At 49.0% G+C, this 57461-nt stretch carries 52 protein-coding genes, 1 pseudogene and 2 CRISPR repeat arrays (1 of these 55 running past the window's edge); of the genes and pseudogenes, 33 read left to right on the forward strand and 20 right to left on the reverse strand.

The genetic code is table 11. The features are described from left to right. The 7 genes and pseudogenes from ACEPPX_RS09280 to cas2 (ACEPPX_RS09310) all read left to right on the forward strand — a co-directional run. Nucleotides 1-1199: terminase large subunit domain-containing protein (locus ACEPPX_RS09280; RefSeq protein WP_416623787.1), on the forward strand; the 1199-nt coding region annotated here is incomplete at its 5' end. 21 nt (nucleotides 1200-1220) lie between these two features. Then, nucleotides 1221-2696, forward strand: a complete 1476-nt coding sequence (locus ACEPPX_RS09285; protein ID WP_416623788.1) for a DUF935 domain-containing protein — start codon at nucleotides 1221-1223, stop codon at nucleotides 2694-2696. Next, nucleotides 2693-3598 (forward strand): phage minor head protein, encoded by a 906-nt coding sequence (locus ACEPPX_RS09290; protein ID WP_416623789.1) that lies wholly within the window; start codon nucleotides 2693-2695, stop codon nucleotides 3596-3598. The genes ACEPPX_RS09285 and ACEPPX_RS09290 overlap by 4 nt, the downstream gene beginning before the upstream one ends. Before the next feature lie 6 nt (nucleotides 3599-3604). Further along, a complete protein-coding gene (locus tag ACEPPX_RS09295) occupies nucleotides 3605-4045 on the forward strand; it encodes a phage virion morphogenesis protein (protein ID WP_416623790.1) in 441 nt (146 codons plus the stop codon). Between the two features lie 145 nt (nucleotides 4046-4190). Next, nucleotides 4191-6671: pseudogene (cas9, locus tag ACEPPX_RS09300) on the forward strand (type II CRISPR RNA-guided endonuclease Cas9); the annotation flags it as partial. A gap of 68 nt (nucleotides 6672-6739) precedes the next feature. After that, entirely contained in the window at nucleotides 6740-7654 is a 915-nt protein-coding gene (gene cas1, locus ACEPPX_RS09305; protein WP_416623791.1) for a type II CRISPR-associated endonuclease Cas1, read from the forward strand. Then, a complete protein-coding gene (cas2, locus tag ACEPPX_RS09310) occupies nucleotides 7647-7973 on the forward strand; it encodes a CRISPR-associated endonuclease Cas2 (protein WP_047761678.1) in 327 nt (108 codons plus the stop codon). Before cas1 ends, cas2 (ACEPPX_RS09310) begins: the two co-directional genes overlap by 8 nt. Before the next feature lie 63 nt (nucleotides 7974-8036). After that, a CRISPR array of direct repeats spans nucleotides 8037-8930; the repeat unit is 36 nt; unit sequence ATTGTAGCACTGCGAAATGAGAAAGGGAGCTACAAC. A gap of 83 nt (nucleotides 8931-9013) precedes the next feature. On the opposite strand, the gene metG is transcribed toward cas2 (ACEPPX_RS09310), so the two are convergent. Further along, nucleotides 9014-11086, reverse strand: a complete 2073-nt coding sequence (gene metG, locus ACEPPX_RS09315; protein ID WP_416623792.1) for a methionine--tRNA ligase — start codon at nucleotides 11084-11086, stop codon at nucleotides 9014-9016. A gap of 424 nt (nucleotides 11087-11510) precedes the next feature. On the opposite strand from metG, the gene ACEPPX_RS09320 reads away from it, so the two are divergent. From ACEPPX_RS09320 to ACEPPX_RS09330, 3 genes are all read left to right on the forward strand, one after another. After that, nucleotides 11511-12068: a porin family protein gene (locus ACEPPX_RS09320; protein ID WP_047761676.1), complete on the forward strand. Its 558-nt coding sequence runs from the start codon at nucleotides 11511-11513 to the stop codon at nucleotides 12066-12068. A gap of 234 nt (nucleotides 12069-12302) precedes the next feature. Further along, on the forward strand, nucleotides 12303-12797 hold the full coding sequence (locus ACEPPX_RS09325; RefSeq protein WP_416623793.1) for a DUF4442 domain-containing protein: 495 nt from the start codon (nucleotides 12303-12305) through the stop codon (nucleotides 12795-12797). Nucleotides 12798-13064: 267 nt separating this feature from the next. Further along, nucleotides 13065-13412 (forward strand): winged helix-turn-helix transcriptional regulator, encoded by a 348-nt coding sequence (locus ACEPPX_RS09330; protein ID WP_416623794.1) that lies wholly within the window; start codon nucleotides 13065-13067, stop codon nucleotides 13410-13412. Between the two features lie 70 nt (nucleotides 13413-13482). On the opposite strand, the gene ACEPPX_RS09335 is transcribed toward ACEPPX_RS09330, so the two are convergent. Both ACEPPX_RS09335 and ACEPPX_RS09340 read right to left on the reverse strand, forming a co-directional pair. Continuing rightward, nucleotides 13483-13614 (reverse strand): hypothetical protein, encoded by a 132-nt coding sequence (locus ACEPPX_RS09335; RefSeq protein WP_268777908.1) that lies wholly within the window; start codon nucleotides 13612-13614, stop codon nucleotides 13483-13485. A 129-nt stretch (nucleotides 13615-13743) separates the two neighbouring features. Continuing rightward, a complete protein-coding gene (locus tag ACEPPX_RS09340; RefSeq protein ID WP_416623839.1) occupies nucleotides 13744-14028 on the reverse strand; it encodes a DUF3079 domain-containing protein in 285 nt (94 codons plus the stop codon). A gap of 454 nt (nucleotides 14029-14482) precedes the next feature. Here ACEPPX_RS09340 and yccS point away from each other — a divergent pair, with 454 nt between their 5' ends. Then, a complete protein-coding gene (yccS, locus tag ACEPPX_RS09345) occupies nucleotides 14483-16651 on the forward strand; it encodes a YccS family putative transporter (protein ID WP_416623795.1) in 2169 nt (722 codons plus the stop codon). A 176-nt stretch (nucleotides 16652-16827) separates the two neighbouring features. Here the strand turns inward: yccS and ACEPPX_RS09350 are convergent, their stop codons facing one another. Genes ACEPPX_RS09350 through ftsE form a run of 3 tightly spaced genes read right to left on the reverse strand, consistent with a single transcriptional unit; the run spans nucleotide 16828 to nucleotide 19051 of the window. Continuing rightward, nucleotides 16828-17445, reverse strand: coding sequence for a Type 1 glutamine amidotransferase-like domain-containing protein (locus tag ACEPPX_RS09350; RefSeq protein ID WP_416623796.1), 618 nt, complete (start codon nucleotides 17443-17445; stop codon nucleotides 16828-16830). A 41-nt stretch (nucleotides 17446-17486) separates the two neighbouring features. Continuing rightward, entirely contained in the window at nucleotides 17487-18401 is a 915-nt protein-coding gene (gene ftsX / locus ACEPPX_RS09355; protein WP_416623797.1) for a permease-like cell division protein FtsX, read from the reverse strand. Next, nucleotides 18398-19051, reverse strand: coding sequence for a cell division ATP-binding protein FtsE (ftsE, locus tag ACEPPX_RS09360; protein ID WP_416623798.1), 654 nt, complete (start codon nucleotides 19049-19051; stop codon nucleotides 18398-18400). The genes ftsX and ftsE overlap by 4 nt, the downstream gene beginning before the upstream one ends. Before the next feature lie 215 nt (nucleotides 19052-19266). On the opposite strand from ftsE, the gene ACEPPX_RS09365 reads away from it, so the two are divergent. Beyond that, nucleotides 19267-19518, forward strand: coding sequence for a BolA family protein (locus ACEPPX_RS09365; protein WP_416623799.1), 252 nt, complete (start codon nucleotides 19267-19269; stop codon nucleotides 19516-19518). A 65-nt stretch (nucleotides 19519-19583) separates the two neighbouring features. Here ACEPPX_RS09365 and ACEPPX_RS09370 read toward each other — a convergent pair whose 3' ends face one another. After that, nucleotides 19584-19910 (reverse strand): FKBP-type peptidyl-prolyl cis-trans isomerase, encoded by a 327-nt coding sequence (locus ACEPPX_RS09370; RefSeq protein WP_047761669.1) that lies wholly within the window; start codon nucleotides 19908-19910, stop codon nucleotides 19584-19586. 75 nt (nucleotides 19911-19985) lie between these two features. Beyond that, nucleotides 19986-20219, reverse strand: a complete 234-nt coding sequence (locus ACEPPX_RS09375; protein ID WP_047761668.1) for a DUF2061 domain-containing protein — start codon at nucleotides 20217-20219, stop codon at nucleotides 19986-19988. Between the two features lie 153 nt (nucleotides 20220-20372). Here ACEPPX_RS09375 and ACEPPX_RS09380 point away from each other — a divergent pair, with 153 nt between their 5' ends. After that, the gene (locus ACEPPX_RS09380; protein WP_416623800.1) at nucleotides 20373-21323 is read left to right on the forward strand and encodes a D-2-hydroxyacid dehydrogenase; all 951 of its coding nucleotides are present in this window, start codon (nucleotides 20373-20375) and stop codon (nucleotides 21321-21323) included. Between the two features lie 106 nt (nucleotides 21324-21429). Here the strand turns inward: ACEPPX_RS09380 and ACEPPX_RS09385 are convergent, their stop codons facing one another. Both ACEPPX_RS09385 and ACEPPX_RS09390 read right to left on the reverse strand, forming a co-directional pair. Further along, a complete protein-coding gene (locus tag ACEPPX_RS09385; protein ID WP_416623801.1) occupies nucleotides 21430-21756 on the reverse strand; it encodes a zinc ribbon domain-containing protein YjdM in 327 nt (108 codons plus the stop codon). Between the two features lie 60 nt (nucleotides 21757-21816). Next, nucleotides 21817-22437, reverse strand: coding sequence for a LysE family translocator (locus ACEPPX_RS09390; RefSeq protein ID WP_416623802.1), 621 nt, complete (start codon nucleotides 22435-22437; stop codon nucleotides 21817-21819). A gap of 307 nt (nucleotides 22438-22744) precedes the next feature. Between ACEPPX_RS09390 and ACEPPX_RS09395 the strand changes: the two genes are divergently transcribed. Together ACEPPX_RS09395 and ACEPPX_RS09400 are read left to right on the forward strand one after the other, a co-directional pair. Continuing rightward, complete coding sequence (locus ACEPPX_RS09395) at nucleotides 22745-23605, forward strand: LysR family transcriptional regulator (protein WP_416623803.1); 861 nt, start codon at nucleotides 22745-22747, stop codon at nucleotides 23603-23605. A 153-nt stretch (nucleotides 23606-23758) separates the two neighbouring features. Continuing rightward, nucleotides 23759-25135: an MFS transporter gene (locus ACEPPX_RS09400; protein WP_416623804.1), complete on the forward strand. Its 1377-nt coding sequence runs from the start codon at nucleotides 23759-23761 to the stop codon at nucleotides 25133-25135. A gap of 94 nt (nucleotides 25136-25229) precedes the next feature. On the opposite strand, the gene ACEPPX_RS09405 is transcribed toward ACEPPX_RS09400, so the two are convergent. The 3 genes from ACEPPX_RS09405 to ACEPPX_RS09415 all read right to left on the reverse strand — a co-directional run bounded on the left by ACEPPX_RS09405 (nucleotide 25230) and on the right by ACEPPX_RS09415 (nucleotide 28136). After that, nucleotides 25230-25355, reverse strand: coding sequence for a hypothetical protein (locus tag ACEPPX_RS09405; RefSeq protein ID WP_416623805.1), 126 nt, complete (start codon nucleotides 25353-25355; stop codon nucleotides 25230-25232). 492 nt (nucleotides 25356-25847) lie between these two features. Next, entirely contained in the window at nucleotides 25848-27077 is a 1230-nt protein-coding gene (locus ACEPPX_RS09410) for a PilT/PilU family type 4a pilus ATPase (protein ID WP_416623806.1), read from the reverse strand. Nucleotides 27078-27098: 21 nt separating this feature from the next. After that, on the reverse strand, nucleotides 27099-28136 hold the full coding sequence (locus ACEPPX_RS09415; protein ID WP_047761581.1) for a type IV pilus twitching motility protein PilT: 1038 nt from the start codon (nucleotides 28134-28136) through the stop codon (nucleotides 27099-27101). 135 nt (nucleotides 28137-28271) lie between these two features. Here ACEPPX_RS09415 and ACEPPX_RS09420 point away from each other — a divergent pair, with 135 nt between their 5' ends. The 13 genes from ACEPPX_RS09420 to ACEPPX_RS09480 all read left to right on the forward strand — a co-directional run bounded on the left by ACEPPX_RS09420 (nucleotide 28272) and on the right by ACEPPX_RS09480 (nucleotide 43200). Then, nucleotides 28272-28967 carry a YggS family pyridoxal phosphate-dependent enzyme gene (locus ACEPPX_RS09420; protein ID WP_416623807.1) on the forward strand — a complete coding sequence of 232 codons (696 nt, stop codon included), beginning with the start codon at nucleotides 28272-28274 and terminating at the stop codon, nucleotides 28965-28967. 62 nt (nucleotides 28968-29029) lie between these two features. After that, nucleotides 29030-29833 carry a pyrroline-5-carboxylate reductase gene (gene proC, locus ACEPPX_RS09425; protein ID WP_416623808.1) on the forward strand — a complete coding sequence of 268 codons (804 nt, stop codon included), beginning with the start codon at nucleotides 29030-29032 and terminating at the stop codon, nucleotides 29831-29833. A 24-nt stretch (nucleotides 29834-29857) separates the two neighbouring features. Continuing rightward, complete coding sequence (locus tag ACEPPX_RS09430; protein WP_416623809.1) at nucleotides 29858-30418, forward strand: YggT family protein; 561 nt, start codon at nucleotides 29858-29860, stop codon at nucleotides 30416-30418. 202 nt (nucleotides 30419-30620) lie between these two features. After that, nucleotides 30621-31037 carry an RNA polymerase-binding protein DksA gene (gene dksA, locus ACEPPX_RS09435; protein ID WP_047761585.1) on the forward strand — a complete coding sequence of 139 codons (417 nt, stop codon included), beginning with the start codon at nucleotides 30621-30623 and terminating at the stop codon, nucleotides 31035-31037. 170 nt (nucleotides 31038-31207) lie between these two features. Beyond that, the gene (locus ACEPPX_RS09440; RefSeq protein WP_416623810.1) at nucleotides 31208-32518 is read left to right on the forward strand and encodes a M16 family metallopeptidase; all 1311 of its coding nucleotides are present in this window, start codon (nucleotides 31208-31210) and stop codon (nucleotides 32516-32518) included. 110 nt (nucleotides 32519-32628) lie between these two features. Next, nucleotides 32629-33954 (forward strand): M16 family metallopeptidase, encoded by a 1326-nt coding sequence (locus ACEPPX_RS09445; RefSeq protein WP_416623811.1) that lies wholly within the window; start codon nucleotides 32629-32631, stop codon nucleotides 33952-33954. Nucleotides 33955-34259: 305 nt separating this feature from the next. After that, on the forward strand, nucleotides 34260-36539 hold the full coding sequence (gene cas3 / locus ACEPPX_RS09450) for a CRISPR-associated helicase Cas3' (protein WP_416623812.1): 2280 nt from the start codon (nucleotides 34260-34262) through the stop codon (nucleotides 36537-36539). Nucleotides 36540-36579: 40 nt separating this feature from the next. Next, nucleotides 36580-38016: an ATP-dependent nuclease gene (locus ACEPPX_RS09455; protein ID WP_416623813.1), complete on the forward strand. Its 1437-nt coding sequence runs from the start codon at nucleotides 36580-36582 to the stop codon at nucleotides 38014-38016. A gap of 150 nt (nucleotides 38017-38166) precedes the next feature. Next, nucleotides 38167-38844, forward strand: coding sequence for a type I-C CRISPR-associated protein Cas5c (cas5c, locus tag ACEPPX_RS09460; RefSeq protein WP_047761618.1), 678 nt, complete (start codon nucleotides 38167-38169; stop codon nucleotides 38842-38844). Then, nucleotides 38841-40628 (forward strand): type I-C CRISPR-associated protein Cas8c/Csd1, encoded by a 1788-nt coding sequence (gene cas8c / locus ACEPPX_RS09465; RefSeq protein WP_416623814.1) that lies wholly within the window; start codon nucleotides 38841-38843, stop codon nucleotides 40626-40628. Before cas5c ends, cas8c begins: the two co-directional genes overlap by 4 nt. 2 nt (nucleotides 40629-40630) lie before the next feature. Next, the gene (gene cas7c / locus ACEPPX_RS09470) at nucleotides 40631-41494 is read left to right on the forward strand and encodes a type I-C CRISPR-associated protein Cas7/Csd2 (protein ID WP_416623815.1); all 864 of its coding nucleotides are present in this window, start codon (nucleotides 40631-40633) and stop codon (nucleotides 41492-41494) included. After that, nucleotides 41494-42138, forward strand: coding sequence for a CRISPR-associated protein Cas4 (gene cas4 / locus ACEPPX_RS09475; RefSeq protein ID WP_416623816.1), 645 nt, complete (start codon nucleotides 41494-41496; stop codon nucleotides 42136-42138). Before cas7c ends, cas4 begins: the two co-directional genes overlap by 1 nt. A gap of 135 nt (nucleotides 42139-42273) precedes the next feature. Continuing rightward, entirely contained in the window at nucleotides 42274-43200 is a 927-nt protein-coding gene (locus ACEPPX_RS09480) for a restriction endonuclease (RefSeq protein WP_416623817.1), read from the forward strand. A gap of 45 nt (nucleotides 43201-43245) precedes the next feature. Here ACEPPX_RS09480 and ACEPPX_RS09485 read toward each other — a convergent pair whose 3' ends face one another. Then, nucleotides 43246-44598: a DNA cytosine methyltransferase gene (locus tag ACEPPX_RS09485; RefSeq protein WP_416623818.1), complete on the reverse strand. Its 1353-nt coding sequence runs from the start codon at nucleotides 44596-44598 to the stop codon at nucleotides 43246-43248. Nucleotide 44599: 1 nt separating this feature from the next. Further along, nucleotides 44600-44803 (reverse strand): CopG family transcriptional regulator, encoded by a 204-nt coding sequence (locus ACEPPX_RS09490; RefSeq protein WP_416623819.1) that lies wholly within the window; start codon nucleotides 44801-44803, stop codon nucleotides 44600-44602. A gap of 156 nt (nucleotides 44804-44959) precedes the next feature. Between ACEPPX_RS09490 and cas1c the strand changes: the two genes are divergently transcribed. Together cas1c and cas2 (ACEPPX_RS09500) are read left to right on the forward strand one after the other, a co-directional pair. Next, nucleotides 44960-45973: a type I-C CRISPR-associated endonuclease Cas1c gene (gene cas1c, locus ACEPPX_RS09495; protein ID WP_416623840.1), complete on the forward strand. Its 1014-nt coding sequence runs from the start codon at nucleotides 44960-44962 to the stop codon at nucleotides 45971-45973. Nucleotides 45974-46002: 29 nt separating this feature from the next. After that, nucleotides 46003-46296, forward strand: coding sequence for a CRISPR-associated endonuclease Cas2 (gene cas2, locus ACEPPX_RS09500; protein WP_047761592.1), 294 nt, complete (start codon nucleotides 46003-46005; stop codon nucleotides 46294-46296). Between the two features lie 190 nt (nucleotides 46297-46486). Continuing rightward, a CRISPR array of direct repeats spans nucleotides 46487-47156; the repeat unit is 32 nt; unit sequence TCAGCCACCTTCGGGTGGCTGTGTGTTGAAAC. 151 nt (nucleotides 47157-47307) lie between these two features. On the opposite strand, the gene ACEPPX_RS09505 is transcribed toward cas2 (ACEPPX_RS09500), so the two are convergent. Together ACEPPX_RS09505 and ACEPPX_RS09510 are read right to left on the reverse strand one after the other, a co-directional pair. Beyond that, entirely contained in the window at nucleotides 47308-48276 is a 969-nt protein-coding gene (locus ACEPPX_RS09505) for a foldase protein PrsA (protein WP_416623820.1), read from the reverse strand. Beyond that, nucleotides 48273-50603, reverse strand: a complete 2331-nt coding sequence (locus tag ACEPPX_RS09510) for an LPS-assembly protein LptD (protein WP_416623821.1) — start codon at nucleotides 50601-50603, stop codon at nucleotides 48273-48275. Before ACEPPX_RS09510 ends, ACEPPX_RS09505 begins: the two co-directional genes overlap by 4 nt. Nucleotides 50604-50664: 61 nt before the next feature. Here ACEPPX_RS09510 and amgK point away from each other — a divergent pair, with 61 nt between their 5' ends. Both amgK and mnmG read left to right on the forward strand, forming a co-directional pair. After that, nucleotides 50665-51669: an N-acetylmuramate/N-acetylglucosamine kinase AmgK gene (gene amgK, locus ACEPPX_RS09515; protein ID WP_416623822.1), complete on the forward strand. Its 1005-nt coding sequence runs from the start codon at nucleotides 50665-50667 to the stop codon at nucleotides 51667-51669. Nucleotides 51670-51900: 231 nt separating this feature from the next. Further along, nucleotides 51901-53787 carry a tRNA uridine-5-carboxymethylaminomethyl(34) synthesis enzyme MnmG gene (mnmG, locus tag ACEPPX_RS09520; RefSeq protein ID WP_416623841.1) on the forward strand — a complete coding sequence of 629 codons (1887 nt, stop codon included), beginning with the start codon at nucleotides 51901-51903 and terminating at the stop codon, nucleotides 53785-53787. Between the two features lie 106 nt (nucleotides 53788-53893). Here mnmG and lysA read toward each other — a convergent pair whose 3' ends face one another. Both lysA and lptM read right to left on the reverse strand, forming a co-directional pair. Then, nucleotides 53894-55126: a diaminopimelate decarboxylase gene (gene lysA, locus ACEPPX_RS09525; RefSeq protein ID WP_416623823.1), complete on the reverse strand. Its 1233-nt coding sequence runs from the start codon at nucleotides 55124-55126 to the stop codon at nucleotides 53894-53896. A gap of 6 nt (nucleotides 55127-55132) precedes the next feature. After that, on the reverse strand, nucleotides 55133-55294 hold the full coding sequence (lptM, locus tag ACEPPX_RS09530) for an LPS translocon maturation chaperone LptM (RefSeq protein WP_416623824.1): 162 nt from the start codon (nucleotides 55292-55294) through the stop codon (nucleotides 55133-55135). Between the two features lie 93 nt (nucleotides 55295-55387). Here lptM and cyaY point away from each other — a divergent pair, with 93 nt between their 5' ends. Then, nucleotides 55388-55711 (forward strand): iron donor protein CyaY, encoded by a 324-nt coding sequence (cyaY, locus tag ACEPPX_RS09535; protein WP_416623842.1) that lies wholly within the window; start codon nucleotides 55388-55390, stop codon nucleotides 55709-55711. Nucleotides 55712-55845: 134 nt separating this feature from the next. Here cyaY and pgi read toward each other — a convergent pair whose 3' ends face one another. Next, a protein-coding gene (pgi, locus tag ACEPPX_RS09540) for a glucose-6-phosphate isomerase (protein ID WP_416623825.1) crosses the window boundary here: on the reverse strand, nucleotides 55846-57461 show its 3' portion. Its footprint extends 22 nt past the window's final position; only the last 1616 of its 1638 coding nucleotides appear in the window; the start codon falls outside the window, past its right edge — the gene reads right to left on this strand; the stop codon is at nucleotides 55846-55848.

A 57461-nucleotide genomic window follows, 5' to 3' on the forward strand; every position in this document is an offset into this window, starting at 1 on the left:
GCGATGATAAGAAATCCGTGCTGGCTTTCGTTATCCGCTTTGCTTCCGGCCACCGCGTTACCGCCTTATCCAGCCGCCCCAGCAACCTGCGCGGTAAGCAGGGGCGCGTGATTATTGATGAGGCCGCCTTCCACGAGCAGTTGTCCGAGCTACTTAAAGCCGCAATGGCATTGCTGATGTGGGGCGGTCAGGTGCATATCATCAGCACACATGACGGCGTGGACAACCCGTTTAACGAACTGATTACCGATGTCCTCGCGGGCAAAAAGCCATATTCCATCCACCGCATCACCTTTGATGAGGCAGTAGAGCAAGGCTTGTACCGCCGCATCTGCCTGCGCCTTGGTCGAGATTGGACGCAGGAAGGCGAAGCGGCGTGGTGTAAAGAAATCCGCGACTTTTACGGCGATGATGCCAGTGAAGAGTTGGACTGCATCCCGAAAAATGGCGGCGGCAAATGGCTGAACCGTGCCTTGATTGAAAGCCGCATGACACCATACACGCCGGTTATCCGCTACGACCAGACCGACAATTTCGGCCTATTGCCTGAGCCACGCCGCGCGGCGGAAGTGGCCGACTGGATTGCCGATGAGCTGCAGCCCTTGCTGGATGGCTTGGACAAAACCCGAGTTTCCTTTGTCGGCGAAGACTTTGCCCGCTCGGGTGACCGCACCGTGATCGTGCCGCTGTTGCAAGGCAAAGACCTGATTTTGAAACCACCGTTTATTTTGGAACTGGGCAATATGCCCTTTGCCCAGCAGGAACAGATTATGAAACACCTGCTGGCCGGGCTGCCCAACCTGCGCGGCGCAGCCTTGGATGCGCGCGGCAACGGTCAATCACTGGCCGAAGCCATGCGTGATGCGTTCGGTGCGGAAACGGTGGAAGCCGTGATGCTGTCGGAAAACTGGTATCGCAGCCACACTGCGCCGTTCAAAGCCGCACTGGAAGACGGCACACTCGACGGCCTGCCGCGCGACGAAGACATCTTGGCCGATTTGCGTGCGTTTGAGCTGGTCAAAGGCGTACCGCGTATTCCCGACACCCGAACCAAAGGGCAGGACGGCAAAAAACGTCACGGCGACGCGGCCATTGCCTTGGTACTGGCGCATTACGCCAGCCGCGAGCTTAATGCTGGACCGGTTAAGGTGACCAGCCGAAAAATCAAACGGCGCAGCAGAATCACTCATGGCTTTTAAGCCGGCTGAAAAGAGAAACCCATGAAAAAACCGCATCTCAAACTCAAATTAAACGGTCAAAACATTACCTTTAAGCCCGAAGACATGGCCGGCCATATTGCTGTTTCCCACCAGTTTTCAAGCGGCTTCGGCGGTTGGCTGCCCAATCCCGATCCGATTTTGCGAAAGATGGGCAAGCAAATCCACGTTTATCGTGAATTGTTACGCGATGAGTTAGTTGGCAGCTTCGTGCGCCGTCGCAAAGCTGCCGTAGCACGACTGGATTGGAAATTAAGCGGTGATGAAGTCGATGATCGTGTATTGGATTTTGTCGAAAATTGGCTGGTCGATGATGTTGATGTGTATAAGCTTTGCAAAGACATCATGAATGCCGCTTTTTTCGGTTATCAGCCCATCGAAATCATCTGGCAAAAAGGCAGTCAATGGCTGCCGTCTGAAATTGTGGCTAAGCCGCAAGAGTGGTTTGGTTTTAATGAAAACCGCGAGCTGGTTTTCATTGAAAACGGCCTAGGTCAAGAGCCATTACCACCTTATAAATTCCTATGTCCGCGCCATGAAGATGATTACCTGAATCCTTATGGCCTAGGTGATTTGGGTTTGGTCTTTTGGCTGGTCACTTTCAAGCGTGGCGGTATGAAGTTTTGGGTGAGCTTCACCGAAAAATACGGTGCGCCTTGGCTGATTGGCAAAGAGCCACGTTCCAATACCCACAGCGACACCGAAAAGCTGCTCGACGCACTGGAAGCCTTAATCAGCAATTCGGTCGGAACCATTCCGAATGATTCTAGTGTCGAAATCCATGAAGCCAGCGGCAAAGCATCATCGGTAGATGCCTTCGACAAGCTGCTGAAAGAGTGTAAATCCGGCATCAATATCGCCTTGCTTGGCCAAGACCAAACCACCGACAAAGAAACCAACCATGCCAGTGCCAGTGCAGGTTTGGAAATTGCCGACGATATCCGTGACAGCGACCGACGCATTGTCGAAGCAACGTTTAACGAGCTGATTGAGTGGGTTGTATCGCTGAATTTCGGCGATGTGGCTTGCCCAAAATTCGAGCTGTTTGAAAACGAAGAATCCGGTACCAAAGAGCGTGCCGAGCGAGACAGTATGCTGTCCGGCGCGGGCGTGAAGTTCACGGCGCAATATTGGAAACGCACCTACGGCTTGGAAGACGGCGATTTGGAAGAAGCTGTTGCAGGTGATATGCCGTCTGAAAAGCCGGTGGACTTTGCCGAAAGTGTCGATAATGATGCAGGTCTGATTATCGACACGCTCGCCCCGGATGCAGATCGTCTGAACCAGCAAGGCCGAGATTTGACTGCCATATTGGTGCAGGATTTACAGCGCGGCGAAACAGAAGACAATATCCTCGATCGCTTGGCCGAACATTTCCCGAATATGGATGACACCGCCTTGCAAAACGAGTTGGCACGTGTGATTTTCCTGTCGGATTTGGTAGGCCGCATTGAAGCAGCGCAGGAGATGGGCGCATGAATCCGGAAGACATCAAGGCAATTTTCGGCTTAGAGCCGGAAGCAGCGGTCGAATATCTGAAGAAAAAAGGTGTGACTGTTTCGTGGGATTGGCAAGACATGCTGGATGACGCGCACGCAACTGCGTTTACAGTGGCCAAAACCGCAGGCATGGATGTGGCCAACGACATTTATCACGCTGTCGTCAACGCCGCCGAGACCGGTCAAACACTGGATCAGTTTCAGAAAACACTCACGCCGGTATTGCAAAGCAAAGGCTGGTGGGGCCGCACCCAAACAACCAATCCAGACACTGGCGAAGCCCAAACCGTTCAGCTCGGCAGCCCACACCGCCTCAAAACCATCTATTTGACCAACATGCAGTCGGCTTATATGGCAGGCCGCTACGCCGAGATGATGGATTCCGTGGATACCCACCCGTATTGGCAATACGTCGCCATCAACGACAGCCGCACCCGTGCAAGCCACCGGCTGCTGCATGGCAAGGTCTACGCCGCAGACGACCCGGTTTGGGACAGCCTCTACCCGCCGCTGGATTTTCGCTGCCGCTGCCGTGTCCGCCCATTATCCAAAGCAAGCGGTGAAGACAAAGTATTACCCAGTCCGAAACTGGAAACCCAAACCGTCGATATCGGCACCAACCAATATACCGGCGAAGCCCGCTATGCCCAGCGCACCGGCATCCGCATCGACGGCAAATTCATCGCACCCAGCCCCGGCTTCAACGGTAACCAAGGCAAAGCCATGCTCTCGCGCATGGCTTCGGTGGCTGTTCAAAAAGCCCAAGCCGTTCATCCCGACATCGCCCGCATTGCCTTAAAAACCATGATGGGTAACAGCAAATTCAAAGCTGCTTTGTCTGCCACTGATTTGGCTTGGGTGCTGCAACTATTGAAAGGCTAAAATGAAATGCTCGAAATCAGCCTAGACGAAAAACAATTACATGAAGGTCTCAGCCAACTGCTGAAAAACGCCACAAACACCCGCCCCATGATGCGAGCCATTGCCACCGAAATGGTATCCATGACTGAAGACAACTTTGAAAGCGAAAGCTGGGGCGGCGACCGTTGGAAGCAAAGCAACCGTGCGACAGAAGGAGGCAAAACCCTACAACTAACCGGCCAACTCGCCGCCAGCATCAGCACCCAAGTCGGCAACGACTTCGCCCGTATAGGCAGCAACAAACCCTATGCCGCCATCCATCACCTAGGCGGTCAGGCCGGGCGCAGAAAAAAAGTAACCATACCGGCCCGCCCATACCTTCCCATCAGCGGTAATGGTCAACTTCAAAAAGGAGCCGAACGCTCCCTATTGGACATTGCTCTCAAATCTCTCAGCAAAGGATTGTGAGCATCAAAAAACGGGCTAAATAAGCCCGTTCATTTTATTACACCCTGTGCAACGGAGTTACAATTTTCCCATCCCACATCATCCACCAAAATCCCCCATCATCCCATTTATCTCACAGACCCTTATATATTTATCTCACTTGGTTTCATTATCCGGCGATGCGGTACAAAAAATGTTGGGGCGCTGCACCTTTGAAACAGAAGAATTTAAGGCTGCCAAACATACATATTCTGCCGAGCGTTTTATTTGGCTGACCAAGCTGAATAATTTACGGATTCAAGAAAACGGTAATGAACGATGCTTAACGGCACAAGAGCGCGGGCAGATTATCGATTTGCCTTATAAAAAAGCTAAGTTGACTTATGCACAAGTTCGCAAGGAATTGTCTTTGTCTGAAAATGCTTTTTTCAAAGGATTGCGTTATGGCAAAGAAAATGCCGAAACTGCAGCTTTAATGGAAATGAAGGCTTACCATGCAATACGTAAAGCGCTGGAAAAAGCAGGGCTGAAAACCGAATGGCAGGGGTTGGCTTGTAAGCCGGAGCTGTTAGATGCGATCGGTACGGTATTTTCACTGTATAAAACCGATGAGGACATTTCTACCCGACTGCAAGGGCAGTTGTCTGAAGATGTAATCAATGCTTTATTGGCCGGATTAAATTTTGACAAATTTATCCAACTCTCCCTTAAAGCTTTAAGCAAAATTTTACCGTTGATGGAGCAAGGCCAACGCTATGATGAAGCACATGCAGCGCTTTACGTTCGCTCTACCCCGCAACCGCAAAGGTTGTTGCCTCAGATTACGGCAGATGAAATCTGTAACCCGGTAGTGCTGCGTACATTATCGCAGGCGCGCAAGGTCATTAATGCGATTGTGCGTCGTTACGGCTCGCCCGCCCGTATTCATATCGAAACAGGCCGAGAGGTAGGGAAGTCATTCAAAGACCGTCAGGAAGTTCAAAAGAGGCAGGAAGACAACCATAAAGAGCGTAAACAAGCCGCTGAAAAATTTCTCGAATATTTTCCGAATTTTGTCGGGCAGCCTAAAGCCAAAGATATTTTGAAATTGCGTTTATACCAACACCAACACGGCCAATGCTTATATTCGGGTAAAACATTGGATATATGCCGTCTGAACGAAAAAGGTTATGCAGAGATTGATCATGCCCTACCTTTTTCCAGAACATGGGACGATAGTTTTAATAATAAAGTGCTGGTGTTGGCCGGAGAAAACCAAAATAAAGGTAATCAAACCCCTTACGAATGGTTGGGAGGCGCCTCTAATAGCCCACGATGGCAAGAATTTGTAGCCCGAGTAGGAAGCAGCCGTTTTCATCACAGTAAAAAGCAACGCATTTTATTGCGTCAGCTGGATGAAGAAGGCTTTAAAGAACGTAATTTAAACGATACCCGTTACGTAGCACGTTTTCTATGCAAATTTATTGAAGAAAATATGTTGTTATTAGGCAGGGGAAAACGGCGTGTTTTCGCATCCAACGGGCAAATTACCAGTTTTTTACGTAGCCGTTGGGGTTTGCGTAAGGTGCGTGAAGAAAATGACCGTCATCATGCTTTGGATGCCGTGGTGGTAGCCTGTTCGACTGTGGCTATCCAGCAGCGTATTACCTACTTTGTGCGGCAAAGAGAAATGAATATTTTTGACGGTGAGCTTATCGATAAAGAAACCGGTGAAGTGAGCCGCCCATATTTTCCCCAGCCATGGGATTTTTTCAGGCAAGAGGTCATGATGCGGGTATTCGGCAAGCCCGATGGTGATCCAAGCTTTCCTGAAGCGGATACAAAAGAAACCCTATGCACTTTATTGGAAACCCGCTTGTCATCACGCCCTCAAGCCGTACATGAATATGTCACTCCATTGTTTGTCTCGCGTGCGCCGACCCGAAAAATGAGCGGGCAAGGGCATAAGGAAACCGTTAAATCGGCCAAACTTTTGCATGAGGGTAAAAGCGTGTTGAGGGTGCCCCTGACCCAATTGAAGCCAAATTTGTTGGAAAAGATGGTAAATCGTGATAGAGAGCCGCAGCTCTATGAAGCTTTAAAAGAGCGTTTGGCCGCATACGGTAATGATCCGGCAAAAGCTTTTGCCACCGAGTTTCGCAAAAAAGGCGGCCAGTTGGTTAAGGCGGTACGGGTTGAGGATACGCAGAAATCCGGTGTGTTGCTGCATAAAGGTACCGGAGTTGCGGATAATGCTACTATGGTTCGGGTGGATGTATTTGAAAAATCCGGGAAGTATTATTTGGTGCCGATTTACAGTTGGCAGGTAGCCCAAGGGATTCTGCCGAATAAAGCTGTTATTCAAGGTAAAGATGAAAAAAACTGGGATGAAATGGATGAAACGTATACTTTCAAATTTTCAATGTACCCTAATGATTTGGTAGAGATAAATACAGGTAAACAAAGATTATTTGGTTATTACATTGGTTTAGATCGCGCAACTGGGGCAATAATTATCCGAGAGCATGATTTAGATAATTTTAAAGGTAAAAACGGTATTTATCGTGTTGGTGTTAAAACAGCCATTTCCTTCAAAAAATATCAAACAGACGAATTAGGCAAAGTTGTCGTACCATGCAGGCCGAAAAAGCGCTTACCGGTTCGTTAAAACCATCCCTGCTTCCCTAAACCGGAAGCAGGGATTTTTTCGGATAAAGGATAAGAGGGGAAATTATCATGAGCTGGCGTAGTTTATTGATACGGGAAGGCGGGAAATTATCACTAAAGCATAAGCAGCTGCTGATACAGCAAAACGGCGAATCTTATACCGTTCCCTTGGAAGATATTGCGGTGATTGTGATTGAAAGTCCGGATACTGTGTTAACGGTGCCGTTGTTGTCTGCTTTAGCTTGTGAGGGTGTCACTCTTTTCACTTGCGATGAACAGTTTTTACCTTGTGGCCAATGGCTGCCCTATGCTCAATATCACCGGCAGCTGAAAACTTTGAAGTTGCAGTTGAATATGACGGAGCCACAGAAAAAACAATTATGGCAGGCCATTATCAAACAAAAAATATGTAATCAAGCAAAAGTAGCTGATGAAACCGGTAACGATTTTGCAGCCAAGCGTCTTCGTGCAATGGCAGTATCTGTGAAATCGGGAGATAGCGGCAATATGGAGGCACAGGCAGCGGCCTTATATTTTCAAGCAATTTACGGCAGCCGCTTCAAGCGTTGGCAGGAAAGTCCGATCAATATCCATTTGAACTACGGTTATGCGGTTTTACGCGCCGCTATTGCCCGAGCCTTAGTCCAATACGGTTGGCTGCCGGCATTGGGGTTGTTTCACAAGAGCGAATTAAATCCTTTTAATTTAGCGGATGATTTTATCGAGCCTTATCGCCCTCTGGCGGATTTAATGGTGTGGCACTTGTATGATCAAAGCCGGCTGAAAGAAAGCTTAGACCGAGTGGCAAAGCAAAATTTGGTGGCCTTGCTGAATCATCAAATCAGTTTGGATGGCCAAACATTCAGCGTATTGGCATCGATTGACCGAACAGTAGCTTCTTTCCAAAACAGTATTGTTACCAAACAAGTCAGATTATTAAAGTTACCTGAAATTTTGCCTTTGAAAGAGCATTTTTATGAGTGAGGCTAAATTTATGCGGTTAATCGTATTTTTTGACTTACCTGTTACTACGGCGGCCAAGCGTAAAGCAGCGAATCAATTTCGCTTGTTTTTACAAAAAGACGGTTATCAGATGCTGCAATTATCCGTTTACAGCCGCATTGTAAGAGGGAGAGATTCGTTGCAAAAACACTACACTCGATTATGCGCCAATCTTCCTGAAGAGGGTTCAATCCGATGTTTGGAAGTAACTGAGAAACAGTTTGCTTCAATGCATTTACTTTTGGGCCGTCTGAAAACACAGGAAAAAAAGGTGAATGCCGATCAATTATTATTATTTTGATTGGATTTTTTTTAAGGTAAAAAAACAGGAAACCATTATGAAATAAAGGTTTCCTGTTGGACTATTGTAGCACTGCGAAATGAGAAAGGGAGCTACAACAATATTGACCTGATGGACACCGCCAAACAAATTGTAGCACTGCGAAATGAGAAAGGGAGCTACAACTGATGCTAAAACGCTGCAACGACTACAACGATTGTAGCACTGCGAAATGAGAAAGGGAGCTACAACTGAGCTTGCAGAGCGCGGCGAAGATTATCCATTGTAGCACTGCGAAATGAGAAAGGGAGCTACAACAGTCTGGTTAGTTTCGCGCATTTGCTGCAAATTGTAGCACTGCGAAATGAGAAAGGGAGCTACAACAGTCAGTGGTGAGTTATATCATGGTAATGCATTGTAGCACTGCGAAATGAGAAAGGGAGCTACAACTAATCCGAATGATTTAAATCAATATTATCGATTGTAGCACTGCGAAATGAGAAAGGGAGCTACAACATAGACATTGACTTCTTCTTCTAACTTTAAATTGTAGCACTGCGAAATGAGAAAGGGAGCTACAACTCTTCAATGACGCCTAATCGAGCACCAGTAATTGTAGCACTGCGAAATGAGAAAGGGAGCTACAACAATCCGATTCAGGATTTAAAACAACAAGAGATTGTAGCACTGCGAAATGAGAAAGGGAGCTACAACCACGCGTAAAGTACTGTTCGCTCAAGTACCATTGTAGCACTGCGAAATGAGAAAGGGAGCTACAACGCCAAAATCAGAAACCTACGGTACGGCTTGATTGTAGCACTGCGAAATGAGAAAGGGAGCTACAACCAATAAGATCGATAGTTGCACGGTGCTACTATTGTAGCACTGCGAAATGAGAAAGGGAGCTACAACTTTGACTATAACCATGTCTGAAGATGTTTTATTGTAGCACTGCGAAATGAGAAAGGGAGTTGGATGTTTTTTAATTTTAAAAGCCTGAATCTGTGAATGATTCAGGCTTTCTGATTATAGGGATGATCAAAACCGCGATGTGATTCGGTTTAACCCACTTTATCGCCGGCTTTCGCACCTGCATCCACGTCCAGCAGTTTCAGTTTGCCCTCGGCGGTAGCGGCGGACAAAATCATGCCTTCGCTGGTGCCGAATTTGGCCATTTTGCGTGGGGCGAAGTTGGCGACGGCGATGACCATGCGGCCGTTAAGTTCGGCGGGGTTGGGGTAGCTGGCGGCAATGCCGGAGAAAATCACCCGTTTTTCAAAGCCGAAATCAAGGTCGAATTTCAACAGTTTGGTGCTGCCTTCCACCGCTTCGCAGTTCAAGACTTTGGCGACGCGCATATCGACTTTCATAAAGTCGTCGAAGCTGCATTGTTCGGCTACGGGCGTGTATTGGGCGGCTGTATTTTCGGTGGCGGCTTGGATATTTTGTTTGTTGGCTTCGACTAAATCGTTCACTTGTTTTTCCTCGATGCGTTGCATCAGATGTTCGTATTTGCGGATGGTGTGGCCTTGCGGCAGGACGGCGGTGGCTTGTGCCCAGTCAAGTTTGTCGATATTGAGGAAAGCAGCGGCTTTTTCGGCCACTTGCGGCAAGACCGGTGCCAGGTAAACGCTGAGGGTTTTGAAGGCGTTGATCAGTTCGCTGCAAACGTGGTGCAGGCGTTCGTCTTGGCCTTCTTGTTTGGCCAGTTCCCACGGTTTGTTGGCATCGACGTATTCATTGACTTTGTCGGCCAGCGCCATGATTTCGCGCAGGGCTTTGGCGTATTCGCGTGCTTCGTAATCGGCGGCGATGGTTTCGCTTTGGGCGGCCAATTCGGCAAGCAATGTGCTGTTTGAAACGCCTTTCAGACGGCCTTCGAAGCGTTTGGCGATAAAGCCGGCGGCGCGGCTGGCGATGTTGATGTATTTACCGACCAAGTCGCTATTGACGCGGGCAATGAAGTCGCTGAGGTTGAGGTCGATGTCTTCAATACGGCTGTTGAGTTTGGCGGCGATATAGTAGCGCATCCATTCGGGGTTGAGTTTTTGGTCGAGGTAGGAGCGGGCGGTGATGAAGGTGCCGCGCGACTTCGACATTTTTTGGCCGTCCACGGTTAAAAAGCCGTGGGCAAACACGCCGGTAGGCGTGCGGTGGCCGCTGTATTGGAGCATGGCCGGCCAGAACAGGGCGTGGAAATAGAGGATGTCTTTGCCGATGAAGTGGTACATTTCGGTGCTACTGTCGGCTTTGAAGAATTCGTCAAAGTCGATGCCGATGCGGTCGCACAGGTTTTTAAACGAGGCCATATAGCCTACGGGTGCGTCGAGCCATACATAGAAGTATTTGCCCGGTGCGTCGGGAATTTCGAAGCCGAAATAGGGTGCGTCGCGAGAGATGTCCCAGTCGCTCAGGCCGCCTTCGCCGTTTTCGTCTTTGGCAAGCCACTCTTTCATTTTGTTGAGGGCTTCGGGTTGCAGGTGCGGTTGTTGGCGGCCGTCTGTCAGGGTGGTGCTGCCTGAAGTCCATTGTTGCAGGAAATCGGCACATTCGCCCAGTTTGAAAAAGAAATGTTCGCTTTCTTTCAATACCGGCGTGGCGCCTGAGATGGCCGAATAAGGGTTGATCAGCTCGGTGGGCGAATAGGTGGTGCCGCAGGCTTCGCAGTTGTCGCCGTATTGGTCTTTGGCGTGGCATTTGGGGCATTCGCCTTTAACAAAGCGGTCGGGCAGGAACATATTTTTTTCGGGGTCGAAAAGCTGCTCGATAGTACGGCTTTCGATTTTGCCGTTGGCCTTGAGGGCATGGTAGATTTTTTCGGAATAGGTTTTGTTTTCGGGCGAGTGGGTGCTGTAATAATTATCGTAGCCGATACCGAAGCCGCTAAAGTCTGCCAAGTGTTCTTCGCGTACGCGGGCAATCATTTCTTCTGGAGCGATGCCTTGTTTTTGGGCGGCCAGCATGACGGGAGTGCCGTGGGTGTCGTCGGCGCAGCAGTAATAGCATTCGTGGCCGCGCAGTTTCTGAAAGCGTACCCAAATATCGGTTTGGATGTGTTCGACCATGTGGCCTAAATGAATGCTGCCGTTGGCATAGGGCAGCGCGGAGGTAACGAGGATTTTGCGTTGTGTCATGTCGGTCTATTCTGAAAATTATGGTATTTAATGGTGTGAATTATAACTTTTTCAGACGGCCTGCGCTTGGTTTTCGGGTAACTGTTGTGTTAAGTGCTATTTGACGGATACCGCTCCCGATTATGCCGGTTCGTGGGCAATTTCTTGGTTCAAAATTCGGTAACAATTTCTAATTTTAAAATTTATTTTAAATATCAATATCTTGTTTTATTAGGAAAAGTTAAGATCGTGCCCGGAAATTATTACGGATTTATATAATTTCAAAAAGTAATGAAGTTACAAAGGTTAAGGGCTTGCCAAATCAGGTAATTCCGGCTTTTTCCCTCTTGTGTGTGCAGCTGCTTGCCGCAATACTTATTCACGAAACCGGCAGCATTCTCGCCGTTGCTTTACTGCTTTAATCTTTTTCTGAAGGAGTTTCACAATGAAGAAAGCTTTATTGGCAGTTGTTGCTTTGGGTACTTCGGTAGCGGCTGTTGCTGCGCCGCTTGCTACGACTTTTACCGGCCCAGCTGTCGAATTGGGTGCGGGCGTAAGCAAAACTGATTTAAAAAATGGCGATTGGAACGAGAAAAGTAAAGCCGATATATCGCTGCGCGGTAATTATTTAGTTGATTATGGTAGCAATTGGATCGGTGGTGGCGAAGTGGCTTATAAGCCTTTGAGCCGCACGATTGCGAGTGATGGTGATGCTACCGCGAAACAAAAATATGATTTGTCTGCTTCTTATGTACAAGGTTATCGGGTAGCTTCGGATGCGCTGGTATATGGTAAGCTAGGCTATCATTACGGCCGCTTCGATAGTTCCTCTGATAAGAACTTTAAGGGCGGCATAAACGGCTTGGGCTATGGCTTAGGTGCAAAATATGCAGTGGCTCCGAATGTGGAAGTGGGCGCCGAATGGGAGCAGGTTCGCTATAAAGACGGCGACGCCAAAGCAACCAACAACAGCTATATGGCTACTGTCGGCTACCGATTCTAAAAAACAATTTTTATTCCCTCAATGCTGTAACCTTCTCTGATATTTGCCGGCTCTGAATGAGCCGGTTTTTTTATGGCTGAAATCAGGTAGGCGATTTTTGGGAGTTTTTGCTCAATAGTAGATAAGGGTAAGATAACTTTTTCGAATTTAAACTTAGGCCTAACCTATCGGTAGGTATCGTTGGATTGATTATTCCCGTACCCTATTATTGCAAGGTTGCCAAGGAGTAGAGGTATGCGCATAGAAAACAAGATGTACTGCAGTTTGAGGAGGCTGGATAAACTACCCGTTTCATGGCGTGAAATGGTGCAAACGCGCCTGATGGGGCGTTTTGTACCGTTTTTATCAACCGCAGGTCTGCGTTTCGAACAATTGAGCCGGGAATCGGTGAGGGTAAGCATACGGAACCGCCGTGCGGTACAAAACCACATCAAAGGCGTGCATGCTTGTGCGATGGCTTTGCTGGCAGAAACGGCGACGGGTTTTGCAGTGCAGATGAATGTGCCTGACGACAAACTGATTTTATTAAAATCAATGAATATTCAGTATGTTAAGCGATCAGTCGGTAACATGCATGCAGTAGCGCGCATTAGCGATGAAATGGCGGCACGTTTGCAGACAGAGGAGCGCGGTAATTTTGTTGTTCCTTGCGAGGTGGGAGACGAGAGTGGGGAACCGCCCGTATTGGTGGAAATGGTATGGGCGTGGGTGCCTAAGAAGCGTGATTGAGAAGTTGTTGTGAAATCAGCTTTATTTTATAATTAATTCATTGATTTAAATTTTATTTTTTATTTTGATGAATTTAAATTAACGGTATTTGCATCTCGCTTGGCCGTCTGAAAAAAGTTTCAGGCGGCCTTTGTTGTTTTGTGTGGATTTCCGATATCGAATGGATAATTTGGAGAACATACCGGTAGCAAATTGTAAGATAGGGTCATGGCAAAAATCAGTTTATCTGCGTTATGATGGGATTTTATGGCTGATAAGGATAAGGTTATGGCGGTAAATGTATGCTCGCCTGTCAATACAACGCTTGAAGTTATCGGCGGTAAATGGAAGCCTGCGATTGTTTATCATCTGATGCAGGGTACACAGCGTTTTAATGAATTGCGGCGGCTGGTGCCTGAGGCCAGTCAGAGGATGCTGACTTTGCAGCTGCGCGAATTGGAAGAATCGGGGATTATCCTGCGTAAGGTTTATCCGGTAGTGCCGCCGAAAGTGGAATATTCTCTAACCGAGTTTGGCCGGACGCTTGTGCCGGTGGTTCAAGCTATGTATGAATGGGGGCAAACTTATGCCGAAGAATGTGTCAGGATAAAAGCCATGCAAAAAGATGCCGTCTGAAATATGGCGGCAAACCGGCACAAAGGAGATGCAACTCCCTTTCGTTTGCCGGCATGATTTCCACAGTTTATTAAATCTTGCAGGCGCCCCCGGCACAGTTATCATCTTCTTCAGCGGCATCTACACCGCCCTCTACGGTAACATCGTCAAAATCTTCCAGTAGGGAATCCAGATCGTCCAGCTCAAATTCTTGTTCGTTCATGTGAAATCTTTCATTTGGTCATTGAGGTTGTAGCAGTCGTACGTACGGTTTGCCATAGCGAAGCTGTGTTTGGCCGTTATGCCGTATTGCAGTTACAGACACCTTATCTTGGGGCGTAAAGAGGCGGATTCAACCGTCGGTTTTTTTACGGGGCAGTTTAATATGCGGTTTGATTTTCTTCGGTATGCTTACCGGTGCAGGAGCCGTATTTAAGCCGAGTTCCTCATATTGCTTAGGGCTCAGAAGATTACTCCAATCTCCGTGCCGGTACCAATCGCTACCGTCTAATTCAATCGGATGTTGGATACGCTCGCAGCCGTTGCCGCATTGCAGATCGGTAGCAGCGCAATATTTATCGCATCCCCAGCAGATACGTTCGGGATTTTTCGGGTGGATAGGAAACTTTTTAGCCATAGCGGTAGAAGCGGCAGAATCAAGCCAAATCATACTCTACGCCAATTATGAATAGTTTAACAATACGCCTTAAGTCGGATACTGCCGATTTTGGCCAAATGGGAAAAATTAATATACGGATGAATAGGGTTTGAAAAATAACTTTTATTTCAATAGTTAAAATTCCACGGTATTTTGTATGCCAACTTTACCGGTAGCTATGATGATGGGCGGTAAGTATTTTATCCGTTATCTGCAAAAGCGGCTTTCCCCGGGCTAGGTAACAGATCGTTATGCCGTCTGAAAATTTTAGCGGGCATGGTTTCATTGAAGAGGCCGTTTACACGGTTTTGTTTATCCATCGCAACAAACATTCCAATCAAGCCCGAACCCGGTTTGTAAAAGCACAGGCAAGTGCTGATTCCTGCTACAATTTATTTACTTTGTTGACAAATTATCCAGTTTTGCAGCCAATATGAAACTCCGAACACCTGCCGTCAATCCCAGAATCATGGCGACTATGCCGATTTTCTTCAGTGTAGCGATTGCCGCGGTGCTTGTTTGGTATTTCAACCTGCCCAAGCTGGCGCCGCCCTTAATTCTCGGCATTATTGCGGGCGGCTTGGTGGATTTGGACAACCGCCTGACAGGCCGTCTGAAAAATATTCTGTTTACCGTTATCGCTTTTTCCATTTCCTCGCTCACGGCCCAGCTGACTATGGCGCACCATTACCGCTATACGTTGGCTATGACCGCACTCACTTTCGGCTTTACTTTGTTGGGCGCAGTCGGCCTGCGCTACCGGACCATTGCATTTGGTACGCTGGCGGTGGCGATTTATACCACGCTCACTTATTCCCCCGATTCCCTGTGGTATGTTAATCCGTTGATGATATTGTTTGGCACAGTGCTGTACAGCAGCCTTACCCTGCTGATGCACATGTTGTTTCCGCACCGCCCGGTGCAGGAAAACGTAGCCGCCGCCTATGCTGCATTGGGGGGCTATTTCGATGCCAAAGCCGCCTTTTTCGATCCCGACGAAAGCGGCCAACTTGATAAACACCAGATCGGTCTGGCGATGAAAAACACCGGTGTTATCGGCGCATTCAACCAATGCCGGAGCTCTTTGTTTTACCGGATGCGCGGGCAGCACCGCCATCCGCGTACCAACCGTATGTTGCGCTACTATTTCACCGCCCAAGATATTCACGAACGTATCAGTTCGGCACACGTCGATTACCGCGAATTGGCGGAAAAGCTGAAAAATACCGACCTGATTTTCCGTATCCAACGTCTGCTCGAACTTCAGGCGCGCGCTTGTCGGGATGTAGCCGAAAGCCTGCGTAACGGCATCCATTACGAATACAGCGAACGTCTTGCCCGCGCCATTACCGGTTGCAAACAGTCGCTGAAACTGTATGCCGATACCCACGAAGGCGCAGATGTGCATACTTTGCGTCGTCTGCTTGATAATTTATACAGTATTGATTATCAGCTTTCCCATTTGGAAAGCGAAGAAGGCGCGGATGCCGATGCCGACAGCGATGCCACCCGTATTGCCGCCCTTGAAAAAGGCGGTTTGAAAAATGCATTGGTCACTTTACGCGGGCAGTTAAACTTCGAATCCGCCGTTTTTCGCCACGCCGTCCGCCTGTCGTTGGTGGTTTTGCTGATTTGCGCCATTATAGAAGCCTTCGATTTCAACTTGGGCTATTGGATACTGTTGACAGCGCTGTTTGTCTGCCAGCCCAACTATTCTGCCACCAAAAGCCGCGTTAACCAGCGGATTGTCGGAACCCTACTGGGCGTATTAGTCGGATCCATCGTTCCGTATTTCACGCCCTCTATGGAAACCAAACTGTGGATAATCGTTGTTTCCACCACCCTGTTTTTCTTTTTCCGTACCAATAAATACAGCTTTTCCACATTTTTCATCACCATACAGGCGCTCACCAGTTTTTCGTTGGCCGGATTCGACGTTTATGCAGTTTTGCCGTTCCGTTTGATAGATACCGTGATAGGTGCTGTGATTGCATGGGTGGCCGTTTCCCACCTGTGGCCCGATTGGCGTTATCTCACATTAGAGCGTACCGCAGGCCGTGCGATTGCCTACAACGGAGCCTATCTCCGAGTGATTCTCGACCAATTGCAAAACGGCGGTATTGATGATGTTTCCTACCGCAGCGTACGCCGCCAAACCCACGAACGCGCAGCCGCCCTCAGCAGTACCCTTTCCGATATGAGCAGCGAACCGAAAAAATACGGTAGCAAAGTGCAAGACGGTTTCGAATTATTGCGGCTGAACTATACGCTGGTCGGCTATATCTCCGCGCTGGGTGCTTACCGCAATCAGATGCAGAACCAAAGCGGCGATAGTTTTATCCACGATTTTTACCGCACCGCCTACCGCATAGCGGATTTACTCGACCATATCCGCGAGTTGGATGAAGCCCGCTTTCAGACGGCCTATCATGAGTTGGAAACCGAATTGCAGGCCTTGCAGCCGGATTCCGCCGCTGGAGACCGCCAGCAGATTGTACTGTGGCAGCAATTGGTGATGATTACCCGCCAACTGCCCCCGTGCTTTGCCGCTTTATACCGTGAACGGCAGGCTGAAGCCGATAATGCTGTTGTAGAGGTTTGAGAGGGTATGAATTTCAGACGGCAATAATTATGGGTGAAAGCGGGCCAGTATAAACAGATGTATGAAAATAAGCTGAAAACCTCTAATTTTGTGTAGAAATAAGCATAATTAGAGGTTTTCATTTTGAGATAGCAGAATATTGGGAAGATTTATGCAACCATTCATCCAAGGATAATTTATATGCTTGTTAATTTTCTGACTTCATTACCTTCTATTATTACTGTTTCTTGATTGCTTAGTGGTAATAAATTTAAGTGGGCATAGTGTTGGATAATTTGTTCGCTGGCTTGGACAAATGGATAATTTTGATAATGTGGGACAATATAAAAATCTACAATATCCAAGCCGTTGTCTGATTGTAAGTGGGAGGCGTGTTCACGATTATCCATTAATTCCGAATAAGTGATGCTTTTGGCAGCCAAGATTGCTCCCGCCGATTCACCTATGTAAACCATCCCCTCTTCAATACGGCGCTTTAATATATCAATTAGATTTTTGTTTTGTAATTCTTGTAATAAATAAAATGTATTTCCACCCGATATATATACTAGATCAGTTTGCTCAAGTTTATTAACTGCGGTTTCTTTATCCGTATTGGCAATATCTAAAATTTCAATTTGATAACCCATCTCTTGCCATTTTTGTTCTGCTTCGTACACATAGTTTTTGTAATCTTCAATATTTGAAGCAGTGGGAATAAATAGAACAGGTGAATTTTTAATATGCTTTTTGAAGAATGGTTCAAGTAAATGAGCGGTTCCTGCAAAATATGAAGCCAAACAAATCTTTTTCATAAGCATTTTATCCTTATCTTCTAGATATTTAGTTAGCAGCTTTACCGTTTGGCTTTAAAGCTGAGCAGATGCTGCTGCGTTGCCAACCATGCGCCGGCAATGCCTAAGGCGGTTACGACGGCTAATACCAGCAGGATTTCCCAGGTATAGAAGAAACGCCATTCGATATTTAAGCCATAAGGCTTGAATATTTGGTTGACCAGGGGCTGGCTGGCGCGCATCAGCCAAGCGCACAGGCCGAGGCTGATGGCGGCGGAAAGCACGCTCTGCCAGGCGGCCTGATAGAGGAAGGGGCGGCGGATAAATGATGCGGGCGCGCCCAAGAGTTTGGTGATTTCGATTTCCTCTTTGCGGCTTAAAATTTGCAGGCGGATGGTGTTATGCGCTACCAATACAAATGCCACGCTAAGGGTAACGGCTAAGAACCAAAAGATTTTGTGAACGAAATTGTTGATTTGGTACAGCGTCTGCATCCATTCGGTATCGAGTTTGGCACTCTCCACCATAGGCAGTTTGCCCAAATCCTGTTGCAGCGCCTGCATTTCTTCGGGTGTGCTGCCGGTGTCGGGCGTAACGATGAAAACATCGGGCAGCGGGTTTTCGTCGAGCATGGAAACCAGATCCTGCCCGCCCATGCTTTGCTGCAATTCTTCGAGGCCTTTTTGTTTGCTTACGAATTCGCTTTTTTGAATGCGCTTGTCTTCGTTGAGCAGGTTTTTAACGGCCGAGCTGTCGACTTCGTCGGCACCCAGTTCCATATAAAGGGTGATTTGCGGGGCTTCGTTGAGTTTGCCCAATACGGCTTGGCTGCTTTGTACGCCGAGGTAGAGAGCCAGCGGTAGGGTCATGGCGATGGCCAGCATCAAGAGAATCAGCAGCGTGGCAAGCGGTTGGCGGATAAAGTGGTGTAGGGCATTGCGGGCCGATTCGATGTGGAGCGACAGATAATGGTTCATGAGGCAAACCTGCCTTCCTGCAAGCGCAAAATACGGTGGCCGTAATCAGCCATTAGGGTTTCATCGTGGGCGGCTACGATAACGGTAGTGCCGACTTCGTGAAAGGTTTTGAAGAGTTCCATAATGTCGAGTGCGTAGGCACGGTCGAGGTTGGCGGACGGTTCGTCCGCAATCAGTAGGCTGGGCTGGTGTACGACTGCGCGGGCGATGCACAGGCGTTGCTGTTCGCCGCCGGAAAGGGTAATCGGATCGGCGTTTTCGCGTCCGCTCAAGCCGACTTTCTCAATGGCGACGCGGGCACGCTTCTCGGCCTGTTTCGGGTCGTAGCCGATAATGCGCAGCGGCAGCAGTACATTTTGCAGCACGTTGCGGTCAAACAGGATTTTGTGGTCTTGGAACACGATGCCGATGTGCTGGCGCAAAAAGCCGATTTGGTTGTCGTTGAGGCTGCCGATGTCTTGATTGTTCATCCACACTTTGCCGCTGCTGGGCTTGGTGATGCCGGCAATCAGTTTCAAAATGGTGGATTTGCCGGCTCCCGAGTGTCCGGCGACGAAAATCATCTCGCCTTTGTCGATGTTGAAGCTGACGTTTTTCAATGCTTGAAAACCGCCGGGATAGGTTTTGGAAACTTGTTCGAAACGGATCATGGTTTTGCTCGGATAAATGGGCTTGGGCCAACTTTTTCTGCCGTGTTTCATACCCGGTATGGTACGGCGGCAGCGTGAAGTTTTGCCTGAAAGAATGAATCCGATTATACAGAATATCGCCGTAAGATTCAGTTGGCCGTCTGAAACCTTTGTCTTTATAATGGCTGGGCTTGTGCGGCCGATGCCGTCTGAAAATTATTGATAAAGGAATATTTATGCTTACGCCTGAAGAAGTGAAAGCCATGATTGCCGTGGTTGTGCCGTGCGAACATATCGAAGTGGAAGGCGACGGCCATCATTTTTTTGCCCATATCGTTTCCAGCGCATTTGAGGGCAAGGCCCGCTTGGCGCGCCACCGTTTGATTAAAGACGGGCTGAAGGAAAAACTGGCCAGCAATGAGTTGCACGCGCTTTCCATCACCACTGCCGCTACGCCTGCGGAATGGGCGGCCAAACAAGGGCAGTAATTTTTATAGGCTTGCAAAAAGGCCGTCTGAAACATTTTCAGACGGCCTTTTTTGGCTGATACGTTTTATTCGTATACTTTGAGCAGCTCTACTTCGAAAATCAAAGTAGCATTGGGCGGAATCACACCGCCCGCACCGTGTGCGCCGTAGCCCATTTCAGGCGGAATGGTGAGCTTGCGTTTGCCGCCTTCTTTCATGCCGCCGAAGCCTTCGTCCCAGCCTTGAATAACCTGACCGACGCCCAGAACGATGGTAAGCGGTTGGCGGCGGTCGAGACTGGAGTCAAATTTGGTGCCGTCTTCCAGCCAGCCGGTGTAGTGTACGGTGATTTCTTTGCCTTTCACGGCTTCCTTGCCGTGGCCGGTTTCGATGTCTTCGATAATCAGACTCATGCTTATTCCTTTGCAATCGGATGGGAAATGCGGCAAGATTAACACAGCGTCGGCAGTTTTAAAACCAAGGCTGTTTCAGTTGCCCACGCATTGGTGTAACGGAAATTTGTTTTTGGCACGGCGGCCTTTAATGCCTTGTTTGCGCTCGTAGCGATTCCATGCTTTTTCGTGGAAATAAAATACCACGGTATTGGCGATGGGCTCGATTAAGGCAACCGCGCTCGAAATACCGATGCTGCCGGTCAGCAGATAAGCCACGCCGAATGCGACTCCGAAGTGTAAAACGGCAAAAGTAATGGTTTTCAACATAATGGTTCCTTTGCTGATGGAAGAGGCCGTCTGAAACCGCCTTGTGTTTGCATGGTTAAATAATAACTATTATCAAATATAAAAAATAGTTGATTATTTAAATTTGCATTTAGTGAAAATTTATTGAAATTAAAAAATAGATAGGATTAAAAAATGGCTATAAAAGTAGTGGTACTCGACCGCGATACGCTGGTGCAGCGTCCTTTTGACTTTCATTTCGACCACATCCTTGAAGAGTATGGCAATACCCTGCCCGAGCAAACGGCAGAACGTATCGAGGGGGCGGATATAGTAGTAAGCAATAAAGTTTTTATCGGTGCCGAACATATCGCCGCCAACCCCCGGTTGAAACTGATTGCCGTTTCAGCTACCGGCTACAACAATGTCGATATCCAAGCAGCCAAGGCGGCCGGTGTTACCGTATGCAATATCCGCGCCTACGGTAATGAATCGGTGGCCGAACATGCTTTTATGCTGATGATTGCGTTGATGCGTAATTTACCCGCTTACCAGAGAGATGTAGCGGCAGGCTTGTGGGAAAAATCACCGTTTTTCTGTCATTTCGGCGCGCCTATGCGCGATTTGAACGGCAAAACCCTGGCCATTTTCGGGCGCGGCAATATTGGTAATACGCTGGCGGGTTATGCGCGTGCTTTCAATATGAATGTGGTGTTCGGCGAACACAAACACGCCGCCGCAGTGCGCGAAGGTTATGTATCTTTCGACACCGCCATCCGCAGTGCCGATGTCATTTCGTTGCATTGCCCGCTCACTGAAAATACCGCCAATATGATAGGCGAAGCCGAGCTGCAACAAATGAAACCAGGTGCCATTATCATCAATTGCGGGCGCGGCGGTTTGGTGGATGAAAACGCTTTGGTGGCCGCTTTGAAATACGGCCAATTGGGCGGGGCGGGTTTTGACGTGCTGACCGAAGAACCGCCGCGCCAAGGCAACCCGCTATTGAAAGCGCGCCTGCCCAATTTGATTGTTACTCCGCATATGGCTTGGGCAAGCGATGAAGCCGTGAACCGCTTGTTTGATATTCTGGTTGAAAATATCAACGGCTTTATGCGCGGTGAGCCGCAGAATGTTGTGGTATGAGTAGTCAGGCTGGGTAACGGAAATAGCCGTAATGAAAGATGCCGTCTGAAAAGTTTTCAGACGGCATCTTTCATTTTTCCAAGGGGATACGGTTTAAGTATCGGGCTTAGGCTTTTTTCACAAATTCCGATTTTAAATTCATTGGACTGCCATCGATTTTGCAGGCGATATCATGATCGCCTTCCTGCAAATGGATACCTTTTACTTTGGTACCTTGTTTAATCACTTGCGAAGAGCCTTTGACTTTCAAATCTTTGATTAATACCACCGTGTCGCCGTCGGCCAGGGGTGTGCCGTTGGCATCTTTGACAACCACGGTTTCTTCAACGGTTTCACCCTCCGTCCATTCGTGGGCGCATTCGGGGCAAACCAGTTGTACACCGTCGTGGTAGGTAAATTCTGAATGGCATTGCGGGCAGGCCGGCAGGCTCATAATGTTTCCTTGTCTCAATCATAAAAACGCAATTATAAACCAATCGCCGCTGCCGATGGTTTATACCTGGCCTGCGGATGAAAACAGCAATAAGAGACCCAGCAGGATTAATATGCAGCCGATAACGCAGTTGACATATTTTTGGCGTTGCAGCAAGGCATGGCGTATGTGCGGGCTGGAAAGAACGAATGTCACAAATACAAACCAAACCAGATGTGCTGCCGACATAAACAAACCGTATCCGGCCTGAACCGCTATCGGCGTATCGGGGCGCACGATTTGGGTAAATGTGCTTAACACGAACAGCGTGGTTTTGGGATTGAAGGCATTGGTAATAAAACCGCTTTTAAAAGCGGCAGAATCGGACAGCGTATCGCTTGCCGTGTTCAGCCCGCTTGAAACGAGCCGGTATCGGCAAGTAGTAAAGCCGATGTAAACCAAATAGACTGCCCCAAAAAATTTAACGGCGTGAAACAGCATAGGGAATTTCAACAGCAGAATGCTTACCCCCAATAATGTATAGCCGACATGAATCCATACGGCAGAGGCAATGCCGCATGAAGTCAAGATGCCTGCACGGCGGCCATACAGATAGCTGTTGCGCGTTACCATGGCAAAATCGCCGCCCGGGCTGATAACGGCGAGAATGGTAATGGCGGCCACGGCCAATAGTTCTTGCATAATCGTATTTCCTTTCTTAAAACAGTTGTTAAATCTGCTGTGATATATGCGGCGTAAATCGGTTGCCAACCGGTTACCGGTTTCTATACGGCGGGCGGACTAAATATGAAAAAACATCCGAAAAAATTATCTGTTTTCGGTAAAGCTGTTTGGAAGTACGGTATTTTCAGACGGCATAAATATCAAAATAATGAATTTATTATGTTGATTTATATGCTTATAATGACTTCCCATCAGGCTTTGGATAAATTGTGCGGTAAAAACAGGTTGAAAAAAATCGAATTATTTTTTTGAAAAATGTGAGTTTATGGAAAGTATCAGGCGTTTCCCTCTAAATGCGTTGAAGTTCTTTTTTTGCGTCGGCAAATACGGCGGTTTGGCTGCGGCGGCAGAGCAGTTGTGTGTGACGCACGGTGCGGTCAGCAAACAGCTGAAGATATTGGAAGAGCATGTCGGGGAGGCTTTGTTTTTTAAGCAAGGGCGCGTATTGCGGCTTTCTCCGGCAGGTTTAAAACTGTATGAATCCTGTCAGTATATGTTTGCGGAGCTGGACAATACGCTGGCAAAGCTCAAACACAGCCAAGAGCGTGATTTGGTGGTTTCCTGCGAGCCGACGCTGGCGATGAAATGGCTGATTCCGCGGATAACGCATTTTCCGAAAGAATACGGTTTTCACGTGGTGATATTGGCGGCGGGCGGTCAGGTGGATTTTCAGCGGCAGGCGGTAGATGTAGCCATCAGGCGTAACGATTTCACATGGCCGGAAACGGTATTTGCCGAGTATTTGTGTGCTGAAAAAACAGGGCCGGTGCATATTCCCGAGCCTTTATATCTGAAAAAACTGCATACCCATACACGCCCCGATGCGTGGAGCCGTTGGGAGAAACAGTATGCCGGCGCAGAGTTGCCGTATGAAGGCGATATGTTTTTCGAACATTTTTATTTGTCTATCCAAGCCGCTGTGGCTGGATTGGGCGTGGCGGTGGCTTCTGAATTGATGGTGGATGAGGAAATACGGCGCGGGATATTGGCTGCGCCGCATGGTTTTCAAGACGACGGTTCGGCCTATTATCTGCTTTCGGATATACCGTTTGAGGCCGACTGCCGCCGCCAAAAGTTTTTATCGTGGCTGAAAGAACAGATGCACTCAGCGGTAGTTGGGGCATAACGTTTCAGAGGGCGTAGCGCATCACATAAGGTGTTTGCCGGTATTCAAGATAAATATTTCCGCCTGTTTAAGAAGATTGCTGCCCTTTACAGCGGCGGTATGTTCTGTCAGGCTTCGTTATAGGAGTGCGGGCGGGGGGCTGCCGCACGTTTTATGCAGACAAATGACGGGACGATACGGATGACGGACAGGCCGAATAAATTTTATTCTCTCTTTTTCTCGGTATTTTTCTTATTTGCGGGCTTCGGCCTGTTTCTGAACTCTGCCGGTGTCGAATTGGCGCAAATGGGGGCGAATAATACCGCCATCGGTGCATTGAATGCGGCATTTTTCGTGGGTGCGGCTTTAAGCGCGGTAGCCGCACACCGGGTGATTTCGGGCGTGGGGCATATCCGTGCCTTCAGCGTGTTCGGTGCGGTGTTTGCGATTGCGGCGTTAGGGCATATGATGACCGCCAACCTGTGGGCTTGGGGCGTATTGAGAGTGATTCTCGGCTTTTGCTATTACAGCCTGCTGATGATTGTGGAAAGCTGGTTTGCCGAGCGTAGCAGTGCAGGGGCAAGGGCGAAAGTACTGGCTTTTTATAATGTTGTTTATTACGTCGCCTTTACCGCGGGTATCGCTTTATTGAGCCTGAAATTATCGAGCAACGATATTTTTACGATGGCGGCGATTATGGTGATGGCGGCGATGCTGCCGGTTGCGCTCACCCGCTTGAAAGCCCCGCAGCTGCCGCCCCGCCAGCGCATCAGTTTGCCGCGCTTGTTTGCAGTCGCCCCGCTGGCATTGGTGGGCAGCTTTGTCGGCGGTTTGCTGATGAACGGTTTTTTCACCATGGCTTCGGTATTTTTGTTGAAACAGGGCTTTGATGTACGGCAGATTTCGTTTTACCTGATGGTGTCGATGGTGATGGGCTTCGCCGTCCAACTGCCGGTAGCCAAACTTTCCGACCGTTTCGGCCGTCGCGCCGCGATTTTAACCTGTTCGTCAGTGGCCGCAGTGGGCGCACTTTTGGGATTGGCACTTATGCTGGCAGGTATTAACGATATGTGGGTGCAATATATGGTGGCGGCATTTTTCGGCATCGGGCTGTTTACCCTCTACGCGCTGTCGGTTGCCCGTGCCAACGACCAATTGCCTAAGGGCATGAATACGGTTGAAGTCAGCCGCAGTCTGCTGTTTAGCTACGGTATGGGTTCGCTTACCGCCCCGCTGGTGTTGGGTGTGGTGATGGACCAAGCCGAACGCTACGGCTTTTACGGCTATTTTGTGATTTGTGCGGGGCTGTTGGCAGTATTCGCATGGCGTCAAAAAGCAGTGCCGGAAGACCAACGCAGTATGTATGTGAACATGCCTGCCGCCGCCGGACCGGTAGTGGCGGATTTGGACCCGCGTAACGATACCGGCGTGATGCGTCCGTTTGATGAAGCCGCTGCGCAGGAATATGCCGACTCTCTAAACCGGGAAAGTCATGCGGAAAAAGAGCAGCAAAGCACTATTGCGGATAAGGATAGCAGCAACCCGCATTAATTTTACGCAGTAAAATAAGGCCGTCTGAAAAATATTTTCAGACGGCCAAAATTTCGACACGCAGCTACCCGAAGGTAGCTGAGGCTTATCAATATCAGGCATCATGTGATGATTGGTGTTTCAACACACAGCTACCCGAAGGTAGCTGATGAAGCAGTTTTGAACGGTTTTTCAGTTCCGCAGGTTTCAACACACAGCTACCCGAAGGTAGCTGAATCACATCTGATTCCATCGGTATGGGTGAAAAAGTTTCAACACACAGCTACCCGAAAGGTAGCTGACCGGGCGGATGGCTGCTATCGCCCGCGCCCCGTGTTTCAACACACAGCTACCCGAAGGTAGCTGAAGCCTCTTTCGCAAAGCATATAACCAAAGGTTTGGAGCGGGTAAATTCGCTAATGTCTGTGTTCGGAGGCCGGGCATACTGCCCTTATGCGGATTTTATCACGCATTGTGTGCAGTATATTGATTATGCGGAAGTTTTATTTATCGCTGATCTGCTGTGGTTGGGATGTGTATTTGGGGTTGGCGATATGGGTTTACCGTATTGTAGGGATTCAAAAGGTTGGTTGTAGAACGACTAACTATAAAACCGGTGCGGAATTTGCGTTTTTTCGTTTGTTTGAGCCGTTTATTTCAAATGCCGTCTGAAAAATTTTTCAGACGGCATTTAATCATAACGGATACCGCACATATTGCGGCGCAACCTTGCTTACATCAGGTTCAAGTCGCTGATACGGTCAAACAGCCGCTCGGGCTGGCCGCCCTCTTCGTGTAATTGGATACGCAGGCGCAAGTCGTTGGCGGAATCGGCTTGGCGCAATGCTTCGTCGTATTCGATTTGGCCTGAAGTATAGAGATTGAACAAGTGTTGGTCGAAGGTTTGCATGCCTTCGTCTATCGAGTTGGTCATCACATCTTTGATTTCCAACAGCTCGCCTTTGAAAATCAAATCTTGTACGGAGGGGCTGTTGATCAGCAGGTCGATTACGGCGGTACGGCCCGTACGGCCTTTTTTCACAGCCAAGCGTTGGCCGATGATGCCGACCAGGTTGAGCGCCAAATCCATCAATACTTGTTGGCGGCGGTCTTCCTGATAGAAGTTGATTACGCGCTCGATGGCTTGGTAGGCGGTGCTGGCATGCAGGGTGCAGATGCACAGGTGGCCGGTTTGTGCCAGTTGCAGGGCGTATTCCATACTGCTTTCGCTGCGTACCTCACCGATACAGACTACGTCGGGCGCTTGGCGCATGGCGTTTTGTACGGCGGTTTTCCAATCGGGGGTATCAATACCGATTTCGCGTTGGGTGATGATGCAGCGGCGCGGTTTGTAGAGGTATTCGATGGGATCTTCAATGGTAACGATATGGCCGGGCAGTTTGTGGTTACGGTAGTTTAGCATCGAAGCCATGGTGGTGGATTTACCCGAGCCGGTGGGGCCGGCCAAAATCAGAAGGCCCCGTGGTTTGAGAGCGAGGGTTTGCAACACTTCGGGCAGCCCCAATACGCTCATTTCGGGAATTTCTTGGTTGATGCGGCGCAATACCAGGCCGACGCGCCCTTGTTCGCGGTAGGCGTTCACACGGTAGCGGGTGTTGCTGCGGGATTGTACGGAATAGTTGAGGTCTGATTCGCGGTTGAACGCTTCGAGCTGGTCGTCGTTCATGGTGGATTCGGCAATCAGGGCGGTTTCTTCGGAGGTAAGCGCTTTGTGCGGCATGGGAGTCAGTATGCCGTCTACTTTTAAAGAGGGCGGGAAACCTGAGCTGATGAAAATATCGGATGCGCCTTGTGCTTCTGCTTCTTGGCACATACGCGCCAACAGGGGGTGGAGTTGTACGCCGATTTCTGCCGGGGTGGGGATATGCGGCGGACGCTGTTTTTCCGAATAGGCAGCCACCATTTCGCTTAGTAAGTCGTTTAATTGTTGTGCATTGCTCATTTTTTTGTCCTTATTGAATTGTTAGAGCATCTCTGAGTTTTGCGCTTTGCTGCGGGCGGTTTCGGGGCTGATGATGCCTTGGCGCACCAGAGCCTGCAATGCTTGGTCGAGTGTTTGCATGCCGTGAGCCTGGCCGGTTTGCAATACCGAACCGATTTGGGCGATTTTGTTTTCGCGAATCAGGTTGCGCACGGCCGGGGTGGAGATCAGAATCTCGTGGGCGGCTACGCGGCTGTCGCCGTTGCGTGTTTTAAGCAGGGTTTGCGAGATAACGGCGCGCAAGCTCTCGGAAAGCATCGAGCGAACCATGTCTTTTTCGCCGGCAGGGAAAACGTCGACGATACGGTCGACTGTTTTGGCTGCGCCGGTGGTGTGCAGGGTACCGAATACCAAGTGGCCGGTTTCGGCGGCGGTCAAGGCCAAGCTGATGGTTTCGGGATCACGCATCTCACCGATCAGGATAACGTCGGGGTCTTCACGCAGGGCGGAACGCAGGGCGTTGGCGAAGCTATGGGTGTGTTCGTGAAGTTCGCGTTGGTTGATCAGGGCTTTTTTGCTTTGGTGTACAAACTCGATCGGGTCTTCGATGGTGAGGATGTGGCTGGGCTGGGTATCGTTGATATAGTTGATCATGGCCGCCAGCGTGGTGGATTTACCCGAACCGGTGGGGCCTGTTACCAATACCAAGCCGCGGGGTTGTTCGGCGATATTTTGGAAAATACGCGGGGCTTTTAGCTCTTCTAATGTAGGTACGGCGCTCGGTACGGTACGGAATACGGCGGCCGGGCCGCGTTTGGTCATGAATGCGTTAACACGGAAACGGGATACGTTGGGTAGTTCGAATGAAAAGTCGGTTTCAAAATCTTGTTGGTAAAGTTTGCGTTGATGGTCGTTCATCACCGAGGTAATCATTTGGCCGACTTCGTCGCTGGTCATTTCCGGCAGGTTGATGCGGCGTATGTCGCCGTGTACGCGGATCATCGGCGGCAGCCCCGCGCTGAGGTGTAAGTCGGAAGCTTTGTTTTTTACGCCGAAAGCGAGTAAGTCTGTAATTTGCATAATGTGCCTTTGTATTTTGCGTTACAATTTTTATCTGAATGGCGTGTATTTTAAACCAGCATGCCGTCTGAAACCATGTTGATACCGTTATTTATGTTAATTATTTTTCAGACGGCCTGCATCGTCGGGTAAAGCATGAATAATTTACAACAGAATTATCACGAGGTATGCGCAAAAATTGCGGATGCCGTCCAGGTAGCCGGAAGAACGCCTCAGAGCGTGCATTTGGTGGCGGTGGGCAAAACGTTTCCCGCCGCCGATATCCGTGCATTATACGCCGAGGGACAGCGTGATTTCGGTGAAAACTATATTCAGGAGTGGTCGGCCAAAGCAAAAGAGCTGGCTGATTGCAGAGAAATCGTTTGGCATATTATCGGGCAGATTCAGTCGAACAAAACCCGTCTTGTGGCCGAAACGGCGCACTGGGTTCATACCATCGACCGCCTGAAAACCGCCCAACGCTTAAGCAGTCAACGCCCCGATACCATGCCGCCGTTGCAAGTGTGTATCGAAGTGAACATTGCCGCCGAAGCCAACAAGCACGGCGTACCTCCTGCCGAGGCCGTCGCCTTGGCTTGCGAAGTGGCTAAATTGCCCAAGTTGCAGGTGCGCGGTTTGATGTGCGTGGCAGAAGCCGATGCCGGAGAAGATGCCTTGCGCCGCCAGTTTGAAACTATGCGGCAACTGCTGGCAGATTTGCAGGCGGCGGGTATTGCGGCAGACGTATTGTCGATGGGGATGTCGGCAGACATGGCGTTGGCGGTTGAATGCGGCGCAACGCATGTGCGTATCGGCAGTGCGATATTCGGCAAGCGCAACTATGCCGTCTGAAAGAGCTAAATAGTTTCAGACGGCCTTTTGCCATCTCAAATCATCAAGCGGGAGCAAACATTATGACGATTTACTTTTTGGGCGGCGGTAATATGGCCGAGGCCATTATTTCGGGATTGGTGAAACACAGTGATACCCCTATTCATGTTGCCAACAGGGGTGAGGAAAAACGCTTGCGCTTGCAAGAGCGTTACGGAGTTGGCGTATCCGTTGCTTTGCCGCCGTTGCAAGCTGAAGATGTTTTGGTATTGGCGGTCAAACCGCAGGATATGCAGGCGGCTTGTGCGGGGGTGCAAACCAACGGCGCATTGGTACTTTCGGTAGCGGCAGGCTTGAGTCTGAATACGTTGAGCAGCTATCTTGAAGGTGCCAAACGTCTGATCCGCATCATGCCAAACACTCCGGGCAGTATCGGCTTGGGCGTATCGGGTATGTGTGCGGCAGACGGCGTAAGCCATACCGACAAGCGTACCGCCGAAACGATTATGGCGGCCACCGGCGAAGTGCTTTGGCTCGATAGCGAAGAACAGATGCACAGCATTACCGGCATCAGCGGCAGCGGTCCCGCTTATGTTTTTTATTTGCTGGAAGCTTTGCAGCAGGCCGCGCTGGAGCAGGGTTTTGATAACGAACAGGCGCGTATGCTCAGTTTGGCTACGTTCAAAGGAGCCGTGGCCTTGGCTGAAGTAAGCGGAGAAGAATTTTCGGTATTGCGGCAAAACGTTACTTCCAAAGGCGGCACGACTTTTGCCGCGCTCGAAACATTCGGCAAACGCGGCGTAGCGGAGGCGATACAGACGGGTGTAGCGGCTTGTGTTGCGCGCTCTCGGGAGATCGCCGCCCAATTTGAGCAAAATAATCTTTAGTATAAATAAAGGCCGTCTGAAACCATGTGGATAAATAAATTACTGGTATTGGCAGATGTTGCCGCCATCATTTGTTTGGCACGTTGCTTGTTGCAATGGGCCAAACTGCCTTTTGCTCACCCGCTGGCGCAATTTTGTTGCAAAACCACCGATTGGCTGGTTCGGCCATTGCGCGGAGCAGCTCCGCCACTGGGCAAATGGGACGGCGCGTGTATTTTGGCTGCCCTGCTGCTTTATTATCTGGCTTTTACCGTGATTACTTTTTCGGTTCAGCCGCAGGGCTTCGGTATGCGCTTGTTGGCCGCCAACCTCTTTTTTGCCGTGCTGCATTTGGTGAAGGCTGCCGTATACGTTTTGTTGTTGGGTTTGCTATTGCGTATGCTGCTTGGTTTCAAACAGCCGTTTTCGCCGTTGCTGCCCGTTTTACACCGGATATTCGAACCTTTGCTGCGCCCGTTTGTCTTTTTAAGAATCGGCCGTTGGGATTTTTCGGGCAGCTTGTTGGCATTGGTGTTGTGGTTTTGGCTGGTCGAAGTGTTGCCCGGCTTAACTACCCGTCTGAATTTGTGGTTATTGCACCAGTAATTATATAAAAAACTGCCGGCAGGCAGTTTGTCTATTTCATACCACAAAATCGGCCGACGCCGGCATACTATTGTAGATTGCGGCGAAAATCATGTTATGATGCTTTTTGGTAGTTAAAAGTATTGAAAAAACAATAATAAGCCGCTTCGTTTAATTATTAAACGGAAGTTATTGAAAACTTTATAGTTGAGAAAGAAACGCCATGGCAAAGCTGACAGAACAAGACATCCTCAATTGGGATGGTCCCGAAGAAGATTACATGAATGCCGATCATTTGGCTTTTTTCAGGGATTTGCTGGTCAAGCTGCAAGACGAACTGATTGAAAATGCCAATGCCACTACCGGCCATTTGCAAGAGCATGAATCTGCTCCCGATCCGGCCGACCGCGCCACCCAGGAAGAGGAATACGCGTTGGAGCTCCGTACCCGTGACCGTGAGCGCAAGCTGCTGGCCAAAGTACAATCTTCTATCCGCAAGATCGATGAAGGCGATTACGGCTTCTGCCAAGATACGGGCGAACCTATCGGTTTGAAACGCCTGTTGGCACGTCCTACCGCAACTTTGTCGGTAGAAGCGCAAGAGCGCCGCGAACAGATGAAGAAACAATTCGCCGATTAAATATCAGGCATCAAAAAACGGCAGACAGTAATGTCTGCCGTTTTTTTTCAGACGGCATGGTTATTTCGTGGTATATGGTACTAAAGACGTTTATTATCTTGAATGGTCAATCCCGCCCGTGCCTGTTGGGATAATATTTTCTTCGATACGCTTTTGAATTTGGAAAACTTATGCACCGAACCGCCGCTTTGATTTTATTACTATCGGCCGCACTGCCCTCATGGGCGCAAACGCTTTCGCAAACCCTTGCCAACGGTATGAAGGTAATCGTGAAAGAAGACCGCCGCGCTCCCGTTGCCGTTACCCAGCTTTGGTATAAGGTCGGCAGCGTAGACGAGCAGCCCGGTAAAACCGGCCTTAGCCATGCCTTGGAACACATGATGTTTAAAGGCACGCCGGCTGTTCCTTCGGGTGAATTTTCCCGCCGTATCTCCGCTATGGGCGGCAGCCTCAATGCCTATACCAACCGTAATGAAACCGTTTACTTCCAAACCGTTGCCGCCAAGCGTTTGCCCGAAGTGTTGGAGATGGAGGCCGACCGCATGGCCAACCTCAATTTCAGCGACAGCGAGTTCGACAATGAAATGAGCGTTATCCGCGAAGAACGCCGCCAGCGAACGGAAGATACCCCCGGCGGCAAAATGTGGGAGCAGATATACCAAAGCAGTTTCCAAACACCAGCCAACCGCGCCCCCGTTATCGGTTATATGGACGACCTTTTCCGGCTTAAGGGCGAAGATTTGCGCCGATGGTACCGCCAATGGTATGCCCCCAATAATGCCGTACTTGTGGTGGTGGGCGACGTGGATGCCGCATCGGTTTTGCAAACAGCCGAGAAGCTGTTCGGCCGCATTCCGGCCCGAGAGCTGCCCGGGCGCAATAATCTGCAGGAAACCGCCAAACGTGCGCCCGTAGAAGCCGAAACCACAGCCCTCACCCGCCAACCTTTATTGGCGCTCAGCTACCGCGTGCCGGGTTTGGAAAAGCTTGGCGACAAAATGCCCTATGCCCTTGATATGCTTTCCAATATTCTTTCCGGTAACAGCGCCAGCCGTTTGGATAAGAATTTAGTACGCGGCAAACAGGCAGCATTGGATATCGGCGCCAACTACGATATGCTCAGCCGCGAAATGCCTTTATTCAATATTATCGCCATGCCGGCCGAGGGCACCGATACCCGCGCCCTGCAAGCCCTGATTGAGGCCGAAATCGCCGATATTGCCGCTAATGGTATTAAAGCGGATGAGCTGAAGAGGGTTCGTAATTTAGCGGCGGCATCCGAAATTTATGCCAAAGATTCGATGAGCAGCCAAGCATCGGTTATCGGTAAGCTGGAGACGCGCGGTTTCAACCATCGCGACGAAGCCGAATTACGCCGCCGTTTGCAAGCGGTGGGTAGTGCCGATATCCAAGCGGCAGCCAAGTTATTGGTTCCGGAACGGCGCAGCGTTGTTGTTGTGAATCCCCAAGTATCTGAATAAACTTTGATGCCGTCTGAAAAATTTCAGACGGCATATTGCCGTCAAATACCCCGATTAGGCCGCCGATAGGCTTTCTTTTCTACCTCACTCACACTACGGGCTGACCGATTATGAGAAACCACATCCCCGCTACTTTCCGCCGAATCCTCGGATTCACCTTATCCGCTTTATTTTTGCCGACCGCGCAAGCCGTCGACATACAACGCTGGCACACTCCCGAAGGCACGCAAGTTTTACTGGTTAGCCGCCATGAAAATCCGATTGTCGATATCCAAATCGACTTTAAAGGCGCAGGTTCGGCGGTTAGTGGTAAAGACGGCAGCGAAGTGGCCGAATTTACCGCCGCCCTGCTGGCCGACGGCACGCGCAAACTGGATGAGGAGGCCTTCAACGCCCGCATCAATGAATTGGCCGCCGAGGTAGCCAGCGGCACAGGCGGTGAAAGCGCATATATACGCTTGCGCAGCCTGAGTAACCGTCAAAACCTGCAACCTGCCGTGCAATTGGTGAATCAGGCACTTACCCAGCCCCGCTTCGCTCCCGAAGTGTTCAAGCGGCGCCAGCGGCAAAGCATTACCGCCCTAAAACAAAACGAAACCGATGCAGGATTTATTGCCGGCAGAGCCGTTACCCTGCTGAATTATCCCGACCATCCCTACGGTGCGAGTGCCAAAACCAATGAAGCCGGTATTGCCAAAGTCGGCCTGGGTGATATCCGCAACTTCCATCGCAGCCGTTACGGCAAAAACAATGCCGTCGTTGCAGTTGTCGGCGACCTCAACCGCCGTCAAACCGAAATATTGGTAACAAAAGTTTTAAACGGTTTACCCGACAAAGCCGCCGTAACTACCGCCGTGCCGGCTGTTCCCCCGCATCAGGCACGGCAGCAAAATATCCCGTTTGCCGGCGAACAGGCACAAATCGCCTTAAGCCTGCCGCTGATTACCCGCGATGATCCCGATTACTACGCCCTGATAGTCGGTAATTACATTCTCGGCGGCGGCGGATTCGACAGCCGTTTGATGAAAGTATTGCGCGACCAACACGGCTACACCTACGGTGCATCCAGCAGCCTTTCTCCTGCCACCCAAGCCGGCCCGCTCACAATCGGCTTTTCTACCAAAAAAGCCAGTACAAACGAAGCATTGGCCGCTGCCCGTAAAGTCGTGGCCGAATTTATCGAACAAGGTCCTACCGAAGCGGAATTGCAGCAGGCAAAAGACAACTTAATCGGCGGTTTTCCTTTGCGCTTCGATACCAATGCCAAATTGTTGGGCTATCTCAGCGTGATCGGTGTGTACGATCTGCCTGAAAATTGGCTCGACAACTACCCCAAAGAAGTCGCCGCCCTTACCGCCGCAGATATCCGCTCGGTATGGCAACGCAGAGTGAAGCCGGAAGATTTTAATGTGGTGGTAGTGGGAGCAGAAAAATAATAGTCCAAATACATATAATTAGAGGTGAAACCCTAATTTGATTATGATAGATTAATACGGACTTTTCGAAATAAAAGGCCGTCTGAAAAACACGCATAACAAAAGCGGTTTATCCGCTTATCGCAAATCCTGAAAAGAATCTTTCAGACGGCCTCTCAATAAAGCAAGTATGCACGGCGCCGGGCCTGCTGTAAACATATCACTCACTTACCAATAAATTCATAAAAAACGCCCGCCCGATTCAGAGACTTCAACACGCGCGCAAACACCAATCATCTAATGGTTTACGTCATAAGGGGACGATGATGACAAATCTGCCTGCGCGCACTTACTACGCCCATTCCGGCATACCTAACAATTATGCCACTTGGCAAACGTTGCAAAGCCATGCGATGAATGTCGGTGAAATGGCGGCTGCATTTGCTGCCTTTTTCGGTGCGCAAGAGATAGCCCGATATACAGGACAGCTACATGATGTAGGAAAATATACGCCTGAATTTAATGATCGTTTGCACGGCGGAAAGCGGGTAGATCATGCTACTGCGGGAGCTAAAATTGCGGTAGAACGGTTTGGCGACAAAGCTGGCAAACTGATGGCTTTCTGTATGGCCGGGCATCATGCCGGTTTGGCCAACGGCGACGGCGAGGGCGATAACCGCCGCACCTTGGCGCAACGCCTTGCCTTGGCTTTCGGCAAAGACATTCCCGATCTTGATCCCGTTTGGCAGCTGGAAATCGCCCTGCCTGCAAAGCTGCCCGCACCGCCCTTAAAGGCCGATGCCCATCATAAATGGTTTTCCTATGCCTTCTTCACCCGCATGCTGTATTCCTGCTTGGTGGATGCCGATTTTCTCGATACCGAAGCTTTTTATGCTGCCGTTGAAAACAAAGCTATACAACGCGGCGGTTATCCTGATTTAAACACCTTGCAACAGTGTTTCAACACCTTTATTGAATCTTTCAGACGGCCTGACGATCAGGCTCCGGCAACCGAAGCCGAACAGCGCCGTGCTGCGCTTAACCGCATGCGCTGCGATATTCTTGACCATGCCGTCGCCCAAGCTGGCGAGGCGCCCGGTCTGTTTACCCTTACCGTGCCTACTGGCGGTGGTAAAACATTCACCTCGATGGCGTTTGCGTTAGAACACGCTAAGTGCCACGGTATGCGGCGCGTAATTTACGTCATCCCCTTTACCAGCATCATCGAGCAAAACGCCGCCGAGTTCCGTAAAGCCTTCGGCGATTTGGGCGAAGCCGCCGTGTTGGAACACCACAGCACTTTCGACGACAGCAAGCTCAAAGACCAACACTGCAAAGACAAACTGCGCCAAGCCCCCGAAAACTGGGATATGCCCGTGGTGGTAACCACTGCCGTGCAGTTTTTTGAATCGCTGTTTGCCGACCGCTCCTCGCGCTGCCGAAAACTGCACAATATCGCCGGTAGCGTGATTATTCTCGACGAGGCGCAAATGCTGCCGCTCAACCTCTTGCTGCCCGTGATGCAGGCCATCAAAGAGCTGGCGCGAAACTACTGTTGCAGCATAGTGATGTGCACCGCCACCCAGCCCGCCGTACAAGCCGAACACGGCTTTTACCGCGGCTTTGAAAATGTACGCGAAATCGCCCCGAATCCGACCGCACTTTTTGAGCAACTGCGCCGAACCACCGTGCAACATATCGGCCTGCAAACCGATGCCGACCTGCTGGAAAAGTTCGGACAACACCGGCAAATGCTCATCATCGTCAACAACCGCCGCCACGCCCGCAGCTTGTACGACAACGCCAAACCGCTTGACGGCGTGTTCCACCTCACAACCCTGATGTGTGCCAAACACCGTGCGCAAATGCTGGAAACCATCCGAGGCCGTCTGAAAAACGGTGAACCCTGCCGCGTGATTGCCACTTCTTTAATCGAAGCCGGTGTCGATGTTGATTTCCCATTGGTGATGCGCGCCGAAGCCGGGTTGGACTCCGTCGCCCAAGCCGCCGGACGCTGCAACCGCGAAGGCAAAAGGCTGCCTGAAGAGAGCTTTGTCTGGATCTTCCAGCCCGAGTCGCAATGGAAAGCCCCCGCCGAACTCGGCCTGCTCTCCGGCGTAATGCGCGCCGTGGTGCGGCAGTATGCCGGCGATTTACTGTCGGTCGAAGCCATCGCCAGCTACTTTAGCGAAGTTTACCAACTCAAAGGCATGGAACTCGATCAACGCAAAATCCTAGCCATGCACCACAACGCAGGAAGCTGTCTTGATTTCCCCTTCCAAACCATCGCGGCAAAGTTCCGCATGATCGAAACCTATATGCAGCCGCTGATTATCCCGTTCGACCAAGAAGCCGAACACCTGATCGACAGTCTGCGCTATGCCGACCAAATCGGCGGTTTGTTACGCAAGCTCCAGCCTTACACCGTGCAAATTCCCGAAAGTGCATTAGATGATTTGCTGAAAGCGGGGCGGGTAGAAGTTATCAATGAGCATACTTTTGGTAAACAGTTCTACAGCCTGATCGGGTTGGGTTTGTATGATGAGGTGGCGGGGTTGAGTTGGGAGGATGTGGGGTTTTTGAAGAGGGAGAGTTTGGTGTTTTAACTCAATTTCTATTTTTTTAACCTAACAAAAGGAAATTATTATGTTTATAAAAAGCATCTGTTTATCTAATTTCAAAGGGTTTATCGGTGATGGCCATCAGATTGAATTTAAAATTCCTGATGGAACAACTGCTGGTAGTGGTTTAAACATTTTTATTGGAGAAAATAACTCTGGGAAATCGTCTATTTTTGAAGCCATAAATTTCTTAAGAAACGGTATTAAAGAAGATGAAGCTTATAGACTCAAAAGCAAACTGGCAGATGATACTCAGCCAAATGAAGCGTGTGTTGAGCTGGCTTTTTGCGGGAATATTCAAAATGCAATAACTTATTTTGTTCAAAGGAATAAACAAACAGCTTTTAATAATGCAATTAATAATGAACAGAATTTAAAAGCTAAGCGAAATACAGCTTCTTGTAAGAAATTGGATTTGTGGGATAACGAATCTCAGGGATATTCAAACCCAACTGGAATCGATGCTCCTTTTAAAGCTCTTTTTGAAACTAATTTTATTTGGGCGGATACAAATCCTAATGATGAAGCGGCTTTCGGCTCTACAACTCTTTGTGGATTGCTACTGAAAGAAATTGCTCAGGCGCATATCAATTCGGCTGAATATCAAACATTCCGTGATAGTTTTAATCAGGTATTTAATTCACCAAGTTCTAATTTGCGTCAACAAATTTCTACTATAGAACAGAAAGTTCAGCGTATTTTCACAGAACAATTCGGACAAGCTGATATTCATTTTAGATTCGATGAGCTAAAGATAGATTCGTTTTTTAAAAATGCATCTATCTTCATTGATGATGGAGTGGATATTCCAATGTCCGAAAAAGGTAATGGAATGCAGCGTTCTGTTGCATTAGCATTACTTCAAGTTTATGCAGAAGAATTAGCACACGATGAAGAGCAAGGTCAAACCAAGCCATTTTATTTGTTTATTGATGAGCCGGAAATTTGCTTACATCCTAAAGGACAAACTAAATTACTTGAAGCTTTACTGGAAATATCGAAAACCAAACAAGTATTTTTAACTACACATTCACCATATTTCTTGGTTACACCACATTTGAGAAATATTGGTTTATTTATTTTTAGGAAAGATGGAATTAGAAATGTTGTTGAAGATGCCTCATTAGTGCCGATGTTTCCTTGGAGTCCAACTTGGGGAGAAATTAATTTCAAGGCATATAAATTACATACAGTAGAATTGCATAATGAGCTATATGGTAGATTACAGCAAGTCAGTACGATGTTTTATGAAAAAGAGTTTGAACAATGGCTTAATGGAAGAGGGGTTATTTGCAGTAAACAATGGATTAGAGAAAAAGACGGAGTTGCACAAAGTCCACAGTCTGTAACGCTACAAACCTTTATCCGTAATCATATTCATCACCCTGAAAATCGACGGAATCCACTATATACAGAAGAAGAGCTTAAGCAATCTATTGAAGAGATGATTGGTTTATTGTGATTTAGATGTTATCTGAAAGATTTCAGACGGCATTGTTCTTCAAAGTGCGTTCAATTCCCCAACAGTTTTACAAATTTTCAAGAAAATACGACCGCTTGTATGCCGTCTGAAAATCAAAAATCAGCAGAAAAATTAAAAAACGGAGAATCTATGCCAAACAAAATCCGCCTACACATTTGGGGCGATTACGCCTGCTTTACCCGTCCGGAAATGAAGGTGGAGCGGGTGTCTTATGATGTCATCACACCTTCTGCCGCGAGGGGGATTTTGGCGGCGGTGCATTGGAAGCCGGCGATCCGCTGGGTGATTGACCGCATTTATGTGTTAAAGCCGATCCGTTTTGAATCGGTGCGTCGCAATGAGTTGGGCGGCAAGATTTCGGAGAGTAAGGTCAGTGGGGCGATGCGGCGCAAGAGCGTGGAGGGATTGTACACGTTGATTGACGACGACCGCCAGCAGCGTGCGGCAACGGTGCTGAAAGACGTGGGCTATGTGATTGAAGCCCACGCGGTGCTGACGGCTAAAGCGGGTGCGGACGATACAATTACCAAACATATTGAAATGTTTAAGCGGCGGGCATCAAAAGGGCAGTGTTTTCAGCAGCCGTGCATGGGCGTGCGTGAGTTTCCGGCACATTTTGCTTGGGTGGACAATGACGGTGTTTTCCCTGAAACCAGCCTGTCTGAAAGTGATGCCAACCGCGATTTGGGTTGGATGCTGCACGATATTGATTTCGACCACGGCAATCTGCCGAAATTTTTCCGCGCGGAAATGAAAAACGGGGTAATCGAAGTGCCGCCGTTTTACGCCGAGGAGGTGAAAGCATGATTTTGGCCTCACTGGCGCGTTATTACCGCTGCTTAGCAACGCAAAACGATGATGTTGGCAACCCCAAAGTGCCTCCCTACGGCTTTAGCGAGGAGAAAATCGGCTGGATTTTGGTGTTGGATAAAGAAGGCCGTCTGCAAGATGCGGTGCCGAATTTAACGACGGATAAAAAACCGCAGCCGAAACTGATGAGCGTACCGCGCCCGGAAAAGCGCACGTCGGGCGTTAAACCGAATTTTCTATGGGACAAAACGGCTTATGCCTTGGGCGTGGAAGCCAATAAAGACAAGGTGCAGGCAAAAGCCGAACCTGTGGTGCCGTCTGAAAAAAACTTTGAAGCCTTCCGGCAATATCATTTGGATGTGTTACAACACGAACAAGACGAGGGTTTACAGGCACTCCGCCGCTTTTTGCAACACTGGCAGCCCGCGCAATTTGTCGATTATCCATGTCTGTCTGCAACTTTGGATGCCAATGTGGTGTTTGCTTTGGATAAACCTTCCGCCTTGATTCACAAGCGCGAGGCGGCGCAAACGCTGTGGGCAGGCCGTCTGAAAAGCGACGAAGCCGAGCAGGGCTTGTGTTTAATCAGCGGCGAAGAAGCGCCGATTGCGCGGCTGCATCCGGCGATTAAGGGCGTGTTTGGCGGGCAGAGTTCGGGCGGTTCGATTATTTCATTTAACAAAGAATCCTTTGCTTCGTTTGGTAAAGAACAGGGCGGCAATGCACCGGTGTCGGAAGTGTCCGCTTTTGCCTATACCACCGCACTGAATTATTTGCTGCGCCGTGAGAACGGTCATTGCCTTACTATTGGCGATACCAGTACGGTGTTTTGGGCGGAAGCTGCCGACAGCGAAACTGCTGCCGCAGCCGAAGATTTCTTTGCCGACATCATGACTCCGCCTGATGACGAGCAGCAAAGCCAAAAAGTATTCGATATTTTGGCACAAATCGCCAAAGGTCGCCCCTTACAGGACATCGCGCCTGATTTGTCACCCGATACCCGCTTTTATATTTTGGGCTTGGCACCGAATGCAGCGCGTATTTCCATCCGCTTTTGGTTGGATACCACGTTCGGGCAATTGGCGGTAAATCTGGCGCAGCATTGGCAGGATTTGGCGATGGAGCCGCAACCATGGAAAACTGCCCCGTCAGTGTGGCGTTTGCTGCTTCAGACGGCCGTGTTGGGCAAAAGCGAAAATATTTCCCCCGTTTTGGCAGGCGAGATGATGCGTGCTGTAATCGGTGGCACGCTGTATCCGATGAGTCTGCTGGCGCAGTTGATTGCCCGTATCCGCGCCGACGGTGATGCCAACGGTTTGCGCGTTGCCATGATTAAAGCCGTGTTACAGCGGCGTTTCAGAAAAGGTCTTATTCACGAGGAGGTTTCCATGAGTTTGAACACCGAAAGCCGAAATCAGGCTTATTTGCTCGGGCGGCTGTTTGCCGTGCTCGAGCGCATCCAGTATCAGGCGCTGGGCGAATTGAATGCGGGCATTGCCGACCGCTATTACGGCTCCGCATCCGCCGTGCCATTTTCCGTTTTTCCGCGTCTGTTGTCGGGCGCCAAGCACCATTTGTCGCGCCTGCGTAAGGACAAAGCCGGCATGGCGGTTAATCTCGACAAAGATTTGGGCGAGATTATCGCCATGCTGCCTGAAACTTTCCCGCGCCATTTGAGCATCGACGAACAAGGCCGCTTTGCCATCGGCTATTACCAGCAAAAGCAAAGCTACTTCGCCAAAAAAGATCCCGCAGTTACCCAACCACATGAAGGAGAATGAAAATGTCCATCCAAAACCGCTATGAATTCGTTTACCTTTTCGACGTAACCAACGGCAACCCCAACGGCGACCCCGACGCCGGCAATATGCCGCGCCTCGATCCCGAATCCAGCAAAGGCTTGGTAACCGATGTGTGCCTGAAGCGCAAAATCCGTAATTTTGTCGAACTCGCCAACGAAAACCAGCCGGGCTACGAAATTTATGTGAAAGACAAAGGCGTGCTGAACCTGCAAAACAAACGCGCCTATGAAGCCTTGGGCATCGAATCCGAAGCCAAAAAACTGCCCAAAGACGAAGCCAAAGCCCGCGACATCACCGCTTGGATGTGCAAAAATTTCTTCGATATCCGCACCTTCGGCACTGTAATGACCACCGAAGTCAACAGCGGTCAAGTGCGCGGCCCCGTGCAACTGGCGTTCGCCCAATCGATTGACCCAATTATTCCGCTGGAAGTGTCCATCACCCGCATGGCGGTAACCAACGAAAAAGACCTTGAAAAAGAGCGCACCATGGGGCGTAAATACATCGTTCCCTATGCCCTTTACCGTGTTCACGGCTTTATCTCTGCCAATCTTGCCGCTAAAACCGGCTTTTCCGACAAAGATTTGGCCAAACTCTGGCAAGCCCTGCAACTGATGTTTGAGCACGACCGCTCCGCCGCCCGCGGCGAAATGGCGGCGCGTAAACTCGTCGTGTTCAAACACGACACCGCACTGGGCAGCCTGCCCGCACACAAGTTGTTTGATGCCGTCAAAGTTGAGCGCATCAACGGCGAAAGCGGCACGCCGGCATCAGGTTTTGCCGATTATCAAATCCGCATTGATTCAGACGGCCTCAACGGCGTGAGCGTGGAAGAATGGCTGTAATGCCCGATTTGCAAAATTTTGTAGTAAACCGACCGCTTGCAGGCGCAGAGGAACGGGAGTTACCCATCGTTTCCCTCTCCGCCTTGCAACATTACGCCTTCTGCCCACGACAATGCGCATTAATCCATAACGAGCAGGCGTGGGCAGAAAACTATCTCACTGCCCAAGGTCAGGCTTTGCATGAGCGGGTAGATAGTGGTGAACCTGAAATCCGCAAGGGCGTTCGCTTTGAACGCAGCGTGCATGTGTCGGCGCAGCGGCTGGGTATCAGCGGCATTATCGATATGGTCGAGCATGGCCTATACACAGGTTGCCTGAAACCTGTTGAATACAAACGCGGCAAGTCCAAACCTGAACCCATGGACGAAATCCAACTTTGCGCACAGGCGCTGTGTTTGGAAGAGATGACGGGGAAGGTCGTCAGCGAGGGCGCGCTGTGGTATATGCAAACCCGCCACCGCGTGCCAGTAGCGTTTTCAGACGGCCTTAGAGCACAAACGCTGGCCGTTATCGCCCAAGTTCGCGAACTCTTGGCAAGAGGGAAAACTCCGCCGCCGGTGTACGGCAAACGCTGTAAAGTCTGTTCGCTGGTGGAAGTTTGCCAGCCGAAGTTGATGGAGCAGGAGAGGTTGGTGGGTATGTGAGTAGGGGGGGTGATGAAATTTTCTATTTTGACGAATTAAAAGTACAATAGCACAATTTACATTGTACTTTCGTTCTAAAAGAGAATATTCGTAATTTTGTAATTGAAAAATAACAACATTTTATTAAGGATAGAAATGAGCGCTACAGACTTAAATCCAAATATTACTCTTCCTAATGGATATAATCGTATAAAACATTTAAAAGCATCAGAAGAATACATTGTCGTTGCATTTAAATATCAAGATTTGATATGGAAAGGTTGGATCCCCCTTGAATATCGTAGAACAGGTGTATCTATCCCAGACGATAAAACTGATCAATCAAATGTCAATGCATATTTAAATATGGTCTATGATAATATGAATCCAATTAATCATCAGGCTTGGTTAAATAAGCAAGATGAATTTTGGGAAAACAGTAAAGCAGAAGTAACTAAACCATTTTTTGAATGTTTAAAAACAGGTGGCTGGAAATGTGTAAAATGTACTTTACCTTATAATCCAAACTGGGCACGTAGAATACAAGATTTAAAAGAAATGGGTTATACGCTTTCTACAAATACAAATCAGTTTTGTAATAATTGCCAAGAAAATACAACGCATTTATTGCTTGTGCCAATTAAACGTGGAAATTTATTAGGGAATGGATATGAAACATGGAGTAAAGGGCTGCGTAAACGAATATTGGCTGTATTAAATAATATTGATGTTTACGAAAATAAATTTAATACCCATGTGCTACCTGATCATAAATTTTCTGAGATTCGCTGGGATGATGATACCAAGTCAGAAAATCCTGACAATATGACTGATACTGAAATTAAACAAAAATTCCAATTACTAAGTAATCAACGCAATCAACAAAAACGTGAAGTATGTCGTGCTTGTTTCCAGACAGGAAAGCGAGGGACTATTTTTGGTATTCCATTTTGGTATCAAGGAACTGAAGATTGGGATAATAGTATTCCAGCCAAAGGTAAAAATGCGGAAAAAGGCTGTATTGGTTGTGCTTGGTACGATATTGAGACTTGGCGTAATGAATTAATTAAAAGATTAAAATAGACTTCATAGTACGGAAATATTTTATTTCCGTACTATTTTTATATTTTACAAATTAGGCTGCATATTTTCACTATATTTACCTCTTTTTTGTACTAACGATTTTTTTTCAATTTCTACTAATGTTTCTTGTGATGAAATATTTAGCAAAATTTCTTCTAATCTTTTGTTTATTTTAAGATTTCTCTCGGTTTTCCTGCGAATAATTCCATAACAACCTGTTGGTGAAATAAAAATATCATCGGGAGCTTCTTTTGAGACGATATGATACATATGCCCGAAACTTACTTCTTCGGGAATTTCTGAACAGTTTATGGAAAATGAATCAGAAAAGTGAATGATTCCATCACCAAAATCATAATATTCAAAATCAGAATTATCTTTTTTTAATAACATTGAATTTATGTATTGACTTAAATTATAGCATTCTGGCTTTTTAATACGTTTCCCGATCCACTTTATAACGGGAATAGCCCAAGAATTACCTATTGCTTGGTATCTATTTGTCTTTTTTGCACCATCAATTAAGGTATAGTTATCGGGGAATCCCATTAATCTTTCACATTCTAAAGGGGATAATCTACGTAATTTATCATCTTGTGCAATAAAAAGAGAGCCATTGTAAGCTGCAGCATTCCCATTCCACTTGGTTCCATATGCGGAATATAAGCAGTCTGTAAATTCTCTGAATATTTCAAATTTTACATTGTCTTTATAGAAAATTAATTCACTCTTAGGAAAGGAAATCCCATAAATATTATTATTTTTATGGTTATGTAACTCAAATAAAATATTTTCAGGACTGGTATCTTTCCCTCCGGCGATAACATATAATCTTCTACGTTGTTGAGGTAATCCAAAATATTTAGCATCTAGAACACGCCACGCAACATTTCTTGTTTTACCTCTCAATAAACCAGAAGTAGGCCATTTTTTGTTTTCTATAACCTTATCAAGTCCTGCTAATGTAGAAATAAAACATCCAAAGGCATTTGTTTTATCGCTTAAAACTCCTTCAACATTTTCCCAAAATACAACTGTACGACTTTTTCCTTCTTTTAAGCGAATATTGTCATTTTCATTAATTATGTCGATAAATTTTAAAGTAAGATTTCCACGTTCATCATCTAATCCATTTTTCCAACCTGCCAATGAAAATGCTTGGCATGGGGTCCCTCCACAGATTAAATCAGGAGAGTATATGCTATTATTTTTTAATAATTCAGGGATATAATTCATATCCCCTAAATTATCAATATGCGGATATTTATTTCGTAAAATATCTGATGGAAATTTCAGAATCTCTGAAAACCATTTGAACTCAAATCCTAAATTTTGCCAAGCAATAGATGCTGCTTCAATACCTGAGCAGACACTACCAATTGTTTGAATATCTTTCATCTTATTTCTCTGTATGTGAATCTGAGGTGCTGTGTGTTTCTGCTAGTCTATGTTTAGCGATCGTGGTAATAAAACTTTTTTCTGCTAGCCAAGCGATGACAATATTTCTTACAATATCAGCATCGGATTCACCTAGCTCACCTTTAAAATGTTCCAATAATTCAGCTTGTTTATCCGAGAAAGAGACTTGAACTTTTTTAACCATATAAATTATTCTGTTTGGAATTTAAATAAAATCTTTTTGGATTCTAATTTTATTTTTTATATTTGTCAAGAGTAGCAGGTGCAAAATTTTCAGCTACCCCTCTACCACCCTGCTAAACCGCAAAAATGCGGTCAAAATCAAAGGGAAATTTCAACCATACGCAAGCTGCAAAACACGCTGTATATCACCACGCAGGGTAGTTACCTGCATAAGGAGCGGGAAACGCTGGTGGTGGAGCAGGAGCGCAAAAAGGTGGCGCAGTTGCCGGTGCATTCCATCGGGCATATTTTCTGTTTCGGTAATGTGCTGGTGTCTCCATTTTTGATGGGGTTTTGCGGTGAAAATAATGTCAATCTGGCGTTTTTTACCGAAAACGGACGTTTTTTGGGGCGGTTGCAAGGGCGGCAGAGTGGTAATGTGTTGCTGCGGAGGGCACAATATCGGCTGTCGGAGTGCAATCAGGTGCCGATTGCACGGCACATTATTGCGGCGAAAATCCAAGCCAGTAAACGGGTGTTGCAACGGCGCTTGCGCAATCATGGTGAACAGACTGAGGTGCAAGCAGTAGTGTCGGCGCTGAATTTTAGTTTGCAGCAGTTGAAACGGGCGGAAAGTTTGGAACTAATCCGCGGGATAGAGGGCGATGCGGCGGCACGTTATTTCGGCGTGTTCGGGCATTTGCTTAAGGAGAAGAGTGGTTTTGCCTTCGATGGGCGCAACCGTCGCCCACCGCGTGACGGGGTGAATGCGCTGTTGTCGTTTGTATACAGTATTTTGGGCAAGGATATCAGCGGCGCGCTGCAAGGCGTGGGTTTGGATCCGCAAGTGGGCTTTTTGCACGCCGATCGCCCGGGGCGCGACAGTTTGGCGCAGGATATTCTGGAGGAGTTCCGTGCGTGGTGGGCAGATAGATTGGTTTTAAGCCTGATTAACCGCGGACAGATTAAGCCACAGGATTTTGTGACCGAAGCCGGTGGTGCGGTGAATATCAAACCCGAAGCCCGCAAGCTGCTGTTTCAAACTTTGCAGGCGAAAAAGCAAGAAAAGATTGTGCATCCGTTTTTGCAGGAAGAAGTGGCAATCGGCTTACTGCCGCATATTCAGTCCATGTTGCTAGCGCGGCATTTGCGCGGTGATTTGGCTGAATATCCGCCGTTTTTAATGCGGTGAACGTTAATATAATATGGGGGGGAAACGGAGTGTTAATGCTGATTACTTATGATGTATCGCTCGCTGACGCGGATGGCGCCGCTCGCTTGCGGCGAATTGCCAAACATTGTTTGGATTACGGTGTGCGGGTGCAATATTCGGTATTTGAATGCGATATTACACCCGACCAATGGGTGAAATTGAAAGCCAAGCTTCTCTCTACTTATAACCCTGATACCGACAGTTTGCGGTTTTATCATTTGGGCAGTAAATGGCGTCGAAAAGTCGAACATCATGGTGCAAAGGCTGCAGTGGATATTTTCCAAGATACTTTGATTATTTAAATCGCTAACCATTAGTTCTCATAAAAAAGCCGTTAGGTTAGCGATTTTAAAGAGTTCTTTAACAATCAAAAGATTATTTTCATTTTGTGTTAGAATTTCTTCGGGCGGATCACTGCCTAGGCCTTTATGGATGATGATTAGCGAAGTAAGATTTGTTGAGCCTTAGTAGTTCAGCTTTTCCAGACAGGCTTCAGCCACCTTCGGGTGGCTGTGTGTTGAAACAGGCCGCCACGAAATAAGCCGCGCACCTCGTTAAATCAGCCACCTTCGGGTGGCTGTGTGTTGAAACTGGCAGATGGCGGCGAAATCGCAAGAGAAGCTGGTCAGCCACCTTCGGGTGGCTGTGTGTTGAAACCGCCTTATGCTGCTTGGGCGTCATAACCGGCTGGCTCAGCCACCTTCGGGTGGCTGTGTGTTGAAACACCAAGAATCGCCACGTATATGGTGTGGGAAATCAGCCACCTTCGGGTGGCTGTGTGTTGAAACCGCCTGCCGGAGCTGCCCGAAAAACGCCAACTGTCAGCCACCTTCGGGTGGCTGTGTGTTGAAACGGGAAACAACAGGCCGTTTTGCAGACCGTGGCTGTGTGTTGAAACTGCTTCATGGCTGAAAAACGGGTGAGTGCCAATATTCAGCCACCTTCGGGTGGCTGTGTGTTGAAACTCACGAGCGTGGCCGCCCCCATGAAGCAGACCAACTCAGCCACCTTCGGGTGGCTGTGTGTTGAAACTGCATACCCAAGATTTTCACATATGGCTTGTATTCAGCCACCTTCGGGTGGCTGTGTGTTGAAACCGGATAACCGAATGCAGCTTCTTACAGATGTCGTCAGCCACCTTCGGGTGGCTGTGTGTTGAAACTTCTTGGGTGTATGCCCCTGTTCTGTACTCATTCTCAGGGCTGTGTACCTTGCTCAGAACTGTAAACATTCAGGCCGTCTGAAAATATTTTCAGACGGCCTTTTTTGTTATTTAAATCAGTATATGGCAATTACTATTGCTTTTAGCTATATCAATTACGGATGTCGATAAATGCACTCGAATGAAGTTGTTGTAGCAGATCGGTTGTCGCACGTTGGGCTTTTTGGTCGGAAAGGTATTGGCGTACGGCATTTCGGCGGCGTTCTTCGGGAGTGCCTGCGTCACGCACATCTTCCAGTTTGATAACGTGCCAGCCGAATTGGCTGCGTACCGGTTGGCTTACCTGACCGGGGCGCAGGCGTTGTACGGCGTGCTCAAACTCGGGAACCATCACGCCGTCGGTAAACCAGCCTAAATCGCCGCCGTTAGGCGCACTGCCGTCTTGCGAGTGGGCGCGTGCCAGTGCGGAGAAGTCGCTACCGCTGCGGGCTTGTGCGGCAATTTTGCGGATCTCGGCTTCGGCTGTGGCATTGGCGGCCTGATTGGTGCCGTCAGCTTTAATCAGAATATGGCGGGCGTGGTATTGGCGTACCGGTTCGCCTTCGGGTAGCGTGATGTTTTGTTCGCGGGCATGGTTGAGAAAGGCATCGATTTCGGCTTCGCTTACCCGTGCGTTCTGCATAATGGCTTGCTGCTGCACTTTTTGGGTAATCAGGCTGTCTGCCACGTTGCGGCGCAGGGCGCTACGGCTGAGGCCGTCGCGGGCAGCTTGGGTATAGAGTTGGTCGACGGTGGTTTTGCGTGCTTGGGCGGTTTGGGCCAGGGCCTCGTCGATTTCGGTTTCTGTTGCGCCGATATTGCGGCGTTTGCCTGCTTGTACGATTAAGGATTGGTTAATCAGCTGCCCTAATACTTGGCGGCGGAGCTCTTCTTCGGTGATGCTGTTGCCTTTGGGCATGGCTGTGCGGGCGGTGGCTAGGGCTTGGTTGAGGTCTCGGTAGGTGATGACGCTGTTGTCGACTACGGCGGCGATGCCGTCAACCATTTTGATATCGGCTGCATGAACGGTGCCGAGGGATAGGCCGAGTGCGGCGGCGATAATCAGGGATTTGAATTTCATTTTGTGTTTACCTCGTTGGTTTTGCTGTATCCGGGAATCGCCAGACGCAGTTGTTCGAAGGGATTGTTGCCGATATTGCTTAAATCTTTTAATTGAAGGTTGAAGAATACGGCATTTTTGCTGCTGTTGAGGCCGGTTACATAGTGTTGTGCTACGACACTGGCACTCCAGCAGCCGCAATTACTTTTATACTCCAAGCCGATCAGTTGTTCCAAAGGCTTGTTGACTTTTAAGGCGTAATTGAAGCGGGCAACGGCATATAGGTTTGAACGTAGCGGCCATTGTGCGGCTAAGTCGACTTGTTGCAGTTTGTCGTAGAAATATTGGCCGTCGTCTTGCAGATAGATTTTTTCGTTGCGGCCGTATTTGTAGCGGGCGCTTAATACTTTGCCTGGTTCGGGATTGTAGCGGATGCCTGCAGCAAAGTTGTCGACTTTGTCTTGGTTTTGGTTATAGTGGATATCGGTATCCAGACGTATGCTGTCGGTTAGGTTGCCGTGGGCGAAGGCTACCCAGTCTGAGCGGTTGCGCCGGTAGTTGCTGATGCTGCCGTCGAGCAATACGTTGTCATTGGTAATGTAGAATTTTTGACCGACACCCGCTCTGAAAAGCTCTGCTCCGTTTTGGGGATTTAAAATCCGGGTTTGTACGGCCGTGGAAATGCTATTGGCGGCGTTGATACGGTCGTTGCCGGAATAGAGGTTTTCACGGAAAAGTTGTTCGTAATTGAAGCTGTTTTCCGAGCTGTCGAAATTAGGCAGGTCGTTTTGGGCTTTGGTCGGAATGTAGTTGTAGAACACGCGCGGTTCGAGTGTTTGAAGGTAGTTGTTGCCAAAGAGGTTGGCCTTGCGTTCAAACGTCATGCCGGCATCGACATTCATAATCGGTAATACGCGGCTGGTGGTGTGCCCGGTTTTGTTTTCGAAGCTGTCCAAATTGTAGTAGGTGGCGTGCAGCCCGACTTTGGGGCGAATGTAGCCCCACTGGTTGTGGAAATCCCATTTTACGCCCGGATAGGCAACAATACGGCTGCCCGCTTGCTTGCTGTCGTGGTCGAAGCGGGTAAATTGTCCGAAAATATTGGCTTGGGCATGATCGAAATTACGTTGCCAGCGGGTGGAAAGGCGCGGCATGATGGCATACGGTTCGTCTTTATAGCCGTTGGCATTGGCTAATGTTTGGTATTTTTGTACGGTGGCGTAGCTGCTGAGGTTGCCCCCCAAAACTTTAGTGTTGAGGTTTAACCAAGCTTGGCGGTTGAGATTGACGTTATTGGCGATATCGGCACGGCCGTAAAAATCACGGTAATAGTCGTCATCGGAAACTTGATTGTAGCTGATGCCGCCTGAAAGTGCGCTGCCAAACTGCTGTTGGTGGTTCCAGCGGACATGGTAGCGGTTGTTGTATTCGCTCCGTTTGTCGGCGGGCATCCATTTGCCTTCCGCTACGCCTGAGTAAGTAGGTTGCAGGTAGCGGAACTGGCCGCCCAGCTGTACGCCGCGGTTGGATATGATGCCGGGGGTAACCGTCGCATCATAATTCGGCGCGAGGTTGAGGTAATAGGGTGTTTCCAGCTCTACGCCGTCCGAACCGATTTTTAAGGTAGGTACGAGCAGGCCGCTTTTGCGGTTGCCATTGAGCGGGAAATCCGCCCAAGGCGTATAAAGTACGGGAACGCCGCCGAAAACCAAAGAAGCGTGTTTGGCAACCCCGATACCCGATGCGGTATCGGCTTCAATGCTGTTGGCGCGGATATACCAGCTTGCATCGCCGGGTTCGCAGGTGTTGAATTTGGTATTGGTTAATTTGTAACGACCGTTGCCTAATAATTCGGTATTCTCACTAACACTTTGCAGGCGCCGGCCTTCATGTTCGCTTGACAGGCGGGCATGATCAGCTTTGCCTGTGCCTTCTGCCAAGTTGTATTCGATTTGCCGGCCACTCACTACCGAGCCGCTTTGTTGCAGTGTAAAAGTATCGCCGGTCCGAATGATTTCACGTTGCTGGTCGTACTCTACCCACGGGGCATTTAAGATTTGGTTGTTGCGCTCGATAATCACATCGCCTTGTGCCCGAACGGATACCTGCGTTTGACCTTGTACTTCATCGGCGGTGATACGGGTATAGTCGGCCGCCAGGGACTCTGCACCACTGGTTTTGACTGTAGGTTCCGCAGCGGCGGCAGCTGTTGAAGCGGCTTTTTCGGGCGTACAGCTCAAGCAAGTGTTGCCCAGTGACAGTTCCTCTGTATTTTGGCCGTACGCAGTTGCAGAAAAGGCCACGCCTAAAGCCAGTACCAAAGGTTTTAATGAAAATAAACGAGCCAAAGTATCACCTTAAATCGGTTTTGCCAGTTAAAATAGCATTTATTTTAACCTGAAAACCATCATGCAACGACAAACCGAATTAAAAAAATGGCTGGAAAGTATTTTTCCGGCGCAACCGTTTGAATTAAGCTTTGCCGCCGCCGATGCCGACTTCCGCCGCTATTTCCGCGCTGTTTTTTCAGACGGCCGCAGCATTATCTGTATGGATGCTCCGCCCGATAAAATGAGCGTTGCCCCTTATTTAAAAGTACAAAAATTGTTCGACATGGTAAATGTGCCGCAAGTTCTGGCGGTGGATGAAGAGCAAGGCTTTATGGCGCTCAATGATTTGGGCAATACGACTTTTCTTGCCGCTATGCAACACGACAGCCGGGAAATCGCCCACAAGGCTTTGTTGTTGGAAGCGATCGAAGAATTGGTGGTTTTGCAAAAAGCCAGCCGGCCGGGTGTGTTGCCTGAATATGATCGCGACGTCATGTTGCGTGAAATCAATCTCTTTCCCGAATGGTTTGTTGCCAAAGAGCTGGGTAAGCCGTTGAATTTCAAACAACGCCAATTATGGCAGCAGGTGGAGAATACCTTATTGCCGCCTTTGTTGGCCCAACCTCAGGTTTACGTACACCGCGACTATATCGTCCGTAATCTGATGCTGACCAACGGACGCCCCGGTGTGCTTGATTTCCAAGATGCGCTTTACGGCCCGATTACTTACGACCTTGTGTCTCTTTTACGGGATGCCTTCATTGAGTGGGAAGAAGAGTTTGTGCTGGATTTGGTTATCCGATATTGGGAAAAAGCCCGTGCTGCCGGCTTGCCGGTTCCTGCTGATTTTGACGAGTTTTACCGTTGGTTCGAATGGATGGGCGTGCAACGCCATTTGAAAGTAGCCGGTATTTTTGCCCGTTTGTACTACCGTGACGGCAAAGAAAAATACCGCCCCGAAATTCCGCGCTTCCTTAACTACCTGCGCCGCACTTCGCGCCGTTACAATGATTTGGCACCGCTGTATGCGTTGTTGGTTGAGTTGGTTGGGGATGACGAATTGGAAACGGGGTATACGTTTTAGTATTGAACGGAAGGTTTAATCTGATTCCCAATCCTCTGTTTGGCTTCAAGGCCGTCTGAATTTTCAGACGGCCTTGAAACTTTATTTAAATAACTCAATAGCTTCTGATGCGGAAGGCACGTTGTATCGATATACGAATCAGCGTACAATTCAGGCTATTTTTCGGAGCGCGGTACTGAAAGGTATTTTTGCCGCTATCCTCAACACATGCAGGTTAATGATATAAAAATGATGATTTACCCCAAACAATACGATGTAATCGTAGTCGGCGGCGGGCACGCCGGTACCGAAGCGGCACTTGCCGCCGCCCGTATGGGTGCGCAAACGCTGCTGCTCACACACAATATCGAAACTCTGGGTCAAATGTCGTGCAATCCGTCTATCGGAGGTATCGGTAAAGGACATTTGGTACGCGAATTGGATGCTTTGGGCGGAGCGATGGCGTTGGCTACCGATATGAGCGGTATTCAGTTTCGCCGTCTCAATGCCAGTAAAGGGGCTGCCGTGCGGGCGACCCGTGCGCAGGCCGACCGCATACTTTACAAGGCGGCTATCCGCCACATGCTTGAAAATCAAGAAAATCTCGAATTGTTCCAACAGCAGGTAGACGATATTACCCTCGAAGGCGACCGTATCAGCGGTGTTGTTACCGCTATGGGTGTCGAATTCAAAGCCCGCGCCGTTGTGTTGACCGCGGGTACTTTCTTAGCCGGGAAAATCCACATCGGTTTGGAAAACTATGCCGGAGGGCGTGCGGGCGACCCTGCCGCGGTAGGTTTGTCGGGCCGTCTGAAAGAATTGAAGCTGCCGCAAAGCCGTTTGAAAACCGGTACGCCGCCGCGTATCGACGGGCGTACCATTGATTTTTCCCAACTGACCGAGCAGCCCGGCGATACGCCCGTACCTGTTTTTTCCGTTCGCGGCAATGCCGCCATGCACCCGCAGCAAGTATCCTGCTGGATTACCCACACCAACGCGCAAACACACGATATCATCCGTTCCGGTTTCGACCGCAGCCCTATGTTCACCGGCAAAATCGAAGGGGTCGGCCCGCGTTATTGCCCTTCTATCGAAGATAAAATCAACCGGTTCGCAGATAAGGAAAGCCACCAGATTTTCCTTGAACCGGAGGGACTGAGTACCCACGAATATTATCCCAACGGTATTTCGACCAGTTTGCCTTTCGATATCCAGCTTGCGCTGGTGCGCTCCATGAAAGGCTTGGAAAACGCCCATATCCTACGCCCCGGTTATGCCATCGAGTACGACTATTTCGATCCGCGCAACCTCAAGGCCAGCTTGGAAACCAAAACCATTGAGGGACTTTTCTTCGCCGGACAAATCAACGGTACTACGGGTTACGAAGAAGCTGCCGCACAGGGGTTGCTGGCCGGAGCCAATGCCGTGCAGTTTGTGCGCGGGCAGGAGCCGCTGATTTTGCGCCGCGAACAAGCTTACCTTGGCGTATTGGTGGACGATCTGATTACCAAAGGTGTAAACGAACCTTACCGTATGTTTACCAGCCGTGCAGAGTATCGTTTGCAGTTGCGCGAAGACAATGCCGATATGCGCCTAACCGAAGACGGTTATAAAATCGGTCTGGTTACTCCCGCCCAATGGCAGGCTTTCGAACAAAAACGAGAGCAAATCGAGCGTGAAATCCAGCGTTTGAAAACCAGTTGGTATACACCGGCCAAACTGCCCGAAAGCGAGCAGCAGCGTGTGTTCGGCCAAAAGCTGTCGCGCGAGGCTAATTTGCACGATTTATTGCGTCGTCCGAACATCAGCTATACCGAATTGATGACTTTGCAAGGGGCCGCTCCCGAGCAAGAGTTGCCGGCAGAGGTTGCCGAGCAGGTGGAAATCCAAGTGAAATATCAAGGTTATATCGACCGTCAAAATGAAGAAATCGATAGTAGAAAAGATCTTGAAACCCTCAAGCTGCCGGCCGATATCGATTATGGCAAAGTGCAGGGACTTTCCGCCGAAGTACAGCAAAAACTCAACCTTCACCGTCCTGAAACCATCGGGCAGGCGGGGCGTATTTCCGGTATTACGCCGGCGGCCATCGCTTTGTTGATGGTGCATTTGAAGCGCGGTTTTAAAGATGCCAAATAAAAAAATCGGCAGATAAATATTATCATTGCCGTATTAAAAATAAGGCCGTCTGAATATTATTTTCAGACGGCCTTTACATTTAACCTGAAGACGATATAGGCAGGTTTTAACGGTTTAAACAGGCAAGCTCGTTTTCAAGCTGTTGTTCGTATGTTTCGCGGCGACGCACCAAAACAGCTTCTTGGCCGTTTACCAGTACTTCGGCGGCGCGGTTGCGCGAGTTGTAGTTGCTGGCCATGCTTGAGGCATAAGCGCCTGCACTACGGATGGCCAAAACATCACCGGGATTGCAGGCAAGCGTGCGCTCTCTCGCAATAAAGTCGCCCGTTTCGCAAATGGGGCCGACCACATCGGCAACAATCGGGGCGGTATTATCTGATGCAACAACTTCGATATGGTGATAGGCATCATAGAGTGCGGGGCGCATCAAATCGTTCATGGCCGCATCGACAATAATGAAATTTTTCTCTTCGCCGTGCTTGATAAATTCTACGCGGGTAAGCAGCGTGCCGGCATTTCCGACCAAACTGCGGCCGGGTTCCAATACCAGCTTTTGCGGCCTGCCTGCCCATAATTTGGCAACTGCATCGGCATATGTGTTCAGGTCGGGTGTTTTTTCATCAAGATAGGTAATACCGACACCGCCGCCCAAATCGATATGTTCCAGCTCGATGCCTTCTGCCGCCAATTCATCCACCAACAGCATAATGCGTTCGCAGGCTTCTACCAAGGGGCTTAAATCCGTTAGCTGCGAGCCGATATGGCAGTCGATGCCGACAATTTTCAGATGGTTCAACGAAGCGGCATAGCGGTAGGCTGCCAGGGCGTCGGCATAGGCGATGCCGAATTTGTTCGCTTTCAGGCCGGTAGAAATGTAGGGGTGGGTTTTTGCATCTACATCGGGATTGATACGCAGGGAGATAGGGGCGGTTTTACCCAAGCGGGAAGCCACCGTATTGATGCGGTCAAGTTCGGGCAGCGATTCTACGTTAAAGCATAAAATACCTTCGTTCAGGGCAAACTCGATTTCGGCTTCGCTTTTGCCTACCCCTGAAAAAATAGTTTTCCCGGCACTGCCGCCGGCAGCCAGCACTCTTGCTAGTTCGCCACCGGAAACAATATCAAAACCGCTGCCCATTGCTGCCAAATGCTTCAGAATACTCAGATTGCCGTTAGCCTTTACCGCATAGCACACCAGTGGTTTTAATTTTGAAAATGCGCTGGCGTAGCTTTGATAAGCGGTATCCAAGGCTGCTTGGCTGTAAACATATAGTGGGGTGCCGAAGGTGTCGGCCAATTCGGCAAGAGAGCGTTGTTCGCAGGAAAGTACTTCAGACATTATGGTTTATTCCGGTTGGGTGGTGGGCTCTTTAGCTTGAAACTGAAGGCCGGTTTGTATGACACCAAAACGAGCTTTATCGTCTTCTTTAGGCAGATATAAATCACCTTTGTAGCCGCAGGCGCTCAATAGTAGCGCGGCAGCCAATACGGAGGTAAGGGTTTTCATCATCTTTTCTTTCAGACGGCCGGGGTTTGCCCGGGCGCGCGTAATATGGCAAGATTGAGTATCTTAAACAAAAATGCAGCGATACACAAAGCCATGATGACCGAAAGTGAATTTTTACAGCATTCCGATGCGTTGTTTAACCACATTGAAGACGAAATCGATGCCGGCGGCTGGGCGTTCGACTGCCAATTGTCGGGTAATGTGCTGACGATAGAAGCCGAAGACGGTACCCAAATCATTATCAACCGCCACACGCCCAACCAAGAATTGTGGATTGCAGCCAAAAGCGGCGGCTATCATTTTTCAAACCAAAACGGCCAATGGCTGGCTACGCGAGACGGTAGCGAATTTTTTGCCGTATTGAATCAGGTTTTGAGTGCGGCTTGCGGCGAGGCGGTAGAAATTGCCGCTATGTAGCTGCTACCGTTTGCCGTTGTTTTCAGACGGCCTCGAAACGCTTTAATTTTGAAAACCAAAACCGCTGTTTCACTTAATCGGAAACAGCGGTTTTGGTTTTTAGTTTCAGAACAAATATTGATGGTACGGCAAAATCAGTCGCTCTGATGACAGCGGCGGTAATAATCGATCAGACCGTTAGTAGAACTGTCATGTTTGCCGCACGGCTCGCCTGACAATTCCGGCTCAATCGCTTTGGCTAAGACTTTGCCGTACTCCACGCCCCATTGGTCAAATGAGTTGATGCCCCATATAACGCCCTGCACAAAGACCTTATGTTCGTAAAGGGCAATCAGCATACCGAGGGTGTAAGGGTTCAAATCGTCAACCAGAATCATGTTGCTCGGGCGGTTGCCCGGAAATACTTTTTGCGGTGCCAACATTTCGCGTTCGGCAGCCGGTAATGCGGCCAATTCAAGCAGGGCTTCGTCTAAGGTTTTACCACGCATCAGGGCTTCGGCTTGGGCAAAGGCATTGGCAACGGTAAAACGGTGCTGTCTGCCGATACGGTAAGGGCTGCTCATCGGAACGATAAAGTCGGCCGGTACCAAGCGCGTGCCTTGGTGCAATAGTTGGAAATAGGCATGTTGGCAGTTGACGCCTTCTTCGCCGAAAATCAGCGGGCCGGTATCGCAGTCTACGGGTTCGCCGTTAATTTTGCGGCTTTTGCCGTTGCTTTCCATATCCAGTTGTTGCAGGTAGGCGGGAAAGCGGCGCAAATTATGGCTATAAGGGACAACGGTATGTCCGCCGGCATGATAAAAATTGTTGTACCAAACACCCAGCATAGCCATTATTACAGGCATATTACGGCGGTAAGGGGTGTTGAAGAAGTGTTCGTCCATAGCATGTCCTCCGCTTAAGAAACTGCGGAATGCTTCGCTACCGATAGCGACCATCAAAGGCAAGCCGATGGCCGACCATACCGAATAACGCCCGCCTACCCAGTCGAACATGGCAAACACTTTGTCTGCCTCAATGCCGAATTGGTGTGCGGCGGCCACTTCGCTCGAAATGGCGACGAAATGGCGGGCGACATCTGCTTCGGAGTGTCCTTGGGTACGGAACCAGTCGCGTGCGGCATGAGCGTTCAATAGGGTTTCGGGTGTGCCGAATGATTTGCTGGCGATGCAAAAAACAGTAGTTTCCGCATTCAGACGGCCTAAAACTTGGGCAATGTTGGCATCATCCGAATTGGAAACAAAATGTACCCGGATATTGCGGCAGTAGGGGTGCAGTGCCTGAACCGCAACTTGCGGCCCTAAATCGGAACCGCCGATGCCGATGTGGACAAAATCTGTAATGTGCTTGCCGGTTGCGCCGGTAAAGCTGCCATCCAGTAAGCTGTCGGCGAATGCCAATGCCCGCTCTAGCTCGCGATGCAGCAGGGGGACGACGTTTTCTCCGCCCACATACACCGGTACGGCGTCGGTGGGCAGCCGCAAAGCGGTATGTAATACGGCACGGTTTTCGCTAAGATTAATTTTTTCGCCGCTACGCATGGTTCGGGTTTTTTCGGGCAGGCCGGCTTCTGCGGCTAAGCGGCACAATAAATCGAGTGTTTCGCCGTCTATCCGGTTCTTGCTGAAGTCCAGCATCATGCCCGGCAGTGCGATGTGCATGTCGGCAAAACGTTGCGGTTCGCTTTCAAATTGTTGGCGCATATGCATGGCGGCTGTCTGCTGCCATTTTTCCTGCAGTAATTGCCATG

Origin of the sequence: Neisseria sp. S1 (assembly GCF_048060015.1) — a bacterium.
Classification (GTDB): Bacteria; Pseudomonadota; Gammaproteobacteria; order Burkholderiales; family Neisseriaceae; genus Neisseria; species Neisseria arctica.

Coding starts and splice junctions, on each gene's coding strand:
- cas5c (WP_047761618.1), top strand. CDS start 38,167: ATGCCAAACAAAATCCGCCTACACATTTGGGGCGATTACGCCTGCTTT.
- ACEPPX_RS09335 (WP_268777908.1), bottom strand. CDS start 13,614: ATGAACGAACAAGAATTTGAGCTGGACGATCTGGATTCCCTACTGGAA.
- lptM (WP_416623824.1), bottom strand. CDS start 55,294: ATGAAAACCCTTACCTCCGTATTGGCTGCCGCGCTACTATTGAGCGCC.
- ACEPPX_RS09375 (WP_047761668.1), bottom strand. CDS start 20,219: ATGTTGAAAACCATTACTTTTGCCGTTTTACACTTCGGAGTCGCATTC.
- ACEPPX_RS09490 (WP_416623819.1), bottom strand. CDS start 44,803: ATGGTTAAAAAAGTTCAAGTCTCTTTCTCGGATAAACAAGCTGAATTA.
- ACEPPX_RS09455 (WP_416623813.1), top strand. CDS start 36,580: ATGTTTATAAAAAGCATCTGTTTATCTAATTTCAAAGGGTTTATCGGT.
- ftsE (WP_416623798.1), bottom strand. CDS start 19,051: ATGATCCGTTTCGAACAAGTTTCCAAAACCTATCCCGGCGGTTTTCAA.
- ACEPPX_RS09380 (WP_416623800.1), top strand. CDS start 20,373: ATGGCTATAAAAGTAGTGGTACTCGACCGCGATACGCTGGTGCAGCGT.
- amgK (WP_416623822.1), top strand. CDS start 50,665: ATGCAACGACAAACCGAATTAAAAAAATGGCTGGAAAGTATTTTTCCG.
- ACEPPX_RS09295 (WP_416623790.1), top strand. CDS start 3,605: ATGCTCGAAATCAGCCTAGACGAAAAACAATTACATGAAGGTCTCAGC.
- dksA (WP_047761585.1), top strand. CDS start 30,621: ATGGCAAAGCTGACAGAACAAGACATCCTCAATTGGGATGGTCCCGAA.
- ACEPPX_RS09325 (WP_416623793.1), top strand. CDS start 12,303: ATGCGCATAGAAAACAAGATGTACTGCAGTTTGAGGAGGCTGGATAAA.
- ACEPPX_RS09285 (WP_416623788.1), top strand. CDS start 1,221: ATGAAAAAACCGCATCTCAAACTCAAATTAAACGGTCAAAACATTACC.
- ftsX (WP_416623797.1), bottom strand. CDS start 18,401: ATGAACCATTATCTGTCGCTCCACATCGAATCGGCCCGCAATGCCCTA.
- cas2 (WP_047761678.1), top strand. CDS start 7,647: ATGAGTGAGGCTAAATTTATGCGGTTAATCGTATTTTTTGACTTACCT.
- ACEPPX_RS09415 (WP_047761581.1), bottom strand. CDS start 28,136: ATGCAAATTACAGACTTACTCGCTTTCGGCGTAAAAAACAAAGCTTCC.
- proC (WP_416623808.1), top strand. CDS start 29,030: ATGACGATTTACTTTTTGGGCGGCGGTAATATGGCCGAGGCCATTATT.
- ACEPPX_RS09395 (WP_416623803.1), top strand. CDS start 22,745: ATGGAAAGTATCAGGCGTTTCCCTCTAAATGCGTTGAAGTTCTTTTTT.
- ACEPPX_RS09410 (WP_416623806.1), bottom strand. CDS start 27,077: ATGAGCAATGCACAACAATTAAACGACTTACTAAGCGAAATGGTGGCT.
- ACEPPX_RS09390 (WP_416623802.1), bottom strand. CDS start 22,437: ATGCAAGAACTATTGGCCGTGGCCGCCATTACCATTCTCGCCGTTATC.
- ACEPPX_RS09290 (WP_416623789.1), top strand. CDS start 2,693: ATGAATCCGGAAGACATCAAGGCAATTTTCGGCTTAGAGCCGGAAGCA.
- ACEPPX_RS09445 (WP_416623811.1), top strand. CDS start 32,629: ATGAGAAACCACATCCCCGCTACTTTCCGCCGAATCCTCGGATTCACC.
- ACEPPX_RS09330 (WP_416623794.1), top strand. CDS start 13,065: ATGGCGGTAAATGTATGCTCGCCTGTCAATACAACGCTTGAAGTTATC.
- ACEPPX_RS09505 (WP_416623820.1), bottom strand. CDS start 48,276: ATGAAATTCAAATCCCTGATTATCGCCGCCGCACTCGGCCTATCCCTC.
- ACEPPX_RS09320 (WP_047761676.1), top strand. CDS start 11,511: ATGAAGAAAGCTTTATTGGCAGTTGTTGCTTTGGGTACTTCGGTAGCG.
- ACEPPX_RS09350 (WP_416623796.1), bottom strand. CDS start 17,445: ATGAAAAAGATTTGTTTGGCTTCATATTTTGCAGGAACCGCTCATTTA.
- ACEPPX_RS09430 (WP_416623809.1), top strand. CDS start 29,858: ATGTGGATAAATAAATTACTGGTATTGGCAGATGTTGCCGCCATCATT.
- ACEPPX_RS09365 (WP_416623799.1), top strand. CDS start 19,267: ATGCTTACGCCTGAAGAAGTGAAAGCCATGATTGCCGTGGTTGTGCCG.
- ACEPPX_RS09385 (WP_416623801.1), bottom strand. CDS start 21,756: ATGAGCCTGCCGGCCTGCCCGCAATGCCATTCAGAATTTACCTACCAC.
- cas1 (WP_416623791.1), top strand. CDS start 6,740: ATGAGCTGGCGTAGTTTATTGATACGGGAAGGCGGGAAATTATCACTA.
- mnmG (WP_416623841.1), top strand. CDS start 51,901: ATGATTTACCCCAAACAATACGATGTAATCGTAGTCGGCGGCGGGCAC.
- ACEPPX_RS09400 (WP_416623804.1), top strand. CDS start 23,759: ATGCAGACAAATGACGGGACGATACGGATGACGGACAGGCCGAATAAA.
- metG (WP_416623792.1), bottom strand. CDS start 11,086: ATGACACAACGCAAAATCCTCGTTACCTCCGCGCTGCCCTATGCCAAC.
- lysA (WP_416623823.1), bottom strand. CDS start 55,126: ATGTCTGAAGTACTTTCCTGCGAACAACGCTCTCTTGCCGAATTGGCC.
- yccS (WP_416623795.1), top strand. CDS start 14,483: ATGAAACTCCGAACACCTGCCGTCAATCCCAGAATCATGGCGACTATG.
- ACEPPX_RS09440 (WP_416623810.1), top strand. CDS start 31,208: ATGCACCGAACCGCCGCTTTGATTTTATTACTATCGGCCGCACTGCCC.
- ACEPPX_RS09485 (WP_416623818.1), bottom strand. CDS start 44,598: ATGAAAGATATTCAAACAATTGGTAGTGTCTGCTCAGGTATTGAAGCA.
- ACEPPX_RS09340 (WP_416623839.1), bottom strand. CDS start 14,028: ATGGCTAAAAAGTTTCCTATCCACCCGAAAAATCCCGAACGTATCTGC.
- ACEPPX_RS09420 (WP_416623807.1), top strand. CDS start 28,272: ATGAATAATTTACAACAGAATTATCACGAGGTATGCGCAAAAATTGCG.
- ACEPPX_RS09370 (WP_047761669.1), bottom strand. CDS start 19,910: ATGAGTCTGATTATCGAAGACATCGAAACCGGCCACGGCAAGGAAGCC.
- cas7c (WP_416623815.1), top strand. CDS start 40,631: ATGTCCATCCAAAACCGCTATGAATTCGTTTACCTTTTCGACGTAACC.
- cas4 (WP_416623816.1), top strand. CDS start 41,494: ATGCCCGATTTGCAAAATTTTGTAGTAAACCGACCGCTTGCAGGCGCA.
- cas8c (WP_416623814.1), top strand. CDS start 38,841: ATGATTTTGGCCTCACTGGCGCGTTATTACCGCTGCTTAGCAACGCAA.
- cyaY (WP_416623842.1), top strand. CDS start 55,388: ATGATGACCGAAAGTGAATTTTTACAGCATTCCGATGCGTTGTTTAAC.
- cas3 (WP_416623812.1), top strand. CDS start 34,260: ATGACAAATCTGCCTGCGCGCACTTACTACGCCCATTCCGGCATACCT.
- ACEPPX_RS09480 (WP_416623817.1), top strand. CDS start 42,274: ATGAGCGCTACAGACTTAAATCCAAATATTACTCTTCCTAATGGATAT.